The organism is Draconibacterium sediminis (assembly GCF_000949475.1).
Taxonomy (GTDB): domain Bacteria; phylum Bacteroidota; class Bacteroidia; order Bacteroidales; family Prolixibacteraceae; genus Draconibacterium; species Draconibacterium sediminis.
In genome coordinates, this window is record NZ_JRHC01000002.1 from 576,716 (window position 1) to 634,386 (window position 57,671).

The 57,671-nt window shown below is 41.8% G+C and carries 30 protein-coding genes (2 of these 30 running past the window's edge); all 30 read right to left on the bottom strand.

Translation table 11 applies throughout. From position 1 onward, the window contains the following. Window positions 1–270, bottom strand: the beginning of a protein-coding gene (locus tag LH29_RS12285; protein ID WP_052670861.1) for a glycoside hydrolase family 43 protein. 1,341 nt of this gene lie to the left of the window's left edge; 270 of the gene's 1,611 nt are visible here — the first part of the coding sequence; it begins with the start codon at window positions 268–270; the stop codon falls past the left edge of the window. A gap of 27 nt (window positions 271–297) precedes the next feature. Next, complete coding sequence (locus LH29_RS12290) at window positions 298–2,217, bottom strand: T9SS type A sorting domain-containing protein (RefSeq protein ID WP_052670863.1); 1,920 nt, start codon at window positions 2,215–2,217, stop codon at window positions 298–300. A 219-nt stretch (window positions 2,218–2,436) separates the two neighbouring features. Next, window positions 2,437–3,792, bottom strand: coding sequence for an alpha-L-fucosidase (locus tag LH29_RS12295; RefSeq protein WP_052670864.1), 1,356 nt, complete (start codon window positions 3,790–3,792; stop codon window positions 2,437–2,439). A 31-nt stretch (window positions 3,793–3,823) separates the two neighbouring features. After that, entirely contained in the window at window positions 3,824–4,996 is a 1,173-nt protein-coding gene (locus LH29_RS12300; RefSeq protein WP_198152436.1) for a sialate O-acetylesterase, read from the bottom strand. 93 nt (window positions 4,997–5,089) lie between these two features. Then, window positions 5,090–7,036, bottom strand: coding sequence for a sialate O-acetylesterase (locus LH29_RS12305; RefSeq protein WP_045030106.1), 1,947 nt, complete (start codon window positions 7,034–7,036; stop codon window positions 5,090–5,092). A gap of 12 nt (window positions 7,037–7,048) precedes the next feature. Next, window positions 7,049–8,950, bottom strand: a complete 1,902-nt coding sequence (locus tag LH29_RS12310; RefSeq protein ID WP_198152437.1) for a glycoside hydrolase family 97 protein — start codon at window positions 8,948–8,950, stop codon at window positions 7,049–7,051. 256 nt (window positions 8,951–9,206) lie between these two features. Next, window positions 9,207–10,694 carry a cellulase family glycosylhydrolase gene (locus LH29_RS12315; RefSeq protein ID WP_082063666.1) on the bottom strand — a complete coding sequence of 496 codons (1,488 nt, stop codon included), beginning with the start codon at window positions 10,692–10,694 and terminating at the stop codon, window positions 9,207–9,209. 119 nt (window positions 10,695–10,813) lie between these two features. Beyond that, window positions 10,814–12,373, bottom strand: a complete 1,560-nt coding sequence (locus tag LH29_RS12320; RefSeq protein WP_045030110.1) for a glycan-binding surface protein — start codon at window positions 12,371–12,373, stop codon at window positions 10,814–10,816. 23 nt (window positions 12,374–12,396) lie between these two features. After that, window positions 12,397–13,992, bottom strand: coding sequence for a RagB/SusD family nutrient uptake outer membrane protein (locus tag LH29_RS12325; protein WP_045030112.1), 1,596 nt, complete (start codon window positions 13,990–13,992; stop codon window positions 12,397–12,399). 12 nt (window positions 13,993–14,004) lie between these two features. Further along, complete coding sequence (locus LH29_RS12330) at window positions 14,005–17,205, bottom strand: SusC/RagA family TonB-linked outer membrane protein (protein WP_045030114.1); 3,201 nt, start codon at window positions 17,203–17,205, stop codon at window positions 14,005–14,007. Window positions 17,206–17,733: 528 nt separating this feature from the next. Beyond that, complete coding sequence (locus LH29_RS12335) at window positions 17,734–18,558, bottom strand: hypothetical protein (RefSeq protein WP_157493679.1); 825 nt, start codon at window positions 18,556–18,558, stop codon at window positions 17,734–17,736. 23 nt (window positions 18,559–18,581) lie between these two features. Further along, on the bottom strand, window positions 18,582–20,225 hold the full coding sequence (locus LH29_RS12340; protein ID WP_045030293.1) for a RagB/SusD family nutrient uptake outer membrane protein: 1,644 nt from the start codon (window positions 20,223–20,225) through the stop codon (window positions 18,582–18,584). A 21-nt stretch (window positions 20,226–20,246) separates the two neighbouring features. Beyond that, window positions 20,247–23,420 (bottom strand): SusC/RagA family TonB-linked outer membrane protein, encoded by a 3,174-nt coding sequence (locus LH29_RS12345; protein WP_045030118.1) that lies wholly within the window; start codon window positions 23,418–23,420, stop codon window positions 20,247–20,249. Between the two features lie 118 nt (window positions 23,421–23,538). Beyond that, window positions 23,539–27,552, bottom strand: a complete 4,014-nt coding sequence (locus LH29_RS12350) for a hybrid sensor histidine kinase/response regulator transcription factor (RefSeq protein WP_045030120.1) — start codon at window positions 27,550–27,552, stop codon at window positions 23,539–23,541. A gap of 270 nt (window positions 27,553–27,822) precedes the next feature. After that, entirely contained in the window at window positions 27,823–29,388 is a 1,566-nt protein-coding gene (locus LH29_RS12355) for a sulfatase family protein (RefSeq protein WP_045030295.1), read from the bottom strand. 124 nt (window positions 29,389–29,512) lie between these two features. Continuing rightward, on the bottom strand, window positions 29,513–31,153 hold the full coding sequence (locus LH29_RS12360; protein ID WP_157493680.1) for a hypothetical protein: 1,641 nt from the start codon (window positions 31,151–31,153) through the stop codon (window positions 29,513–29,515). Window positions 31,154–31,229: 76 nt separating this feature from the next. Continuing rightward, entirely contained in the window at window positions 31,230–32,870 is a 1,641-nt protein-coding gene (locus LH29_RS12365; RefSeq protein ID WP_045030123.1) for a right-handed parallel beta-helix repeat-containing protein, read from the bottom strand. A 3-nt stretch (window positions 32,871–32,873) separates the two neighbouring features. Then, complete coding sequence (locus LH29_RS25025) at window positions 32,874–33,008, bottom strand: hypothetical protein (RefSeq protein ID WP_262485561.1); 135 nt, start codon at window positions 33,006–33,008, stop codon at window positions 32,874–32,876. After that, entirely contained in the window at window positions 33,009–36,149 is a 3,141-nt protein-coding gene (locus LH29_RS12370) for a glycoside hydrolase family 2 TIM barrel-domain containing protein (RefSeq protein WP_045030126.1), read from the bottom strand. 24 nt (window positions 36,150–36,173) lie between these two features. Then, the gene (locus LH29_RS12375) at window positions 36,174–37,664 is read right to left on the bottom strand and encodes a sulfatase family protein (protein WP_082063678.1); all 1,491 of its coding nucleotides are present in this window, start codon (window positions 37,662–37,664) and stop codon (window positions 36,174–36,176) included. Window positions 37,665–37,796: 132 nt separating this feature from the next. Next, the gene (locus LH29_RS12380) at window positions 37,797–39,206 is read right to left on the bottom strand and encodes a sulfatase-like hydrolase/transferase (RefSeq protein ID WP_045030130.1); all 1,410 of its coding nucleotides are present in this window, start codon (window positions 39,204–39,206) and stop codon (window positions 37,797–37,799) included. Between the two features lie 103 nt (window positions 39,207–39,309). Further along, window positions 39,310–41,016 carry a RagB/SusD family nutrient uptake outer membrane protein gene (locus tag LH29_RS12385; RefSeq protein WP_045030132.1) on the bottom strand — a complete coding sequence of 569 codons (1,707 nt, stop codon included), beginning with the start codon at window positions 41,014–41,016 and terminating at the stop codon, window positions 39,310–39,312. Window positions 41,017–41,035: 19 nt separating this feature from the next. Then, window positions 41,036–44,254 carry a SusC/RagA family TonB-linked outer membrane protein gene (locus tag LH29_RS12390; RefSeq protein ID WP_045030133.1) on the bottom strand — a complete coding sequence of 1,073 codons (3,219 nt, stop codon included), beginning with the start codon at window positions 44,252–44,254 and terminating at the stop codon, window positions 41,036–41,038. 385 nt (window positions 44,255–44,639) lie between these two features. Continuing rightward, complete coding sequence (locus LH29_RS12395; protein WP_045030134.1) at window positions 44,640–48,737, bottom strand: hybrid sensor histidine kinase/response regulator transcription factor; 4,098 nt, start codon at window positions 48,735–48,737, stop codon at window positions 44,640–44,642. Window positions 48,738–48,860: 123 nt separating this feature from the next. Continuing rightward, complete coding sequence (locus LH29_RS12400; RefSeq protein ID WP_045030135.1) at window positions 48,861–50,246, bottom strand: sulfatase-like hydrolase/transferase; 1,386 nt, start codon at window positions 50,244–50,246, stop codon at window positions 48,861–48,863. 401 nt (window positions 50,247–50,647) lie between these two features. Then, window positions 50,648–53,125: an alkaline phosphatase D family protein gene (locus LH29_RS12405; RefSeq protein WP_052670868.1), complete on the bottom strand. Its 2,478-nt coding sequence runs from the start codon at window positions 53,123–53,125 to the stop codon at window positions 50,648–50,650. An 8-nt stretch (window positions 53,126–53,133) separates the two neighbouring features. Then, window positions 53,134–54,579, bottom strand: coding sequence for a sulfatase family protein (locus LH29_RS12410; RefSeq protein ID WP_045030136.1), 1,446 nt, complete (start codon window positions 54,577–54,579; stop codon window positions 53,134–53,136). A 184-nt stretch (window positions 54,580–54,763) separates the two neighbouring features. After that, complete coding sequence (locus tag LH29_RS12415) at window positions 54,764–55,777, bottom strand: family 43 glycosylhydrolase (protein WP_045030138.1); 1,014 nt, start codon at window positions 55,775–55,777, stop codon at window positions 54,764–54,766. 169 nt (window positions 55,778–55,946) lie between these two features. Beyond that, a complete protein-coding gene (locus tag LH29_RS12420; RefSeq protein ID WP_157493681.1) occupies window positions 55,947–56,837 on the bottom strand; it encodes a glycoside hydrolase family 16 protein in 891 nt (296 codons plus the stop codon). 173 nt (window positions 56,838–57,010) lie between these two features. Beyond that, window positions 57,011–57,671: the 3' portion of a sulfatase-like hydrolase/transferase gene (locus LH29_RS12425; RefSeq protein WP_045030140.1), read on the bottom strand. It continues 767 nt past the right edge of the window; only the last 661 of its 1,428 coding nucleotides appear in the window; its start codon lies beyond the right edge, outside the window — the gene reads right to left on this strand; its stop codon occupies window positions 57,011–57,013.

The following is a 57,671-nucleotide window of genomic DNA, read 5'->3' on the forward strand; positions in this document are numbered from 1 at the left end:
ACCGGCTCCTTCCATCGGGCAATTGCCTGGTCTGTCTAAGGCATATCCAATCATTTTCCAGTGAACCAGATCTTTGCTGTGATAAACCGGCAGGCCGGGATAAAATTCAAAAGTGGAAGTTACCAGGTAAAAATCATTACCTACACGGCAAATACTTGGATCGGGATTCATACCTGTAATTACAGGATTTTTATAGGTTTTTTGGCCGATAACGTTCCCTGCACATGTAGCGAGAAAGAACCCAAATAATAATAGTTGTTTTATTTTCATAATTATTTTATACTTATTGATTATAGTTTATTTACTAAGAATCATTTTTCGTGTTGTCGCACTGTTTCCGATCTTCAGTTGATAGAAGTACAGCCCGGCGGGCAATAGACTTCCGTCAAAATCAACCTGATGTGTTCCGGAAGGCAATTCCTTGCTTATTAGAGTTGATATTTTCTTTCCTGAATAATCAAAAACATCCAACACTACCAACGCATTTAATGAAGTTCGGAATTGTATGGTTGTAATATCGGTGAATGGATTGGGAAAATTCGTCAGATCCGATCCGTTTTTCAGCTCACTTGCAACCGATGTTGGGTATAGCAGATTGTCACCTGCTTCAATCATAATAAACTGAACCGAGCGCGCGGGAACCTCTAGTTTTATAGAACTCCCTATTGAAAAAGCGTTTGCAGGAATAGTCTCAAGTGTCTCACGAGGTCCCCATTGTGTCCCCGTTGTTCGCTCATCATTGACGGTTACATACATCGAAAAATCGCCATTATCAGTACCTCCGGTTAAAGAGTAATTATAATACTGATCTCCGACACCAATCTTCAGTGGATCTATTTTTACAACTTGTGCAGTTTTCCCTTTATTTACAAGTACAATCCCGGTTTCGCCAGAAGCAAATTTAGAGGCATAGGCCAAAATTGTGGTGTTATCTGATGTGGCATTAATTACATGATCGCCGGTAAATTTTTGGGTATAATACGCATAATAGAAATCAGGCCGTGGCTGCCACCTTAAACTTACATCATCGCCCTGATAAAACATACCATCTTCGCCTGAGGCGAGTAGCCACCTGGCACCCAACCCAAAATTATTCTTAATCAATTCATTATAGAGAATGGTAGCCTGCATTCCATTGATATAGGAATGCCCCATCGTAGGATTGGCGCTATTACTGTTTATATTATATTCGGTTATTGCCACTGGTTTTTGGAACGCGTTATTATTCATAATGTCTTGCTGAATAAAGTCGATGTTTTTCCGGGGTTCTGTTGATGCAGCCATCAATAAATTATCCGCATTTGCATCACTTCCAAAATAGTTATGCATTACATAGAAATCTGCGCCATCGCCAATTTCGCTAAACACTCCTTCATTCCATGTCCCATCCACCGAATTCCAGCTCGTTGTACCATCAAAATGCAAAACCTGTGCACCAATATATATTGTTGCGCCCACCTCGGCCGCTGCGGCTCTCATCGAATCGGCAAAAACCCTGAAATGCCGGCCATAAAGCTGGCCGGAAATAATTTCAGGCTGCCCGTCTTTATTGGTATTTGTATCAATTTTCCACCCGGCTTCCCACGGCCCGGCATTTTCGTTTCCAATTTCCCAGAATTTCGTGCGGCCGTTATCATAGCGCACCCATTGGGCAGCCAAATGGGCAGCCTGCGCTACCGGATTATCGCTCAACCCGTAACGGGCATAACCATAGTTGATAGTAATGAGCCCCTGCGAGCCGGTTTGCTCACGTAATTTATAATAGTTCCCGGTTGTGGTGGGCCAGTCATTTTTTCCTGAAATGGCATAAAACTTTACTCTTTCTCCCGATGAATCATAGGCAGAATCCGGGATATCGGAAGGAGCACCATCCCAGAAAAAGATATTAGACCAACTTCCTCCCGGAAAACGTATTAAAGAAGGATTCAACAGCTGGGTATTTTCCACAAACGTGGGATTATCGGTGTTATTTCCCATCCAAACAGCTATGGCATTTCCAAAAACATAGTTGGAAATTTTGCCCAGTGTATCGGCTGATAAAGTAACTGTAACAGTTGGCGAATTTACCGTTTTGCTTGCCGCTACCGAGCCTGGGATTGTAGCGTTTTTAGGCGTAAAGTCTTCTAAAAAACAATTCGTTTCCTGTGCCAAAAGCGATGTTGTACAAAAGATCACAGAACACAATGATGCTATAATTTTAAGTTTAGCGTTTTTCATGTTTTTATATTTTAAGCAGCAAGACCGACTTCAGAAGTCAGAAGACAGAAGTGATTTAATGATTCTTCCGAATACTGACGTAATGCCGGGATTCTTATTCACTTATCGATTTAGTACTTTAAATTTTCATTCTTCTTGTTCTGAATGTACAGGTTAGTCTGTAAATTAATTCCAGACGGCATGCAGCCAACACAACAATAGAACCAGCTTCTATTATCTCTAAAAGACAGTAGCTTCCGGCAATCCTGCTACCTCCAAAACTACAACCGAATCGTTGTCGTTCGGGGTATTGGCAGGTAACGAAATCCTTATACTCCCATTTTCAAAGGAAGAATCAAGCGCCTTTCCGGGCTCATTCATCAGGTAAATTTTTGTTATGGAGTTTTTGATTGCCGGTATCGAAAGCATTCCTTCCTGAGGCCATGAAAAAACATGGACAAATAATTTGCCTTCTTTTTTAGTATAAAAACCCCACTCGGGTTCAGCCGCAAACGGGCTGCGTGTTGTACCATAAATACTTTCTCCGTAGGTATCCATCCATTCTCCGATTGCCTTTAAGGTATCGGCCGTTTGTTCCGGTACTGTCCCGTCGCCCTTCGGGCCAATGTTTAGCAAGTAATTTCCATCCCGGGAAACCACTTTCACCAATTCTCTAACCAGGTATTTGGTCGATTTATAGTCATTATCGTTTTTATTGTAGCCCCAGGTTCGGTTCATCGTTTGGCAAGTCTCCCACTGGCGGCTCCGCGGTACATCAGGTACTTCCTGTTCGGGGCATTCGTAATCCCCCAGACCAAAACTGCGGCAAACACGTTCGTTAACTACCAGATTAGAATCAAGGCCGGTTAAGTAATTATATAAGTCTATTCCGTCGGCTTTTGTCCACCATTTTTCAGGGCTTGGTTCTCCGGCATTGTAGGTCCAGTCGCCATCAAACCAAAGAGAAGCGGGATGATAACGATCAATCAACTCCCTGAGCTGCGCTTTCATATCGCGAATGTAGGCTGTTCGTTCCGAATCCGATTTCATGGTTGAAAAAGTAGAGCCATTCACGTGGTTAATCTCCTGCGAAGAATGACCCCAGTCAAGAATTGAATAATAGAGACAAAATTTAATCCCGTTGTCATCACAGGCTCTTTTCAGTTCCATTAGCACATCCCGTTCTCCGAATGATGTAAAACGTGGCAGGCTATACATCTTATCTCCTGTAACATCTTTAAAACTTTTCACTTTGGTATCCCACATACTAAATCCTTCATGATGTTTGGCCGTGATAACAAGGTACTTCATACCGGCAGCTTTTGCCAGTTGAACAATTTCGCGGGCATCGAACTCCGACGGGTTAAAATGAGGCGAGACTTGCTGCTGATAATCGGTTTTTTCCCAGTTTTCGATACTGAATGCCCATTCGCCATGCGCCAAATACGAATAACTACCAAAGTGGATAAACATACCAAAACGGTCGTTGTACCACCATTTTAACTTCTCAGGAATTTGATACTGGGCATTTGCCCTAAACAACGGATTTAAAAGCAACACCATTATCCACAACAACAAAACAGAATTTCTTTTCATAACTTCTAATTAAAACTTCAACCTCTTTTTGTTATTCATTTACATCAACTCCCAATATTGAAAGCATCTCTATACCGTATCGTTTACCTAATTCCCGGTATCCTTCTGAATCAAAATGTGCAGCATCCTGCCCGGTACAACCATCGGAAGAAATTACATGTGCGGTTGGAATTATATCAGGCAGAGTACCTATTATCGGATTCATTGATGAGCAGCAATTTCCCTCACCAGAGAATAATTCACCTGCTAAAAGAGGAACCGAACCGGCATCTAAGTCAAGATCAGTTAACATGTCGGTATAAATTTTCTTTACATAAGTCGGCCACTGTTCCTGTCCGGTATTTGTTTCTCCCTGGTGCAAAAGAATACCTTTAACAACACCATCCTTTTGCGCCAGCTTTGCCTGGTTGATTAAATATTGATAGGGATTTCCATCATAGCCAATTACCTGAGAAGTAAACCAGTCGTCTGTAGATGTAGAATCGTAATCCATGTACAAATCCTTGTCAAACAGCCTGATGTCGCATCCGGCAACAGAAACATTGATAATCCCCACAGTAATGCTGTCGGGCAAATTGGCAACCAATGTTCGTCCGAAATAATCGGCAGGCGAAAGGCCCGAGCCACATTGACAAGTAGGCGGCACAGCAGTGTACCATGTTGCTTTTTCCCTGTTCAGATTGTCGCAATCCAATGCCTGAAACAACTTGAAACGGCTGTCAACGGTCAAATCCTGGCTTTCAATTGCTGCGGCACCATGCATATTCGATTGTCCGAAACAAAGGAAAATGTAAAAATTGTGATCCTGCGCAACGGGCTCAATCGGGGAATCCTGCGAATCCTGCGAAACCGTAATCCGTCTGTCCTGCCCATTTTGCGAGGAAACTTTCAATACGCCGGAACGTGTTGAACCGGTATGATTAAGGTCGGCTGTCAACTGAATTTCAGTACTGCCGCTACCACCACTTGTTTTATTTAACTCCAACCAGGAAAAAGCAGAATTGGCAATACTCCATTGGTCGTTGCCGGTTACTGTTATATTCGAAGCTCCCCCCTCAGCCGGTAACGAAACCGATGTTGTGGAAACATCCAGGATAGGTTTGATATCCTCATCATTTCCACATGATGAAAGAATGGTGCACCCCAAAAGCAGTGCTAACATTAGTTTTCCATACAATTTGTGGCGAATCCTGTTATTTTTCATTTCAATATAAATTTCAATTTGTTCATTTTAACACAAACCCTAATCGTTTAAATAGCAGATTTATGCGATAACTTATCTTATTGGTCACCAATTCTATTTTTGGGTTATTCCTTTCCAATCGTCGGTTCTGAAAGGCACAGCCGGCAATCCCTCTGAATTCACCAGGTTGCATTCTGGATTATCGGCCCAGGCATAGCGCACCGCAACCGGTTCGGCAACCTCATCGGAATACACAACGATGTCATTTCCATCAATCTCTGCTTTTGCCCAATAGAACTTCCGGTCGTTGCCGGCAATTGCAAAGCCTGTTACTTTGTTTCCATCTTTTGTTAAGAGGGCTGAACCACCATTGTTAAAATGGATACGTATACGGCCTTCTTCTTTTTGAAAATCATGAAACATGGGTCCGGATGCTACACAATCTTGTTTATACACCATTTTATTGGCAATTAGTGCCAGCCTCCGACCTACTTCCTGTTTGTTTCCAGGGTGAATATTATTGTCTTCACCAAGATCGATAGCACAAGCCATTCCGGTATTGGGTTGCGTTAGTGTCAGTGTTTGTGCTTCTCTCAGTTCGGCCCATTCACTTTCTGAAGGCAGCGTTTTTCGTTCCATGTAATTAGCCAGTTGAACAAATAAAAACGGGAGATTTCCCTGCTGCCAACGCTGCCTCCAGTCTTTAATTAACATGGGAAATAATTCGCGATAATTGTAGGCTCCCGCTGCATTCGATTCGCCCTGGTACCAGATGTAACCTTTTATGCCATATGGAATTAGCGGATTTATCATGGAATTAAAAAGCACAGTAGGATAATACTGGTAGTTGAGTATTTTCGGGAAAGAAGGTTCAAGGTCTTTCTTGTATAACCAGTTCCCGGCTAAAGAAATGCTGGAATTCCCATCAGTAATATAAAGCTCATCAGCCGGTGGGTTTAAACCACCACCGCCCCAAAGCATGGCAACTCGCACTGCAATTGTATTTTCTTCAGTTTGTTGCACCCAACCGGCCGGAATCGTATAAGAATGAGTAGAATCGGAATACCAAACGTTTTTGCAAATCTCCTTACCGTTAAAATAAAACGAATAGTTCATTTCCGGATGACCAAGGCTAACTGTCAGATCTTTTCCTGCAAAGGATTCAGGCAACGATATTCTTTTCCGCAGCCAAACCATGCCCTCATAACTGCCAATCCCGAAATCTTTCAGCACATTGGGCATTTCAATTTCTGCCCAGTCGGCATCATCATAATCTGTAGCAGTAAAAATCTTGTCGGCATTATTTTGCGGGTTATATACAATATCCCAAATACGCACCCAACTCAGACTGTCGGCAACAAGGTCTTCGCGATCTAAAGTAAGGGTATCCGTTGCCAGTGTATTTTCCCGGGTAATGGGCGATGTTAGCAGCATCTCCCTACTGGTCCAGGCTTCAATCGGTGTGCCGCCCCAGGTACTTTGAATAATTCCTACCGGAACGTTTTGATCCTGATGAATTTTGCGGGCAAAAAAGTAAGCAACTGCCGAAAACTCCTTTACACTGGAAGAATCGCAGACTTCCCACTTGCCGGATGCAATATCTGGCTGAAGCTTTATTTCTTTACTGTGATCGACAACAAAAAAACGTACCTGCGGAAAATTGGCGTTGGCAATTTCCTTGCCTGCATCTTTGGCCTGCTGTACCTGCCATTCCATATTCGATTGCCCGGATGCCAACCAAACATCGCCAATAAGTATTTCATCCAATACTATCGCCTCGTTTGGTTTGTCTTTTTCATAAATTTTAAGCGTATATGGGCCGCCGGCTTTGAACTTCGGAAAATGAAGCATCCATTTCCCGTCGTTATCTGCTTTTGTTGTCGCTTTGGCATTTCCGAGTTCTGCAATTATCAGTGCTCCCGGAGTTGATTTTCCCCACAATGGAATTTTAATATCTCTCTGTAGTACCATGCCGTCGCCAAATACTTTTGGCAAGGATATTTGCGCAGAAACCGCCGCAACAAATAAACAAAACAGAATACTTAAAACAATTTTTCTCATGGATGTAATCTGTTACAATTTTTCAAATCGTGCCGCCCAGCCGCCACCGGGTGCCAGATTTATTTCAATTTCATCGATGTTAGAAACCATTTTAATCTCACGTTTGTAGTCGGTGGCATCGCGGTCAGCATTCACCCCATCGCTAAATATTACGGCATTGTATTTTCCTTCAGGTAAAAACGACAGATCAATAGTCAGCGACCGGCTGTCCCAATTGGTCATTGCACCAACATACCAGTCATCACCTTTACGGCGGGCAATAGCGATGCATTCAGATACTTTCGCATCACATACAACGGTTTGATCGAATACAGTTGGTGTTTTGGCAATAAACCTTGCACACTCCGACTCTTTTCGGTAGGCTGTCGGATTATCGGCCATCATTTGTAATGGTGCTTCAAACACCACGTACATAGCCAGTTGATGAACGCGGGTTCCCTGGCTCATCGGCATTGAATTGGAAGGGTAAAAATTGGCCTTTGTCACATTACGCATGGCACCAGGGGTATAATCCATCGGGCCGGTCATCATTCGCATAAACGGAAGAGTCACATCATAAGGCGGAACATTGTCGGTTGTCCATTTTACGTTTTCCATGCCTTTAACACCCTCAAAATTCAGCACGTTTGGCCATGTACGGTGTATGCCTGAAGGTTTCATGCCGTGATAATCGAGGATCATTTTATAGCCGGCGGCCATTTCGGCCAACTCGTAGCAAGAGTGCATTGCCGGTTGATCGTCGCGGTCAAAAAAATCAAGCTTAAATCCTCTAACACCCATTTCCGAATATTTGGCAAACGCCTGTTCTTTCACCTCATTAAATTCATGCCAGGCAGCCCAAAGGATGATATCCACATGCTTGTTTTTGGCATAGTCCAGAATTTCCTTCAGATCGATCTTATCCGATGTGGTCATCACATCGTGTCCATTGTACCAGCCTTCGTCAAGCACCACATATTCCACACCGTATTCCGAAGCGAAGTCGATGTAATATTTGTAGGTCGGGGTATTTATCCCTGCCCGAAAATCGACATGTGAAATGTTCCAGTCGTTCCACCAGTCCCATGCTACTTTGCCCGGTTTAATCCACGAGACATCGGCAATGCGGGATGGCGCTGCCAGCCGCTGCACCATATCATTGTCGGCCAATTCTTTGTCGTTATTGCTAAGGAAAACGATCCTCCATGGAAACTGGCGGGGAGCAGTTGTTTTAGCAATAAAATCCGCTCTTTGATCGACCATAAAATTAAGGTTGTTAAAACCACCTACGCGTTCCTTTAAGGGATATTTTGGGAAAATACCATGAACGCCAAATTTTACAGGGTCATTTATTTTGTAATACATCCCGGGATAATCTTCCAGGTCAGTTTCCATAAGCATGGCTTTTTTCTGGTTCCCCAAATCGACCAAAAGAGGCAGAATCGCCAACGAATCTGCCCTAAACTGAGACAAAGAAATAGGATCGTACATCGCTTCGAATGCCGATTCAAATGGGTCTCCTTCCCTCAAATCGCGCACATATGGTACCCAGGCTTTATGATCTGTTTTAAAGTTAAAATTGGCTTCTTCCTTAGTAATTACAATGCCTCCTTCTTTTGAAGAAAAGAAGCGATAGGCCACACCATCGTTGTAAGCCCTGAAAATGATGCCAAAGTCGCCTTTACAGGTTATTGTGAGCTGATTATAATTATCCGAGACCATTTCTTTACGGTAGTTGATGGCTTTAAATTCGGTGTTCATAGAACTTCGGTTGGCTGATTTTACCTTTACATTTCGGCCCAAAACCGTACCGTCTGACAATTGAAGCGAGATCGGTGACGGTGCCAATACAGTATCGCCGGCATTTATCAATGCCCAGGATAACCCGGCACCAGCCTGTATACTCAAAACAACCTGTTTATCAGGCGATTCCATTTGATAGATTTTCGGCTTGGTTGTAGCGTTGCAATTGAAAATAGAAAAAATTGCAAGCAAAAAAAAGGCAATGGAATAGGTTGTTGTTCTCATTATATATTCATGTTATTTCATTTCAAAAAGCGCAATTTATTTGAATCTTATGCTTTGAAATTGAAGACTTAAATTCATCGGTTTAGGGCTTCATATTGAAGATTGTACTACTTCAACTCTTTTTCAATATTATATTAATGTAAGGACTATATTAATTTGATTTTTATTGGTTTGCTCCAGCCATGATAGCATCAAGCGTCCGCTGGTCTTTTACGGTATAATCTGATCGATCAATTAAACCACCTGTGTCCCACCAGAACGGAATCAGACCATTTTCCAGTGCTTTTCCTGTTACATAAGTAATCCAGTGATCAACTGAATTGTTGTGCTTCTCCAGTTCTTTGGGAACATTATCGCTATTCCCCCTCCGGTAAGTGCCGTACTCGCCCAGAATTACCGGGATACCCTTATCTACAAACTTGCTTTTTGCCAAACGAAACGACTGATCTACTTCATCCTCTTCTCCGTATGTAGCATTGCGTTCCGGCTCAATATCAGAATGATAATCTTTACCCCAGTAATAAACCATTTTACCCCAACTTACGTCTTCAGTCAATATGCAAAATTGAGAAGGACTGTAAAAATGCACCTCAGCCATTAAACGCCCCTCTATCTCATCCGAAGGCATGTTCATCAGATCATTACTTTTTTCAATATTTGTACCTGGTCCCTGAACGACAAGCACCCTGTAGCTATTTCTTCCACCTGTAGAGCGGACTGCATTAATGAACGTTTGATGATACGTATGAAGAGCCTCCATCTCTTCTACTGTTTTGACAGCCGGTTCGTTGGCACTGGCAAACATCAGATGCTCATCAAAATCGCGCATTGCTGTTGCAATTTGCTCCCAATAAGCTTTTTGTTTGGCACTCACAGAGTCCACTTTTTCCGGTTTACAGTTGTGCTCAAGCCAACCACCATCATAATGGATATTCAGAAGTACGTACATATCGTTATTAACACAATAACCAACCACCTCTTTTACCCGGTTAAGCCATTCCGATTTTATGCGGGCTGTTTTATAATCTTCAATATGGATATTATCTCCAGCCCAAGAGTAATCCTTTCTCCAATCCCAGTCCCAGGCACAAGGGATTCGGATAGCGTTAAATCCTTGTTGTTTTACAGCTTTTACATAGTCCTCGGTGATGGCAGGATTACCCCACGCTGTTACTGCGGGAGCTTCCATGGTGTTGCCGATATTCCACCCCAGTTTAATTTTTGCTGCAAGCTCTGTTGCTGAACTACTCATACCTGTTGCATCGGGAGCCTGGGGCGATGTATTGTAAGAGGGAAATAACCGGCTTACCTGCAAAACTTTAACCCGGCGAGACTGTCCATTTGACGAGTTAATAACCAAGGTAGTTGAACGGGTTGCGCCGGTACTGTTAACCGTTGTTGACAATTCAATGGTACTGCTTCCACTATTCCCTGAAAGTTGACTTACCTGCAACCACGTCACAGAATTGCTTGTACTCCATGAGTCGTTCGCATCTATTATAATTGTTGCCTGCCCGCCTTCTGCTTCAAAATTTACCTCTCCTACAGAAACCGTTAGCACACTGTCCACCGGGTCGGTACCTTCGCAGGATACAAAAAACAGAACTACACTAAGAAAAACTAAAATTTTCTGATTTAATCTAAACATCATTTAACTATAAAAATTATTGAACAATTGAAGAATATAATCTGCCGGGCAGATACCCAACAGACTTACAAAATAAAGTTGTGGACAAACAGGAGTCTTCTGCCTGCCCACAACAAAAAATACTATCGTCGTACCACTCTGAAATTATCAAAAGCTGCTTCAAAATTTTCTGTAGTTGAAGTGCGATAGTTATGGAGATAAACTCTCATGTAAGTCTTTCCTGAGTCTGCATTTAGCAAATCCGATACTTTTGAGATAGAATCTCCTTCGCCGTCATTAAGACGGAACGCGGATAACGGAATACTAATAGTTTGCCACCCGTCAGTAGTAACAGCAACAGACTTAGTTGCGGATACTTTCCACGGTTCGTATCGTGCTATATAATTACTTGCACTTGCTGTTCTAAAACAAAGCGTACCTCCGCTCCATGGTTTCGTAACATTCATTTCAAATTTTAAGGCCCAATTGTCGCCTGAATCATCCAGGTTCTCTGTTGGTACCCATTGACCACCTCCGTCGTTAATAAGAATTTGATTTCCTCCCCAACCATCTAGATAACCATCTTCTCCGGCTTCCAAAGGAGCACTCTTATAAACCAGGTACATAGCACCGTAACCAACGCCATAATCAGAATTATAGGAAGGCCAACCCGAGTTAGGATCTGAGGCATAAATATTCACATCGCCGTTACCCCAGCCCCAACCGAAGTAGTCACCCCACTCCATATTGGCTAAAATGCCTACGCCACCAGAGTTGATGTATGCAATATCATTCACATTAAAGACAGTTGTAAATGAACCCGCCAGTGTTGTAATCTCAACCGGACCGCTTTGCGCCAATGCAGGAGAAACAAAGCTTAGAACAGACTCATCTTCCACTTGATAGTCGGTTATTTCGGTACCAGCAAAAGTAAGACTTTGAATTGCGGTAAAGTTAAACCCAAATAAATGAACCATATCTCCTTCAAAGGGCACCTCTAATGAAATATTTAATATTACCGGAGGACCAACAATTCTGATTGAGAAACTAGTTGCTCCAATGTCGGTGGTATAAGTAATGGTATTTGCCAATAAAGCATTGGAGCCCGATAAATCAGCAGGCACCTGCACAATGGCACTTGTGTCGGTATAAACCACCTTGCTTAAATCGGCAGCAATACCCTGGAACGCAATTTCGGTGGCATCCTTGAGGTTGTATCCAACAATATTGATTTCATCGCCGGGGTACAACACATTAACAACTGTATCATTTGGAGCAGCTTCACCGCTTCTCACGTGAGCAATCAGTGGGTCTCCTATAATGTTGATATTAAATGTAGCCATCCCCCCTTCACTGATTGCAGTTACGATATTAAGTTCATCAGCCGGAACTGATTCAAATGGGATATCAGGCAATTGTACTACAAGGCTTCCATCAGCAAAAAGCGCTGTGTTAATTGTAGCAGGTACAGAGCCAAAATTCACCTGAGTAACAGTGCTCAGGTTTTGTCCCAACAAAACGACCCATTGGCCGGTTTGTATCGTTGTTACAGCCGTATCGTTGGGAGAAGCTTCATAATTTATCACACCAGTAATAACCGGTGGTTCCATTTGTTCCTCCTGGCAAGCCGATCCAAATAAGATCACCACTGCTAAAAATAGTAGCTGCCAGTAATAGATGTAATTATTTTTTCTATTTTTCATTGTTGTTACTTTTTTCTTTTATACTAAAAATAAGGTACGGGGGCGTCTAACAACATTGGGTTAGCCGTTATTTCAGGTGATGGGATTGGGAGCCTGAATGAATTGGCTGTAGCCGGCGTAATAACGCCAAAAGGATTCTCCGGTTCCGCAACTCCGTCGTTATATTTGAAGGTAACACGCTCTCCTTCATTCAGAAGGCTGATCGCTTTCTGGGGGTTGTAGTATGAAAGGCTTACCAAATCACCCCAATATTGGCTTTCGGCAGCCAGCTCAATCCTTCGTTCTTTAAGCAGAATATCGGCATCAATCAAGTTTAACGGCTGAAGCCCCGCCCTTTCACGAACTTTATTAAAGTACATCAGCGCATCAGCATCTCCGGTTGAGCTGTTGTTACCCAGAATTGCTTCGGCGTAAACCAGGTAAACATCAGCAAGCCGCAGCAATGCGTTATGCTCGGCAGAAGAATATAAGGTCATAATTGGGACGTTGTTATCTTTTTTCGTTCCAATGATGTGTTTCTTTAGTCCGTTTTCGCCAGTAAAAGTATATCCGCCGGCGGCCGCGTTTAACTCCGGATAAAAATCGCCCTTAAACATAAAAGTTGCTTTGCGTCGGATTGTATCATCCTCTGAATATTGCAGAAACATATCATAGCTGGGCCTGATTCCAAACCAACCAGCCTGTCCGTCGGCAGAAATTTCAGTACCGCCCGGAGAATAAATTTGTAACATATTCCCGTGAAACCAATCACTGGTGGTGGGATCCCAACGCAAAGCAAACAGCGCTTCATCGTTGTAATTGTTCTTTGTTTTGAATAGATCCGCGTAATTTTCCATCAATTCCAGTCCACTGTTTTTACAAACATTGCCTGCATATACTTTGGCACTATCCAAAAGTGCCTGGTCACGATTTCCGATACTTTGCGGATCTAAACCTGACCATGATAAATAGACTTTAGCCAGCAACCCTTGTGCAGACCAAGAGGTAACTCTTCCGCGCTCCCAGTCTGAATCGACCGCCTCAGGAAGATTCTGCGCGGCAAATGTCAGGTCGTTTACAATAAACTGGTACACATCATTCACCAGGTTACGTGGAACCAAAGGCGAACTAATCAGTTCGGTATTGTCTTCGATGATTGGAACGTCGCCCCATAACAGCCCCAGGTTATAGTAAGCATATGCACGAATAAACCTGGCTTCGGCAAGGGCTGCATTTTTATCGGCTTCGGGAACAGATTCCGGTGTTTTTGCATTTATCGCATTTATGGTTGTATTACAATGAGCAATTACCTTGTACATGCCTCTCCAGTTGGCAATTACAGTTCCGTTAAGGCCTGTAACCGAGAAGGTATTGAGCTGAACAGCATCGTCATTATATCCGAGTACCATGTTTCCACTCATCACATCGCCTATGGTTAGATAACTGGTATAGGTATATTCGGCCCAGGGCGCACCGGCATATAAAGCAGCAGTTGCCAGTTTCAAATCAGATGTAGTTTGATAGAAGTTTTCCGTACTGATCTCTGATATTGGTGGGCGATCGAGAAAGTCCTTACTACAGGAGGCCAATAATCCGGCAAAAAGAAGCACCAGATAAAATATTTTTGATTTCAATTTCATAGCATTCGTTTTTTATTTCGACAAAGTGATGTTTAGACCCAATGTAAACCTCCGGGCCTGAGGATAGTAACCATTATCAATACCTGCATTTATTGGATCCCAAGATCCAACTTCAGGATCCATTCCTGAATATTTTGTGATTGTAAAAGCATTGGTAACGTTTGCATAAACCCGTAAGGCACTGATGTGAGCTCTACTCAGCAGATTCTCAGAGAAAGTATACCCCAATGAAATGGTTTTGCATCGAACGAAAGACCCGTCTTCAATAAATTTGTCAGAAAATCTCAGGTTATCGTTAGTATTGTCATTTCGAACTCCCGGGATATCCGTGTCGGGATTGGTAACAATAACATTATAAGGATCAGTATCTGATCCTTCCGGATCAATCAACTCTAGTTTAGCATAATTGCTCAATGAATTGAAATAGCCAAAACTTGAGCGTGGATTTTCAGCGGTTACACGCAATTCGTTAAATACTTTATTTCCAATACTGGCACTGAGAAATACATTCAAATCAAAATTTCTATAATTAAAGGTGTTGTTTAACCCCATTTGTACTTTCGGAATTGGCGAACCAAGATAGGTTTGGTCTTTTTCATCAATTATTCCGTCGCCATTCAAATCTTTAAATTTGAGATCGCCATACCAAATACTACCGGCAGCATTCGCAAAGGGCAAGATTTCGCCATTTTTAACCGGCCTGGCGTGAGGCTTAATACCATTTTCCTCATCGCCAAAAACATCAATGGCCGATGCAAATACGCCGCCATCAACAACGTATCCGTAAAAATCACCAATTGATCTTCCAACCACCGTCTTACTGTACCGGCCCATGATAGGTGCCCCGTCTGCGTTAAGTTTTAGCACTTTATTGATGTTTCGCGACACCGTCAGGTCTGTCTTCCAGGTAAAGTTTCTTGCCTGTATATTGGTTGAACTGATTCTGAAATCAAATCCTTTGTTTTCCATGGATCCTACGTTTACCCATGGTGCGTCCAATCCCCCTGGATTCCAGCCGATAGCGGTACCCGAGTACATGGGTAGCGATGTTTGCATAGCGAGGCCTTCAGTCTTTTTCAGGTAAAAATCGACTGAAAAATTCAACCGCCAGTTAAAAAATGTCGCGTCGAGACCAATATTGGAACTTTCGGTTTGTTCCCATTCCAAATCAGGGTTTGCAATGTTTTGCGTAAGTTGCGATACGGTGCTTACACCGGTAGGCACAGTGGCCAGCGTTGATGTGTAAACGTAATTACGTCCGGCTTGCCTGTTGGTTAATCCATAACCCAAACGCAGTTTTAATTCGTTAACTTTATTTACACCTTTCAAAAAATTCTCGTTGTTGACTTTCCATGCCAAGGCGCCGGAATATGACAAGATCCAGCGTTTGTCTTCGGCATACATGGAAGCCCCGTCCTCGCGAATGTTCCCGGTAAACAAATATTTATCGTTAATCCCCAAATTTAAACGGCCAAAAAACGATTCCTTGGAACTATGGGCTTTCCCTCCGCCATTTGTTGCCGTTGTAGGATCGCCCCCATTTATTACCTGCACATTGTTGGACGGGTAATTTTTACGTGAAGCCTCCAAAGATTGTGATTTGTCCAGTGACGCCTCGTGACCGGCCATTGCCTTTAAACTGTATTTATCGTCAAACTGGTGGGAGTAAGTAAGGTAATTCTTTAAAGAGGTATAAACGCCTTCGTTAAAATAAGACGCCCCCTCGCTTATTAGTCGCTCCAGATTTCCCATCTTGTAACTTGGGTTAAAAACATCTCTGGTGGCTATGGTAAAATTCCCTGAAGCTTCGTTACGTAACACCAGGTCTTTGGTAAAGGTAATTTCGGCATAAAGGTTACCAAAAACCTGCTTCCGGTTGGCCTCATTTTTATTAATTAACGCAATTGCGTAAGGGTTAACCCGTTGTTGCACCCATCCTACAGTACTGGTAGATCCCCCCCAACTGCCGTCGTTGTTCTGTACCGCAATATCAGGAGTTTGCTCTAAAGCTGCCCTAATAACACTTGAATTTGTGCTGTTGATGTTTTCATCAATATTCACCAGTTGAAGGCTTGTACCTATTTTTAGCCAATTAGTTGTTTTATTGTCAAGGTTTAGACGAAAAGAAAGCCGCTCGAACTTCGACCCCAATGCAATGCCTTCCTCGCTTTGGTATGCTCCCGACAGCAAATACTGGGTGCGTGTATCACCCCCACTAACGGTAAGCGTATGAGTTGAGGTAGGTGCGTTTCGAAAAAGAACCTCCTGCCAATCGGTACCTTCGCCAAGGTATTCGGGATTAGCCAGCTCTGGTCGTTCGTCGAACCCCCAGCCAATACCGGCATTACGCTCGTTTACAAAGGTGGCAAATTCTCTCAGGTTCATTACCGGTAGTTTGTCTGTCAACTGTTGGGTACCGGCAGAAAATTCGTAGGTAATTTTAGGTGGAGCTATCCTGCCCCTTTTGGTTGTAATAATGATTACACCATCGGTTCCTTTTGAACCGTAAATGGCTGTGGCAGACGCATCTTTTAAAACGTCAACCGATTCAATATCTGAAGGATTTATACCGGCGAGCGGATTGGTGCCGCCTCCAACCCCGGCTATTCCCTGTAGTTCTACCCCATCAAGTACATACAAGGGACCAGAACTACTAAAGCCCGTAATACCACGAATTTGTACGGAGACAGCGCCTCCTGGCTGTCCGGATGTTTGCGTAACCATCATTCCCGGGATACGGCCCTGAAGCGATTGTTCTAGCGTTACCGACTGCGACTGGCTGATTTCCTCAGCATTAACCGATGATACCGCTCCGGTAATGTTTTTTCGTTTTTCCCAACCGTAACCAACAGAAACAACTACTTCTTCCAGTCCGATAGACTCTTCTTCCATTGTTACATCTATTTTTCTTCTTCCGGCAACCTCAATTTCGGTCTTTTTCATCCCCACGAAAGAAAAAACAAGGACTCCATCTCCGGGAACATCCTCCAATGAATATTTTCCATCAGCATCCGTGATCGTACCTCGATCTGTACCTTTTACAACAATGCTAACACCAGGCAAAAACTCTCCTTCGTGCTGAGATTTTACCACCCCGGAAATTGCAATGTTTTGTCCGAAGGAAGGAATGCCCCATAGTACCATTAATAAAATGACATAAAGACTCCTAACTGAAGCCCTTTGCCATATTAAAAAACTTCGCGTTTTTTTCATAGAACATAAATTTAGATTATTAAAGTCAGCTTTAATTAGCTCAATATCAGCCGCTAATTTAGACCCAATAGCATCCATAGAGGGGCTACCATGTATTTTATGAGGGATGATAATGTGTTATTTAAAAGTGACCTCTGACCATAGTTTCTAGTAAACGTTTAAGCTCTAACTATTTACTCCTATTCTTTAAACCTGCTAAACGTTTTATGGCTGGCGACCTCTCCTTATCATAAGCAGGATAACAAAACCGGAAGCATGGTAAAAGATAAAAACGGGACGGAGTCAACCGGATTGAAAGTAAAAAGCTAAAGGATCTTTCGACCACTCGTTTCTGATGCTTTGTGATAATCATCGTTACCGGATATTTTTTGTAGTTGTAGGAAGAATTTTAAAATAGTAAAGGCCCTTGATTGTTGGCTTGGCGGGTTTCGAAGTTTCACTTTGTGTTATTGACTTTTCAAAAAAAAAGGGGCAACTTGTTTTAATATAAAAACAGCCGCCCCGTATTCAAATCCCAAGATTTATTAATCAATGTGAATCATAATAGTCTTTTGTAATATAGTTATAGATTAACCAGTTGTTTGGATCTTTTTTTGCAATCAATTGCATGTGATCCGCGTCAAGGCTTTTTATCGTCATTAATGCATTCCAGTTAGCAACCTGGCCTCCTTGTGCTTTATCATGGATAACCTCGGCACCATAAGTGATCAATTCACTGCTTTCCGGGAACAACATAAAAGTACCCGTACCTGATAAATCAGGGAACATTTTATTGTCACAGGTGAAATTCGCATTTCCAATCAAATTAAAGGTCATGGTTCCATAATCGCCGGCGCTAACTCCAGCCCACGGAATATCTGAAAAAGCAGGATCCCATTCCCATCCGGTGCCACCAAAATAAAATGGCCCCGAAAAGTATTTGCTCACAGCGTTGGCATCCAAATCCAGCACCCAGGTTTTCGATTGGTTAATCCCCCCGGTAAGGTATGTCCACATCGGATCGCTTACAAAATCTTCGTCTACGGTTGTTATTGTAAACGTGTATGGATCCGCAGTCACAAGTCCGCCGGGAGTTTCAACGGTATAAGTAATGGTGTAATCACCAGGGAACGGTATGGTTATGGTCTCATCTAATTTAATTGAAGTACCTACGGGTGTTACCCAATATGGCTGAGCCCCCGGAGTTTCACTTTTCAGGTGAAACTTATTTGGATTCTGAGAATCTACCGTCACAGAGAATTTCACTGCGCTTTTGTCCAATGGCTCCTGCAATTCATATTCGTCGGGCATACATGCTGTGAACATGATTGCCACCAATGACAATACCGAAAATATTCTTAATATCTTGTTCATAATAATCGTAATTTAAAGTTCATTTATTCCCATCCTGGATTTTGTGTCAACGTTCTGTTTGAGAGCGTGATCTGCGTATTAGGAATCTGCATAAATCCTTTTGTAGCCTTAAATTTAGCAGCATCATAAGTAACCTGATCTTCAACACCGCCACTCACAACAGTTTGCGATGCCCCGGCAATTACACTCGCCGCATTATCCAACCCGGTACGCAACAAGTCCCAGTAACGAATCCCTTCAAAGGCAAACTCAAATTTGCGTTCGGTCATAATATCGCTGGCAGCAACTGCTGAAACGGCTTCTAAACCTGCACGGGTGTGAACTTGATTAAAGTAATCCAGCGCATTGGATGCCCCAAGTTCTGCAGCCATAAGCAGCACATCGGCATAACGAATAAGAATGTAATCCTGATCCTGCGATATTTGGAAGTCTTTTGAACCACCGGTATCCGATGTTCCGTCAGGCAAAGCGGTAGGCGTATATTTTTTCACAGTATATCCGGTGTATTCGCGCTGGTCCTTAATATCAAAAGAGCCTTCAATACCTTCTCCAACTATGTCGATAACAGAAGCGGCTTTACGTAGATCGCCAGTTGCATAAGTGTCAACAAATCGAGGATTGACCGTACAAGCCCCCCAGCCTTTTCCGTAAGGAGAGAAATTGGTACCACGCATTCCCATCATCACCAACCAGCGATTTCCATCGCTATTACCGTTATAGTCTGATGTACTGTTGAATTTTTGAGCGAACACAACTTCCTTGTTGCCTTTGCCAGCATACGCAGATTTGTCTAATGTATTATCGTCGGCATTTGGAACATAACTAGCAGCTGGCCAGAGGGTTTCAAAATCCTCAACAAGACCAAACTCATTGCTGGAAATAACATCTTCAAGTCCGGCCAGTACTTCCTGTTTGGTTATCCCAAGATCGTCCTTTCCGTAGTAGCCCGTGTAAAACAGATAAACACGTGCCAACAAAGCTTCTGCGGCATACCGTGTAGCACGCCCGTCGTTTGTTGCGGCCTGTGCTTTTGGGTAAGCATCTGCCGGTATATTTTCAATGGCAAACTTAAGATCCTCAACGATCTGCTTATACGTATCTGCAGGATCTGCCTGTGGAACGTAGTCTGTAGTAGGCTCGGTCAACAATGGAACACGTTCGAAAAGGCGAACCAATTCAAAATACTCCAAAGCCCGTATAAAACGTGCTTCACCTTCAATACGGTTCTTTGCAATCGAATCTGTAGCAGCTTCGCCGGAATCCCATTCCACAACATCAGGAAGTTTTTTCAATAAAGTGTTACAACGATAGATACCTGTATAATACAATTTCCATCCATCGTTGAAGATATCAACATCTGCCGGTGACTGGCTCTTGTCAAACCGATCCATCAATTGTAAGCCTCTGCCGTCGTTGGCACCACCACCACCGAGGCATTCGTCAGCTGCAACTTCCGAAGTTAAATAGAACGAAAATGCAGTAACAGTAACTTGATAACCATCATAACACCCCACCAATGCCATCTCGGCATCGGCCTGCGTTTTGTAAAAGTTTGCATCCAGAAGCAGAGTTTTTGGCTCTACGTTCAAAAAACTGTCTGTACATGATGACAAAAGGCCCAGGGTTGCTACCCCGGCTATCATGATATATGATTTTAATCTCTTCATAATAATTTTCATTTAATTGATTTAAAATTTAAGATTAACTCCAACCAGTACCGTTCTCGGACGTGGATAATATCCTAAATCAACACCTGAAACCCAGGATTCCACACCATATCCGATTTCAGGATCCATACCATTGTACTTGGTAAATGTAAAGGCATTCTGTACCGAAGTATATAAACGACATTGACTGATCGCTTTCAAATTAATCAGTTTTGAAAAGTCATAACCAAGGCTAACATTGCTTATTCGTAAATAATCTCCATCGTGCACATACAAATCAGAGAATATCCAGTTCAGATTATTTACCGTTACACGAGGAATACGATTTGATGTACCTTCTCCGGTCCAACGTTGTAATATAGCAGTGGTGTAATTTGATTGCTGCCCAACCTGTCCGTACGATTGAACGATTTTGCTGCCCATCGCAAAACTGGCATCAACGCCAAAATCGAAGTTTTTATATTGGAAGCCAAAGTTAAATCCACCGCTTATTTTTGGAAGACCGTTACCTAAATCGACTTTATCGTTGTTGTCAATTACACCATCCATATTCTGATCAACAAATTTCACATCGCCGGGCGTAGCACCACCAGGCTGCAAAATTCCTTTTCCGGCTGCCATCCATGCATCAATATCTTCCTGATTCTGGAAAAGCCCATTGGTTTCGTATCCCCAGAAATATCCAATGGCATATCCGTTTTCAGTCCGGTAAAATTCTTCTGAGTTGGCATAAAGCATATTTGTCAACCCATGCACAATTCCATCTGCTGTTGGAATTAGCCCTACTGAGTTTTTATTATAAGCGCCATTCACCCCGATGTAATAACTGAAATCATTAATATTGTCGTTCCAGTTGACAGCCAGTTCAACCCCTTTGTTTTTCACACTACCACCATTAATCCACGGTGCTTTTGCACCGGCAGTTGCCGGTACCGGCGCTTGCACCAACCAGTCTTTGGTAGTTTTTACATAGTAGTCTCCGCTTACGGCTAAACGCCCCTTCAAAAAGCGGGAATCAAAACCGATATCAGTTTGTTCCGATGTTTCCCAACGCAGGCTTTCGTTTGACAATTGCCCCTGGTAAGCTCCCGCAGTGTTTACTCCGGCGTTACCAAAGTTGTAAAATGCTGCAGGATTGTTGCCACTAACTGCAGTTGAAGTACTGATTAGTGAGGCGTATTTAAAATCGGGAATACTCTGGTTACCAACCTGTCCCCAGCTTGCGCGAAGTTTCAGTTGTTCGAGCCAGCCTTTTGTTGAACCCATAAAAGACTCTTCGCTGATTGTCCAACCAGCAGAAACCGAAGGGAAATAGCCCCAATGGTTACCTGGAGCAAACTTAGAAGAACCGTCAGCTCTCAACGTTGCGTTTAAAATATATTTTTCCTTGTAGTTGTACCCAATTCTTCCGAAATACGAAAGGCGGCGATAATCAACCGAAGGAGCACCTCCAACAGATTTTGTTTTAATAACCGTTGTTCCGTCATCGTCAAGATGAGCTTCTCCTGTTGTATTATCCAAATAGGCATGTCCAAAATCATCCAATTGCGGTACCAGGTTCCAGTTGCTACCTGACATTCCTATGCCTTGATAACTTATTGATTCCGTTCCGAGCAACACACTGAAAGCATGATCCTCATTAATATCGAAGTTGTACCCTACCGTATTCGTCCAGGTTAGCGTAAATCCGCTGCTCATACCCTGGCTAACAGTTTCATGGTCTTCGTTGTACGAATAAATCGAAAACCGATAATAGGGAGTAAAACCTCGGGAATTGGAAGAATAGTAGTTGAGTCCAAAAACGGTTCTTACCTTCAGGTTTTTAATAGGTTCCAATTCGGCGTAAACGTCGCCTAAAAGTCTTTGGCTTCTGTTTATCCTATGGTTGGTAAGCATGGCACCGTAGGGGTTGCCATCGGCCTTATTCCATTTTGCATCACTGGTATCGTTAAAAGGACTGCCGTAAATATTATTATCGCTATATACAGGCGCTAAAGGAGATGTATTAAAAGCACTACGCAACGTATTATTGTATTGGTTCCCATCGCTGATGCCTTTAGTGTCGATAAAGTTCAGGTTTAGATGTTGCCCCACAACAAGCACATCTTTATACACTTTGTGTTCGGTGTTTAACCTGAATCCATACCGATCGTAGTTCGATACTGCGGAACCGCCAACCACACCTTCCTGCGAAGTATAACTTAGCGACATAGCATAAATTGAAGTTTCAGAACCACCGCTAATATTGAGCGAATAATTTTCGGTTTTCGCATCTTCCTTGAGCATCTGCCCCATCCAGTCGGTATCGGCGAGATAGCCATCCTTTGCATCCCAGTCGAAAGGATTGAGACCAGAGTTAATCTGTTGCTCATCCATAATCATCCGGTATTCCTTTGCATTCAATAACGGAACTTTCCTTTCAACATTCTGAATGCCTCGGTATGCATCGAATGAAACCTGGCCATGTCCTTTCTTACCTTGTTTAGTTGTGATAAGAATTACACCATTAGCTGCCTGCGATCCATAAATCGCGGCCGAAGCAGCATCTTTTAAAACATCAATAGACTCGATATCTGCTGCATTCAGGGTTGTAATATCACCTTCTACTCCATCAACGATATACAGTGGCTGTGAACTACCGATTGTACCTAAACCGCGAATGGTCACTTTCATGCCAGCTCCTGGTTGCCCTGAAGTAGATGAAATGTTCACACCAGGAGTTTTTCCTTGCAAAGCTTGCAATGGGTTAGTGGTATTCATTTTTGCCAATTCCTCACCCTTCACCTGAACGGTAGCACCAGTAACCAATTTTTTCTTTTGAACGCCATAACCAACAGCAACAATTTCTTCCAGTCCGATAGCCTCTTCTTCCATGGTAACATCTATCGTACTTCTTCCTGCTACCCCAATTTCGGTCTTTTTCATCCCCACGAAAGAAAAGACGAGAACTCCATCTCCGGGAACATCTTGCAATGTATATTTTCCATCAACATCAGTAATTGTTCCCCGGCTTGTTCCTTTTACAACAATGCTAACACCCGGCAAAAACTCTCCATCGCGTTGAGATTTTACCTTTCCGGAAATAGCAATGTTTTGTCCGAAGGAAGGAACGCCCCATATTACCATTAACAAAATGACATAAAGACTCCTAATTGTAGCCCCCCGCCATATTAAAAAACTACGCGTATTTTTCATACAACATAAATTTAGATTAGTAAATTAGCTTATAATCAGCTCAATATCAGCGGCAAAATTAGGGATCGACAACACCAGTACAGGGTATGCCATGTATTTAATATAGGACAACGATGTCTTAATTGGGATTATTTAATCTGCGTAGATAGTCGGAAGGAGAAATACCAAATTCATTTTTGAAGTTAACAGAGAATCTTTTAGGGGAGTTGAAGCCGACTGCATAAGCAATTTCGGCTATATGTAACTGACTTTTCTCCAAAAGCTGGCGACCGCGTTTTAAACGAATTGTACGGATAAACTCAGCGGGCCCTTTTCCTGTGATGCTCATTAATTTTTTATACAAGTGGCCCCTGCTAAGGCCAACCAAACTTCCAAGATCTTCAACCGAAAATTCGGGATCATCAATGTGTTCTTCAACTGCCTTAATAGCATCCTCTATCAGTTGTTCATCCAGCGAAGTAATTGTTATCTCGGAGGGAGAAACATCCATTTTCTGGCTAAAGGAAAGATGGCACTTCTCTGTCCATTCAAGAAATTTTCGAATACGTAGTTTTAATAAATTGAAGTTAAAGGGTTTGGTGAGATAATCATCAGCTCCCAGTTTCAGTCCTTCCAACTGATATTCTTCTGCAGTACGTGCGGTCAACAAGATCACAGGAATATGTGACCATTGGATATTGGTTTTTATTTTTTCACAAAGTTCAGTACCGCTCATAACAGGCATCATTACGTCGCTCACCACTATTGATATATCATTCTCCTGTAATTGGTCCAGAGCTTCTTGTCCGTTATAGGCCACTAATACTGTATATTCATCTGAAAGGCTGTCGGCCATAAACTCACAAAAATCTTTGTTATCATCCACAAACAGAAGTACCGGATTGGCAGGAATCCGTTGTTCCACTTCCTGTTCCTGTTCAAACTGCTCTTCATTCCCCGTTGTATCAGCTGAGAGTTCATCCTGAATATCTTCATTCCAAACCGGAAGCCTGACTATAAATCTACTTCCACGAGGTTTGTTATCCTCAACCGTGATACTACCATCGTGCATCCGGACGTATTCATTCACAATATGCAATCCTATTCCACTTCCCGTTTTTTCAGGGTGCCGGGAAGACTGGAAAAACCGGTCAAATACATGAGGCTTGTCAATGTCTAAAATTCCATCTCCCGAGTCCGACACAGACAAATAAATATCATCATCTTCCCGGGAAATACAAACAGTTACAACTCCACCATCAGGCGTAAATTTAAAAGCATTGGAAAGCAAATTCAACATTACCTTCCGTAATTTGTCCGGATCAAATTGTGTTGTCAGCACTTCTGGTTTGCTTTCAAATGAAAACTCAATCTGGCGTTCGGCGGCAGTACCCTGAAATGTGAAACACAACTCCCTGATAAAGCTCACCAAATCTCCTTGTTTAGTCCGTAAAACCTCACCTCCCGCATCCAATTTCCGGAAGTCAAGCAAGGTGTTGATTATGTGCAATAACTGCTCGGCACTTTTGTTTATCATTTCTAGCTTTTTACGCAAGCCAGCATCCATTGATCCATTTAATATTGTTTGTAAGGGTGTGAGTATTAGTGTAAGCGGTGTACGAAGATCATGACTTATATTTGTAAAGAACCGAAGTTTCATTTCATAAAGGTTTGTTTCCTGCTCTCGCACTAATTGCATTCTTTGCGCTTCGAGCCTCATTTTTTGCCTTCTTCGGCTTCGGTATATAATATACACAACAAGAGTAATTACCGACAAGATGTACAGCGCCCATGCCCACCGCGACAAATAAAATGGCGGAGTTACATAAATGTTTAAATAAGAAACCTGATCGCTCCAATCTCCATCACTATTGCATGCTTTTATTTCAAGTTCATAATCGCCGGGCGCCAAAGAAGAAAACACAACCCGGTTTTCCGAAGTGTTTTGCCATTGTTCCTGTAGTCCTTTCATTCGGTAGGCATATCTCACCTTATTGGGGTATAACAAATCGCCTGTTGTATATTTTATCTGAATTAGCTTATCGGTGTACCGAAATGTTAACGAACGGGTTAGTTCCATCGGACGTTCCAGCAATTTACGTCCTTTATAGAGTGAATCGACCATGATCTGATCAATTCCAACACTCAACCCAGTAAAAGTAACTTTAGCGGGAGGTTGGTTCTTCTCCAGCATTTTATTTGGATTGACAATTGAATAACCCTCAGTGCCGCCAACAAGAATATCGCCACTACGTACCTTACATATTGCGCGGTTATTAAAATAATTATCGATAAGGCCGTCTTCATCTGTGAAGTTTTTACAGGTAACCATCAGGTTACCTTGCTTGTCCTGTTCCGCTGTAATTACAGAAAGTCCATTACTCGTAGTTACCCAAAGGTTTTGATGATCATCTTCAACAATACCGCGAATGATGTTGTCTCGCAAGCCATTTGTTTTATCGATATAATAGATGGTATCTTTCTTTAGATCCCATAGGCTCAATCCTTCGGCGTGCCCCAGCCAAATGTTGTCCTTGGTGTCTTTGTATACACAACTTATCAGACCTTGTTTGAAATTCTGTGTGCCCGAATTATTTCCCAGATAGCTGCTGCAATCGTTTGTTTTTATGTCGACAACATAAAGGCCGTAAACAGTTGCAACATACAATTTATCGCCTCCATCATAAAACATATCCAATGGATGCTGCATGCCTTCACACTCGATCTCCATTGAATTCAAACTCTCTTCTCCATTCCTCAAAAGTTGTATGGCCCCACCCAGAGTACCTATCCATAAATTGCCGTACCGGTCTTCTTTCAAACTCCAGATATTATTGCCTGCCAGGTCGCTGTTTTCAGTTGAAAACCGGTCAACCTTTCCGTTATCATAGCGATAAAGACCATCTAAATACGTTCCGATCCATATACGTCCTTTCCTGTCTTCCAGAAGCGATACTATAGGACTTTTCGGGAGAGAAAGCTGCCTGATACCAAATTCTTTGTCTTTCAAAAATAAGCCATTTCCATCAGTGCCCAGCCAAATCCTGCCGTCCCGGTCCTCAAGAATTACGCTTACATCCTCACAATCTGCCTGCTCAACATTTATAATACTCTGTAAACTATTATGATAGTAGGAAATGCCGTTTTTATTGTGTCCTATCCAGATAATCCCGTTATCATCATGGTACAAGTATTCAATATGATTGGAGGCAATGGATGAACTTGTTTTTTGATCTTCCTTCAAGTTTGTTACCTCCCCACTGGCGATATTATAAATGAGTAGCCCGTTATGATCGGTGCCAATCCAGATATGCCCGTTTCTGTCATCCATAAAAATTAACATCCGTTTGGATTGACTTCCTGAGTTTAGCTGCAATTTGGCCCAGGTAGCCTTTGGGGTTTTCTTGTAAAAGACCACGTCTGTACTACCCGACCAAAGCCATAAGCCACCCTTGTAATCTGCATATAATTTATTGTATAATAACGGATTGATATTTTTAGGCAGTTCAAGCACTTGCTGCCTGCCGGTTTGTTTGTTTATTTGCCACAAAAGGCCTGGCCTTAAAAAACCATATAAGTTCTTTCCGTCATCACTAAATTCCACAGATACCTCCTCATTGAGGCTTAGCTTTAAGCTAAATGTTTTTAATGCATTTTTTTGTGTATCATAACTATATAGTTGCTGCCTACTCAAAACCCATAAATCTTTCTCTTTATCGATGTATATCTTGTAATTACCACCAACTACAATTCCAATTTTTTGCAAAAACCCGGGGACATCGTTTATGAAATTATCTTTGTCGCGGTTATATACCGTATAGGTGCTACTATTAATCCAAATGTTACCCAATCCATCTTCCTGCAAACCAAGAATATTGTTTGATGCTATCGAATTCGATACGTTGGTTTCTGTAGTATATGTTTTAAATTCGTAACCATCATAACGATTCAGACCGTATTCGGTGCCAATCCACAAAAAACCATAACTGTCTTTTAAAACCGAAGTGACATTTCCGTTTGAAAGCCCATCCTTTGTTGTAAGGTGCAGAAAAACATAAGACGGTTGTGCTGTTGACTGAACCACAACCGAAATAAGTAAAATAAGCAAGCCCAATATGCCTCCTAAAAATTTAGTATGTTTTCCACTCTTCACAGTAACTTATTTAACACTCTAAGATATGGAAAATGACGAGTAAAACGGCCGGACAACTATGGATTATGGGGCTGTATTGTTTCAAATATAGTATCACTATGTTTCATACTGCTTAATTATTCAATTCGAAAAGATCACAAAGCAGTTTTGGAAGAATTCAACACATCCCACAGAGGTATTGTTTTTTCAATATCTTAATCTAAAAAAAAACAGAATTCCTTAATCATCCATCACTACTTTTCTATTGATTTCTGAATCCAGCCAATTCTTCTATTTCAATTCCAACGCTTCAATCTGTTTATCCTGGTCTCCCACAACTTCTCTATATTCTTCAACCATTTTATTAAGTTTTTCAGGATTGCTATTAGCCAGATTCTTCTGTTGACAGATATCATCCTTCAAATTGTATAGCTGATACTCGGGTGAATTTCCGATTTCGATATTTACCGCGGAGATAACAGCCGGACCTTTATATGGAGGAATCATCAACCATTGGCCCTTACGATAAGCTGTCCGCGAAGTGGCTTCCAAAACGAGATCTTCTCTCCCCTTTTCTGATTTTCCAAGAAGAACATCCAGTAATTCCTGGCTGTCGGTAGTGCTTTCTTCTGTTCCTGCCAGTTTTGCCAACGAAGCCAGTAGATCGATCTGACTGATCAAAGCATCCGATTTTACAGGCGTAATTTTTCCTTTCCAGTAAGCAATAAAAGGAACGCGTGTGCCGGCTTCAAACAAACTGTATTTTCCGCCTCTTAATCCTCCTTTGGGATCGTGATCGCCCAGCCTTTCCACGGCATCGTCGTAATAGCCATCGTTCAATACAGGTCCGTTGTCGCTTGAGAAAATAATCAGTGTATTTTCCAGAATTCCTTCTTTTTCCAGGGTTTTCAGAAATTCACCAATACACCAGTCGGCTTCAACAATCACATCGCCACGCGGCCCCAGATCGGTACTTCCAACAAACCGTGGATTTGGTGTACGCGGAACGTGAGGTTGCTGCAAGGCATAGTATAAAAAGAACGGTTCGTCCTTATGTTCCTTCACATAATCCTGAGCTTTTGCCAAAAAATGATCGGCCATATCCACGTCGCTCCATTTTGCTTTTTCGCCACCTTTCATAAAACCGATGCGTGGAATGCCGTTAACGATTGAATTGTTATGCCCGTGGTGCCATTTCATGGTTAGCAACTCAGCATTGTCTTTTCCGGTAGGTTCTCCTTCAAAATTTTTCTCGTAATCCACCTCAATCGGATCGTTCGGATCCAGTCCTTCTACCAGTCCGTTTTCAAGATAAACCGTCGGAACCCTGTCCTGTGTAGCCGCCATAATGTATGCGTAATCGAAACCAACTTCATTCGGACCAGGAGAAACATGTTTATTCCAATCAACATGCCCGGTTCCCAAACCGAGGTGCCATTTGCCTACAACGCCGGTGTAATAACCCTGTCCTTTCAGCATTTTTGGAATGGTAACCTGTGCCGTATCAATAATCAGCGGTGCCGTTCCCGGCAAGATTTTAGCGTCCTTATTTCGCCACGGATACATGCCGGTCAACAACGCATAACGACTTGGGGTACAGGTTGACGACGAAGCATGTCCGTCGGTAAACATAACACCATCGTTTGCCAAGCGATCCATGTTTGGTGTTTTAATTTCAGTTGCTCCGTAGGCCCCCATATCGCCATACCCCAAATCATCGAGGTAAATAATTACAATATTGGGTTTTGTTTCCGGTGCTGCCGTTTCTTGCTTCGATTGTGTAGAAGATGTGCAAGCCACAAACGACACCGAGATCAGAAGTATTACGGAATAAAATGCAGATCTGAGTTTATTCATTTTAATAGAATTTTCAGTATTAATATTTTTAAAAACGAAATTCAACATATGCCCATCATTATATAATTTGATCTTTTGACAACCAACATCGCCTATCATTGCCCAGGTAAATCTTAGAAACTGGCTAAATGACTTTATCAGAAATAAATTTAATAACCATTCCCGGAACCGAAATATCACCATTGTCTCCGGCCATAGTACCTATTTCATCAATCAAATTACCTTGAATTATAAAGCTATTCTTATTTCTCTTTACTTTTTTTGTGATATCGATTGCTTTTTTTGACAACAGATCTTGTCCATAAATCTTAATTTCATCAGGTAAGGTTTCTGAAAATTCGAATGTTAAAGATTCATAGTAACCAAATATACCGATGGGCTTATTAAGCTCCACTTCTTTTAATGTAATATCAGCCTTTGGATGTTGCCAGCTTTTATCGGGTGTAACCCGCCCTTCAGTAGCAATTGCTATAGCACCATTTGGAAATTTTGAAGCCAGTACATATGGTGGTATTCCTTCACATTTAACTTCCGGAAGAGCTATATTTCGAGTCATTATTGCAGGAGCACTTTGCCGTACCATCTTTCTATGTGTCGACTTTAGCCAAGTGTCATTTTTTTGGAAAACAATACTGTCGACAAGGCTTTGGGTCGAAAAATGATAGGTTCCATAACCGGCAACCATTGGAGGTGCAATACGTTGCCATAATGCAAGTCTATCCATTTCATTTAGTCGTTTGTCGACATGTCGATCTCCGGAAATCTGTAAATGAAAATCTTTTCCATCGTACATTCGCGGGGTATTCATCGGGTGACGTTTAGCTGCAACAAGTAACCCCAAAGCTGCAGCAATGTTACAATCATCCTGAATATTAAGAAAGGCTTTATAGTCATTGTTACCTGCAGTTTGCACTAATATATCATGTACTCTTTGCATGGTAGTTGTACTCACCAGCAAAGGTGCTGCATCATACGTTCTGAATACATCTGTATTTTTGATAACATCCAATGATTTTTCTGCTTTTTCTGTAGTCGAATTTAATGAAGCATTCAATTCCTGAGAAACAGCTTTTTGTCCATTATAAACTGAAAGATATGAAGTTAACCCGGGGGTATTCCATCTTGGATTTACAGGTCCTGTACCCGTAATATGCTCCAAAGTCAGTTCAGGATATATCTCTGCTTTAATGTTGGAGGCATAATAATGGGCGATATCCCCTCCATCTATCTTCCAATATTCAACTCCTGCATATTTGCTCCACTCCACAAATTTTCTCATTTCATCCTCCGACGGATTTCCCCGAACCCACAATCCAAGTCCTTTCCAACCCAGTTCTTTGATATCAAGGTTCATTTGTTTTATTCGTTCCTTTGGATCGAACTTTGCGTATCTGGGAAAATCAAGCGTGTCCATTATTAAGGTGAAAAATGTATTATCCTTGATTCGTTTATCTTGCCAGCCGTGGTCAATCACAAAATAATAGTCGCTTCTTGTTTTCGGCAACATTACCACAGCCATGCCTTGCTCACCAAAGATATTCTCTTCGTTCATTTCTTCTCTCGCAGCTTCATTTGTATAAACAGTTGCAGCATCAGGATTTGTTACTTCCTGCCCTTTTAGGATGAGGTAGTTTTGCCAGTACCAGGTGCACCAATAATTTGGAGCTGTCCCAACCTCATTCGGGACTAAGCTTTGAATTTTCCGGTTTGTTTCGCATCCAAACAAGATTGCTACTAAAAAAGAAATTAGAATCGCTTTGTACATGGTAATATTTTGTTTTTAATCTGCTTGTGCCACACCTTATGGAAACAAAAATTAGTTCATAAAGCTGTAGCTTATACTATTTGCATTGAATAGCTCCCAAGTCGGGTAAACCTTCTATTTTGTTGCCAAAATAATCATATTCTACATCTAATCCGATTGACAAGCCGAGCGGATCTCCCGGAATTGGTTCAATTTTGATCCCCTTATCTTTTATAAGGTCAATATTACCGGAAATGTAATCCTCTTTACTCAGTCCTCCCGGATTTTCAAATTGCGGGTCGCCAACAATTTGGTCCTCATCCTGAATTAAAACATCAACCGGCCAATTTTCTTTTTTCAGGTATAAGTTGTTTTTAAAAACGATATTCTCCACCTGCGATTGCCCCTCTGTTTCCGGCTTATACTGGTCGCCCTTAACTGCCCGGCTTTCGCCTTCGATGTAAAAAATATTATTGGCAATAAGCACTCCGGATGACGCCCGGTCAACTGCAATTTTGGCTACAATATCCTTATTAACGTAAATGGTATTGTTATAAAAATAACTATTAAAAGGCCCCTTTCGCGGTTTGTCGCCATTGTATCCGCTTAACCAAAATATTTTCCCTTCCTGAAATGCGCCATTCTCACCTTTAACACGATGGCCATCGTTAATGCTGATATTGTATCGATATGCACAATTATAATTATTGCCTAAAATCTCACAAAATCCACCAGCGTTGTTTTCACTAAAACAATATTGAACAACAACATTTTTGCAATTAAAATCGATATGACACCCGGCTGAATCTCCTGGACCTTTAGCATTTCTGAACGAATTGTGTTCGATTAAAACATCAGAGCAGCCCCAGGTCCACAGGCCACTACCACGCCCCCATTTTCGTGAATCGTTGTTGCTTCCCGAATGGTCGATATAATTTTTCTGAATGTGTGCATTTTTAACTCCGCTCATCTGCATTCCGGGGCCACCGGAAAATAAAACCCGGTTGCCGTAAAGTTTAACCTCACTGATATTTTGGTTTCGTCCGGTTAATTTAATGCCTGTGTGAGCAACATTGCTTACCTCACAATTTTCAATTACGATACTTTTTATTTCCGCCTTCTCCAGCTGATTAATAACACGAATGCCCCATCCATAGCTTTGAGTCCCGTTTGCAGTGCGTACTTCATCCTTCCCTCTTTTATAACCGGCATCTTCAAAAAAAACATCGCGTATCTTTAGGTTTTTCAACTGAATATTTTCATAAACCCCTTCGGTTGTAGTTGTTACCAACACTCCGCAATGCATATTTTGTCCTGAGTTCCCGGCTTGCACAACACCTCCCCCATTTCCGGTAATTTCAAGATCAGACACAACAACGTTACTACAGTTTAGCAGTGTTATTCCATTGGCAAATCCTTTCGCATCAATAACAGGCAGAATCGTATTTTCAGAATATTTGTACATGCTAATTTCAACCGGCGAATCAGAAGTTCCCGAAACATCCTCCAAAACCAATCCTCCCTGAAATACAGAACCTGATGCCAACAGAATTTGAGCACCGGGCTTTAGTTCAATTTTATTTATTCGATCAAAACTTTTCCAGGCAGTTTCCGGTGTCATTCCGTTGTTAGTATCGCTCCCTGTTTCGCTATTTACATAGTAAATTTGTTTCGACTGTTCCTCTTTTGAACAGGAAGCAAAAAGCAAGACAATAATTATTAGAAGAAGTTTATTCATGGTTTAGTGTTTAAAATATTCTGAATCCATACATTCACTATTTACAACTGTTTGAATCCGGACAAGCACTTCGGGATGCTTTGAGGCTACATTATGCTGTTCGCCGCGGTCTTTCGAAAGATCATACCGTTTTCTCATTTAATTTGAAATTGGCGTAAAGAACAAGCTAAAGTGCACAGCTTCAGGTTTTAGCAAATATTTTTCAAGAGGCAACGGACCACAACTATTGCCACCAAGGCCTCCCTGACGGTAGTCAATGTTCCAGTAGGTCTTGTTTTCTTTTTGCAATTCGTAAGTATGAACAGCCTCGGACAAAGCCTTTGCACTGTAATGATGAACTGAGGTCTCCAATGGAACATCGCCGGCAACCTGTAATCCAATTCCCTTCGAATCGGTAAGCCTGGCCCAGCGAACATCCGTTTTATTGCCGTTCTCCTGCGGAACCACATAATACGTAAACTGATCATCCACCGTACCCGAATAGTCCCCGATTAAAGCACCAACTTTTCGGTCGTTATAATTTTCGTGAGGTCCACGACCGTACCATTGGAACTGATTAAAAGCATCATTAAAAACCAGCAAATATCCCAACCGCGGAAGGTTGGGAAGTTCACCAAACGGCTCCACTTTTGTGTTCATACTGAAAGTACCGTCGGCATAAACCGTATATTCCACATCGTAATTAAACCCCGCTGTATTCTCTGAATTCGAAAGAATATTGCTGGTTACAAAAGCCAATTTCCCGGCGTCCGATTCTTTGATTTGAAAGCTTTTTACGGCATTTTGCATTTCATTCAATCCGGCGTCGAGCCAAAGTTTGCAGGTTCGTCTGTTTGTGCCATCGGGCCAGTACGAGCCGTCGTTGTCGGTGGGTGCCCGCCAAACCTGAAGTGTTGGCCCCTGCTGAAGAATTGGCTCTCCGTGAATTTTATAATCTGTGATAATGCCGTTTTTCTTGTCGAAGGTAAAAACGAAATCATCTCCCGAAACGGTCACATAATCGCCTGTTTCTTCAACACGCAACTTATTGCTCCCTGAAAGTGCAAATTCGTTTTTGAAATTCCATTCCTGAAGTATAAACTGGTCGTAAGCTATTACGAAATTTGCCGGCGACCACAAGGTTTCGCCATCCTGTTTTGCGGAAATTTTGAGCAGGTATTCTTTGCCTTTTTGAAACTGCGAATAGTTGATCGGAATCGAAACATTTTCTGTTAATCCGGGCCCCACATCGTCTTTGAAATTTCCCGAATCAACCGTTTTTCCTTTCTCTAAAATACTCCAGTAAAACGTGATTCCATCCAGCGATAAATGCCGGTTTTTGTTTACTATTTCCAGGATATTCCCATCAACAAGCCTGAAGCCAATGTTTTGGTAAACTCTTTTTACTTCAATGGTTTTTGGTGTTATGCTCAGATTGGGCAAGACAATTCCATTCAGACAGAAATTTTTATCATTCGGGTGATCACCAAAGTCACCTCCATAAGCAAAATATTCTTCTCCCGACTGTGTTTTTTGTTCAATGCCCTGGTCAAGCCAGTCCCAGATATGACCTCCGATCAGACCGTCAACTTCATCAAAAGCATCAACATATTCTTTGAGATTTCCCATGGCATTCCCCATGGCATGAGCGTATTCATTTAAAATAAATGGTCGTGGATCGTCGGAAAACTGGTACTTGTACAAATCGGCAACTTCAAGGTAACGCCCTTGCCAGATTGGCCCGTTTCCCCGTTTCCAACCTCCAATCACATCCGATGAAACCGGATCTTCGGCAAAATGATAATGAGTTGGTCGCGTAGGATCTAGCCGGTGTGCTTCTTCGTTCATGGCCACAAAATTAACCCCGTTGCCTGCTTCATTTCCGTGCGACCAAAGGATAACGCTTGGGTGGTTCTTATCGCGCTGAATCATGGAGCGCAAACGCTGAACATGCGCCTTTTCCCATGCCGGATCTTTAGCCAGTGATTCTGCTTCGTAACGCATGCCATGTGATTCCACATTCGCTTCATCAATCAGCAAAATACCGTATCGGTCGCACAAATCGAGTAAATACGGATGTGGCGGATAATGGGCTGTTCGAATGGAGTTGATATTGTGCTGTTTCATTAGCACCACCTCGTTTTCAAGCCATTCGCGTGTTACAGTTTTCCCATAAACAGGATGATGCTCCACCTTATTTACACCCTTGAAAAGAACCGGTTTTCCGTTCAGTAACAATTGGCGGTCTTTGATCTCGATTTCGCGAAATCCGGTATTACAAGCCACTACTTCACTCAGCTCTTCATCTTCCTTTAAAAGCACACAAACTTTGTACAGGTTGGGTGTTTCGTGCGTCCATTTTAGTGGATTTTCAACCTTTGCCTGCAATTTAAACTCACTTGTTCCGCCCGGCTTAATACCGGTTAGTTGTTGAGCTGTTTCACCTGCAAGCTCAATTTCGTTTCCACTAACATCCAGCAGCTTAAACTCAACAGCACCATTTTTAAAAGAACGGTTATCGTAATTTTTTAATTTGATGTTTACTTCAATAACTGCGTCCAGGTAATGTTCATCCAGGTCGGTTGTCACGAAGAAATCCTGAATCTGCATTTTGGGTGTAGCATACAAATACACATCCCTGAAAATTCCACTCATTCGCCAGCCATCCTGGTCTTCGAGGTAACTGCCATCGCACCACCGAAATACCTGCACGGCAATTTTGTTGTCGCCCTTTTGCAAATAATTGGTAAGGTTGAATTCTGCCGGAGTTCGGCTTCCCTGACTGTAACCCACTTTTTCGCCATTCACCCAAATGTAAAAAGCTGAAGAAACTCCATCGAAATGGATAAAAACTTCCCTTCCATCCCAATTTTCGGGAATAGTAAACGTACGCAGGTACGAACCAACCGGATTGCCATTTTCTCCCGAAATTTTGGGAGGATTCTTGTCAAACGGATAGGTAATATTTGTATAGATGGGTGTGCCAAATCCTTGCATTTGCCAGCAGGAAGGAACCGGAATTTCAGCCCAATCAGATGCATCGAAATTCGTTTGAAAAAAATCCATTGGCCGGTTATCCACATTGGCTACCCAATTGAATTTCCAGGTCCCATTCAGCAGTTGAACCCATTGTGATTTCATTCCATCCTCAAAAGCATCTCCCACTGAATTTAAGGGAAAAAAGGTGGCGTGAACAGGTTCTTTGTTGATACCGATTACCTGTTCGTTTTCCCAATCGGGTTGAGCGAGAACGATCGAATTCAACAATAATAGGGCAAATACAGCTGTAATTTTATCCATTTTTTATTTCAATTATGACAGTGGTTAATACTTCCTGCTATTTTCTTTCAACCAATCGTTATAAGCGTTTTCAAGCTCTTTTACTTTTTCGGGCATAGTAAGCGCAAGATTATCACGCTCACCCGGATCATCAGAAAGATTAAAAAGTTTAAGGCTCAGATCATCAGATATCGGTTTAATATAAAAATCCGACGGACGGCCCTTTCCCCACTGTTCGTTGGTATTGGTAAGTTTCCAGTTGCCTTTACGCACCGCCCAGGTATTTCCCCAACGCCAAACCAGCACACGATCCTGGTTTGGGTGTAAAAGGTCAATTCCATCTATAGTCTCGTCGGCAAGCTCAATTCCGGCGGCATTGCTTATGGTTGGTAAAATATCGGTAGCCGAAACATAATTGGTTTCAACTTTCCCGGCTTTCACTTTTCCCGGCCAGCTTATTGCCATCGGCACCCGAATTCCTCCTTCCCAAAGCGAATATTTGCCGGCAGAAAGCGGAGCATTTTTAGCGCCGGTTAACGGAGAGCCACCATTATCGGAAACAAAAATTATCATTGTTTCCTGATCGAGTCCCTGTTCTTTCAGCGCATCCAAAACACGACCGATGTTATCGTCGAGACAATCCAGGTTGGCCAGATAGAACTTTCGCATGTCCTCATCCTGAATGGCACCAAGTCGCGTATATTTTTCGTAATAAGCTGAATAAGATCCCGGTTTTTGATTATTAAATGTTTCCATCGAATCGGGTTCATAATTATGGATTGGCTCCACCTGGTATTTGTCCAGGTATTTTTGCGGAACTTCGTGAATTATATGGTGTACCGAGTTGTACGCCAGCGTTAAAAAGAAGGGAGCATCTTTTTCCGATTTCAGGTATTTGATGGCTTCGTTGGTAAAAATTTCGGTCAGGTATTCGTCATCAGGATAACTTTTGTAGCCCTGGTTTTCCATTAATGGCCCAAGGTGTGCGCTGGTTCCATTCGGATCGGGTGTACGGTCAGCGATCTCTTCCGAAGTTAACCAATAGTCGTGAGCATGTGCGCTAAATCCTAGAAAGTAATCATAACCGTGATTTAAAGGATATTCACGCACATCGAATTTATGGTAATTTGTTCCAAAATCAGCTTTCCCAATTCGGGCAGTTGTGTAACCTGCTTCTTTCAAATATTCGGCAATGGTTTTCACATTGTCGGGTAAGCCAGGTCCCCAACTTGCTTTCTCATCCCAACGGAATTGGTTCTTCCCGGTCATTAACCCTGCTCTGGAAGGGCTGCACACCGGTGCCGTTGTATATGCCTCAGTAAATACCGTACCCGCTTCGGCAAGCCGGTTCATATTTGGGGTTGAAATTTCAGGCGAATGATTTTCAAACGGTTCAAAATCGGCATAGCCCTGATCATCAACAATGATGAGCAGAACGTTTGGCTTTTCGTTTTGATTGGATGTTTTCTGAGAACACCCCAACAAAATTACCGAGAAAATAATAATGAGAAAAAATCCATTAAATTGGTTCATCATGTTTAGTTCTGTGTGTTTATAATTTCAAGTATTTATTGCAACCAATTGTACGTTTAAAATAACGCTACCGAAAACAACAAATACACCAGCTAATACAATAAGTTTATTAAGGTTCATTTGGTTTAGGTTTTCTTATTCTGTAAGCTTTTCAAATCTTTCAGGATGAAGCTCATTATATTTCTTATCCTGACTCAATCCCATAAAAATCGGATCTTTCATATTTCTGTTCCAGTTCTGAAATTCTTTGGTTAGCTGTAAAATTCTATCTGGCTTCTGTTCCTCAAGGTTATTTTCTTCCGAAATATCATTAGTGAGGTTAAAAAGCATGTTTTTACTATCAGCTTTTATCAGCAGTTTATCATCTCCCTGACGAACGGCGTAATCCTGTGCATCAAATTTTCGCCAAAATAATTGATCGTGTGGTTGCGAATTATTCTCCCCCTTCAGGTACGGAATCAAATCGATACCATCAATTTCGTTTTTCAGCGGTATTTCCTTACCGCTCTGAGCGATAATCGTTGCAAAAATATCGAGTGAGATTATGGGATTTTCATATACTTCACCTGCCGGAATCGTTCCCGACCATTTCATGGCAAAAGGTACTCGTATTCCCCCTTCAAATAAATCGCCTTTTTGTCCGCGCAAAATTCCGTTATCCGAAGCGTTGTGATTTTCAGGTCCGCCATTGTCGGATAAAAATACCACGAGTGTATTTTCTTCCAAATTCAGTTCTTCCAGTTTATTTAGTATGAGTCCAACTCCATCGTCAACCGCGCTTACCATGGCTGCGTAGGTTTTTCTTTTTTTATTATCAATGTTTTCAAACCTGCTCAGGTATTTTTCGGTAGCCTGCAAGGGTGCATGTGGTGCATTATAGGCGAGATAAATAAAAAACGGATTGTCTTTGTTTATTTCGATGTAGGAAACCGCTTCACGCGATAAAGCATCAGTCAAATACTCGGTTTCATCTACTCTTTCGTAATTTCGTAGCAGGCGTGTTTTGTATCCGTCGTATTGTGAGGTTGCCTCAAACGGATCATTCAGGGTCAGTTCTTCCGGAAAATATCGGTGACCACCACTTAAAAATCCGTAAAAATCATCAAATCCTCTTTTTAAAGGGTGTAACGATTCATGTGCTCCCATGTGCCATTTCCCAATTGCCAGCGATTTGTAACCCGCCTTCTTTAAGGCATCGGCAAGGGTTTCTTCAGTTAACGGCAAACCCATCCCGGGATCGTTTGGTGCAAACAGAGGATTTCTGCTAAAACCAAATCGGTCCTGATATCGGCCGGTAAGAAGACCTGCCCTACTTGGGCCACAAACGCAGTAACTAACGTATCCGTTGGTAAAACGCACACCGCCTTCCGCCAATTTATCAATATTGGGAGTTGGAATATCGGTGCAACCATTAAATCCAACATCGGCATACCCCATGTCATCCACCAAAATCAACACCAGATTTGGAGAGCTGTTTTTCTCATCGCGGGTGCACGATGCGAAGATTACAGCAATAAATAAAAAGCAAAGAAATCCTGTTTTCATATCAATTCATTTATAAAGATATAAGTGCTTTAGGCGCTGTTCAAGTTTGGAAACCCAGGGACCAAAATATGGCCCCCGGGTAACCTCCCCAAACTAAACTATTCTAGTATCCCGGATTTTCAACCAGGTTCGGATTATCTGCTATGCGATCCAGTCCAATTGGCAAATAATAATTTCTTTCGGCAAAAACTCTCGTTCGTCCAAAATCCGCATCTTTAATCTTAAGTGTGTACATATCTTCATCGATGTAATAATCCCAGGTTACTCCTTTAAATCCTTTGTTGTTTAATACGTCAACGGCTATTCTCCACCGACGTAAATCCCAGTAGCGGTGCTCTTCGATATAAAGTTCCACAAAACGTTCGTTACGTATTTCTTCCAAAGTCAATGTCTCTTTATCAGGCATTCCTGCTCTGTTTCGTATTACATTAATCAAGTTCCTGGCATCTTCCTCTTCGCCCATTTCAAACCTGGCTTCTGCTGCATTTAAGTACATTTCTCCCGTGCGGAAAACAATCCAATCAGAATCGTCCTCGTTGTTGTTAAGGCCAATAAGCGACTCATTAACACGCTTTTTTATCAACATACCGGCTTTAATCCGGTTCCTTCGGGGTGCAACACTGGGCCAATCGGAACCAGAAGGAATAGTCCCTTTTGTTGTATTGTGTACATAAACTTTACCGTCTCCCCATGGTGTTTCAGGATAAAATGCCGAGGCCAGGAAGCGCGGGTCTTTGTTCAGAATAATTTCATCGAGAGAGAATTTATTTTTTCCATCCAGTAAATTTCTGTCCCAAACGGCAGAAGAACCGTCCTTGTACTCATATTTTTCCCATGCTTCCAGGTACATCCAGTTATTGGATCCCCAACCGGTTTGAAATCCGTCGGGCATACAATAGAAAGTCCAACCATGCGCTTTTAACAGCCCATAATCATACACTTCGGCAAAAATAACTTCCGAATTTCCATCGGTTAACATCAATTCGGTGTAGTTTTTTACCGGATCTGCATTCTCCTTATACAAAGGATGCATTCCTCCGTTAATTATTGCCATTGACGCATCGTATGCTTTTTGGTAATAGGCATTTGCCTCTCCTGAAGGTATGCCCAACAGACCATCTAATTGCACCGAACCATATTTTGCAATACTACCGGCATATAACATAGCACGGCTTTTTAATGCATAAGCTGCCCATTTTGTAGGCCGGCCAAAATTACCTGAGTCGTAACTATCGGGTAAAAGATTAACCAAAGCATCCATTTCCGATGCAATAAAATCATAAATCTCCTTTTCCGAATTGCGCTCAACGTATAACTCCTCAATGGGTTGATCAATACTTTGAGCTTCAGTAAGTAATGGAACACCGCCGTAACGTTTTACCAGCTCGAAATACATAAATGCACGCAACCATCTTGCCTCTGCCGTTTTTTGAGCTACTAAATCAGCATCAAAAGTGGCTTCTTCCAGTATTTCCATAATTTCGTTACACGAACGAATATTTCCGTATGGCCAGTATTCCAATGCTGAGTGTGCACCATTTTCATCAATAATTTTCATGGCTGCATTATATGGTGTTTGCCAACCGGCAAATACATTCGATTCATCCGACATCACATTTAACAGGGCATTTCCTTCACCCCCCGACTGAAACCTGGTGCCGTTATAGATTTTATTCAAGAATGCGTCAACAAGGACAGGATCGTTTTTCACAGCATCTTCTGATATAATATTGGTAGGAGCAATGTCTAATAAGTCGCTACAACCAAACAGAAGAACAAATAATGGTAGTATAAATATTATCTTTTTCATCGTTCTAATCATTTAGAGTTTATAAAGTTAACCTAAGTCCAAATGTCATCGTTTTTACCGGTGGATAATCCCTGTTATTGGCTCCGATAATTTCCGGATCAAATGACTTTTTCCAGATATCCAAATTACTAATTGTGAATAAATTAGTTCCACTGAAATAAACAACACATTTGCTAAAACCAACTTTTTCAAGTAATGATTTTGGTATGGTATAAGAGATGTTGATGTTTTTCAACCTCAAATAAGATGCATCATAAGTCCAGAAATCTGATGTTTTGCCATTATTTGCAGTCCTGCCGTTTTGGGTTACAGGAGGAAGCTTAAAATCATCTGGATTCGTGATGTAGTCCTGTCCATTTCCGTCCTGACCAATGATTGCGCGATAATCATAATGCTGTGAAAGTGGTATTGATTCGTTGCTAAATGGAGCCGAAGCAGATCCTCCAACCACTACCACGTAATCGGCAGCTCCCTGCCACAACATTCTCACACCAAGACCTTTCCACTGCGCTCCCATATCCAGACCAAACATGGTATTGGGCAACGATGCTGAATTATTTGTATTGGTACTTCCCTGAGCAATAACCTTTTGATCTCTCCAATCAATCATATTATCACCATTCAGGTCTTTATAAATAATATCGCCCACTTTAATCGTTTGATTTTCTGCCTGATCCTGATCGATCGCATGGTTATCAATCTGTTCCTGATTCATAAAAAATCCATCGGAAACATACCCCCAGTAACGATTGTCCCACTGGCCTTCGTTAACATATCTTTCATTCCATAGTTTATTAAACTCAAGCGTTTCGGCATCCAAATCACCGGTTGTAGGCAAAACATCTTCATCCAGTTCAACATATTTACCTCTTGTCCATGCATACATCGGTGAGATGTCATAGGAGAAATCGCCAATTTTATTGCTATGGGTTAATGTTATCTCAAATCCACGGTTATCTCTTTTATTTAAGTTGGTTCTGGGCAAATTTGCACCAAAGGTACTTGGTACCTGCTCGGTTGGTTGCGCCAGAATATCTTCTCTTAGGCGGTAAAAGCCGTCAACTTCGAATCCGAATAAACCATCCCAGAAAGTTCCATCGATACCGATGTTACTCATCTTCATGGTTTCCCAGGTAATGTTTGGGTTTGCTAAACCTGCCGATGCAATTACAGGGGCAGGCGACGCACCAAATACGTAGTAATCGGTTGAAATAGTATATCCGGAGAGGTAATCGAACGACGACACTGCATCGTTACCCAGAATACCGTAAGAACCTCTGATTTTTAAATTATTCAGATTGCTGAAATTATCTTTCATAAAAGCTTCCTCAGAAATTCTCCATCCTGCACTTACACTTGGGAAATAACCCCAGCGTCCTTTAGGAGGATATTCACCGGAAGCATCGGCACGCATTGAAAATTCGACCATATACTTACCCTTGTAATCGTAATTAATACGACCGATTACTGAAGCACGGGCGCGTTCAGTTACACCAACATTACCGTTAGTTTGAAGATTCTCGGCATTATCTTTTCCTTCTTCGGAGGCATATATCAGGTAAGGTGCCTCAAATGATAATATATCTTTTCGTGATCCCTGCAAACTGGTCCATTTGTAACTCCAGGTCTCGCCAACCACCATCGCTTTAAGAGTATGGTCGCCTATAATTTTATCGTACTGTAAACTTACTTGCGGTAACAATTCAGTTGAGCGGTTAGAATATACTTTCATGCTATTGGCATTCTGAGTTCCCCATTTCACCCATGGATCGCTTCCTTCTGATGCCGCAGTTGGATCATATTCCCAAACATCGTAAGGTTGTGAAACAGTTTTATTCCACTTTAGTGCCTCTTCATAATTCAATCGGGCTTTTGCTACTAATCCTGTAACAAAGGGAACGTTGTATTTCAGTTCCAGTGCACCTTGTAATACTTTATCTCTGTTATCCTGAAATCCGGAAAACTCCTTAAACGTTTGATGATAAGGCGATCTTTGCAAAAATCCGGAACTGGCAGCACGTGTAGGATCTTCCTCATGATAATAAGGATAAACAGGTTTAGCAGTTTGAAGTGAGTTGTACATATCGTCCACCCCAAAATTCGCCTTATCGATTCTTGAACTTCGATAAGCAAAATCAACAGAAACGCTCAGGTTTTCTTTCACTTGCGCATCAATGTTCGAACGAATGTTATATCGGTTAAAATTGTAATCACCTGAGGTGAAAACACTGGACTGATCGACATAACCTGCAGAAACAAAATATTTGATTTTATTGGTTCCGCCTGTTGCACTAAGGTTATGTTGCTGCTGGGGTGTCCAGTCGCGATACAAAGCCTCGTCCCAATCGTAACCATAGTAATCATTGTCGTCCATGGTATTGATCAGTCTTTTGGTATCAGAATCATAATGAACATGGGCAGGACTGTAATCATCAGGATTTAAACCTGATTCATTCAACAACTCGGCCCACTTACGAGCTTCAACAAGATCGGGAAGAAATGTAGGAGCTGTAAAGGAAACGTTACCGTGATAGGTTATTTGCGAGGGTTTATCAGTTCCCCGTTTTGTTGTTACCAGGATAACTCCGTTTCCTGCCCGTGCGCCATACACTGCAGCCGAAGCATCTTTTAATACGCTTATTGATTCGATATCGTTTGGATCAACCTGTCCGAGGCTGCCTTCAATACCATCAATTAAAACCAGTGGATTATTTCCATATCCCCTGATGTTTAATTTTGTTCCATCGGCTCCGGGCAGACCCGTAGTTTGCAAAGTATACAAACCTGCAACCTGACCTTGCAACAGTTCTGTTGAGTTGGCTGCCGGCCGTTGTAACATCTCCTCGGCTTTAACATTACCAACAGAACCGGTTAAGGTTGCTTTTTTCTGAACACCATAACCTACTGCTACTACTTCCTCCAAACCTATGGCATCTACTTTCATCGTAACATCGATTGTTGTACGGCCATTGATCGTTTCATTTACGCTTTGCATGCCAACAAATGAGAACAGCAACGTTCCGCCATCGGGGACCTGAAGTGAGTAAATTCCGTCGATGTCGGTTACGGTACCAGTTGTTGTACCTTGTAGAATAACTGCAACACCGGGAAGCGATTCCCCGGTATCATCGGTTACTTTTCCGGTAATAGTTTGTTGTGCCCATGCAGATGAGGCCAGCAAAATGACCACAAATACCAAACACAACTTTCTGATTAGAATCTGATTAGCTTGTTTCATAAGAATTTAATTAGTTATTATTAGAGAAACATAAATAGTAAAATCACGATTGCGATAAGTAGGAGGTAAAGGATGACATTAATAGCGCGAAAGGCGAACAGTCCTTTTGGAATGTTTTTTTTCTTGTCCATAAGTTTCGGTTTAGTTTTACAAAAAACTACACTTCAAAACTCGAGAATTTGACGCTTTTAAAAGGACATACCTTGGGAAATGATGGGTGAAATTCCGTTCAATCCTAACTTATTTTACTTTTCACAAGAAGGGGAATATTCGGTCAACAAAAATCGCAATAGCCTGATATTATGAATATTAAAACAACCAGACAATCATTTTGGCTCATACCATTATGCCATACATTTTTACTGACCCTTTTAATAATTTGCGGTTATAACTTTTGACGATACTCAGTAGGAGTACATTTAAATTGCTTTTGAAAGACGGTTCGAAAATGTTTTACGTCGTTAAATCCAACATCGAATGCAATTTCGGTAATGGTCTTTTCTTTGTCGGCCATAAGCTGAGCGGCACGTTTTATTCTAAGTGATCGAATAAACTCAGCGGTTGAATATCCTGTTAAACTCTTCAGTCGGCGATAAAGCGATGAAGTGCTCATATTCATTCCTGAAGCGAGGGTATCGGAAGTAAAATTTGAATTCTGCAAATTGGCTTCAACGATAGAAATAGCCTTTTCAATCATTAGTTCTTCCGAAGCAGTTATCTCAACATCAGAAGGTTCCAGCCGAACAGATTTACTGTATTGTTGTTGTAATTTTTTCTGCCGCGAAAGAATATTCTTAACTTTTTCGATCAGTAAAATCGGATCGAAAGGTTTCGTAATAAAATCATCAGCTCCAAGCTGTGTTCCCAACAATCGAAACTGCTCATCTCCTTTTGCGGTTAGAAAGATAAGCGGGATAGTCGCCATATTCACATCTTCACGCAATTTCTTGCAAAATTCGAAGCCATCCATCTCCGGCATCATTACGTCCGTAATTATCAGGTCGGGTTTCAAACGCTGTGCTTTTTCGTAACCTGCCTGCCCGTTTTCTGCCGATTCAAGGCAATATATAGGTGACAATATATTAACGAGGTAATCGCGCATCTCCGGATTATCTTCAACTACAAGTATACATTCACCCGATGCAACTGATTCTCCTGGTTTGTTTGGAAAGATATTTTTAAGCAGTGCATCGTTTAAACCTGGGCGCTTTTTATCGGTTTTAGGCTCAACAATTTCTTCCGGTTTTAAATGCCCCGTTCCTTTAGGAAGCGTAACAGTAAACTGCGTTAGTTTGAAAGATTCGCTAACCACCGATATATTCCCCTTATGTAATTCGGTAAAACGTTTTGCCAGCGCCAGACCAATCCCTGAACTACCATCCATTTTGCTGTCGGCTCCCCGGTAAAAGCGGTCAAAAATAAATTCAAGCTCGCTTTTGGGTATCCCGCGCCCATTATCAGATATTGTCAGCAACACCTCTTCCTCTTCTTCGTACAGGGCAACTTCAACTTTGCCATTTTCCTGTACGTGCTTAAAAGCGTTGGATAATAAATTATTGACAATGATCTCAATTTTGTCCTTATCAACCCAAACATGTTTAGTTTTTATATCGAGCTTGGTTTTAAATATGATGTTATTTATCGCTGCCAGTTCCTGAAAAGGATGACATAATTCGGCAACTAATTCTACCACATTCGTTTCTGATGTGTAAAGTTTGGCATTACCCGTTTCCAGTTTTCTGAAATCGAGCAGCTGATTGATCAACTTCATCAGGCGAACCGAATTATTATTGATGATCTTTATCTTATGCTCTGTTTCTTCTGTAAGTTGATACTCTTCTTTTTTACGCAACAATTCTTTTAATGGAGCAAGAATCAAGGTTAGAGGTGTGCGAAATTCGTGAGAAAGATTGGTAAAAAACCGCAGGCGCATTTCATTGATCTTTTGATCCTGCCGGTGCTTCAACTTCTCCATTTCCAGGCTATTGGCCAAACGCACCTGTTTTACTGCATTCCACCTGATTACTGTAACAATACCAACCACAAGCATGATATAAAATAAAAGTGCATACCACGTTTGCCAGATCGGAGGAAGAATTTCGATCGTCAAACTTGTTGGTTCTTCATTCCAAACATTGTGACTATTGGCACTCATTACAAGTAACTTGTATTCTCCGGGCCTTAAACTGTTAAAATTCACAAACCTCCTTGTACCGATATATTGCCAGTCGTTGTCGTATTTTTCAAGTTTATACTTGTAAAGATTTCCGCCCTGAGAACGGTAATCAAGTGCTGAAAACTGTATTTCAAAATTATTGAACCGATACGGAATTGCAATTTTATCTTCGTGAATGATGGACTGATCCATAATCACTTTTGATCCAAACTCCTGATTAATGGAAACAGGTTCATTCAGAATTTTGAGTTCGGTAAATACAGGTTTGTGTGCAGATGGAAGCGCCTCAATTTTACCGGGATTAAAGTAAGTGAGACCATTGGAACCGCCAAAAAATATTTCGCCTTCGCCATTTCGAAAAACAGATGCTTCAGTAAAATTCTTGCCGCCCACTCCATCACTTTCATTGTAATTTCGAATGGTAGTACCATCTCCCTGACCATCAATCCTTGAGATTCCCAAACTAGTACTAATCCAGATATTTCCTTCTGAATCTCCCGATATTCCCTTGATAAAATTACTGGCAAGGCCATCTTTTTCGGTGTATAATTTTAACGAGAAACGCGAATTATCAAGTTCTGACAACTTATTGAGGCCGTTAGGCGTACCTATCCACAAATTCCCGTTTATATCCTGATCGATGCAGGTGATGATGTTACCGGTAAGTTCACCGTCGATATTAAAATAGTCATCTGCCAAAACAACTGTTGTATCCGAAGGATTATAAATATGTAACCCATTATAAGTTCCCACCCAGATCCTTCCGCGGTTATCTTCAAACAAATAACTTATTCTGTCACTGTTCAAATCACCCGATTCCTTATCGTTTATATCTAAATATTTAACCAACTTATAATTGTTCGTCTTATCCAGAATATACAAGCCATTCATTAAACTACCTAACCACAATTTATCCTGCGCATCGATAATTGAAACGATCTGACGCCATCTGTTTGGATAATTCGGATCAAGGTTTGGATTGATCATCTGTGGCACGTTATCCCTGAATTCAATAATGTAGGTTCCAATATTTGTCCCCACCCAAATTATACCGTCTTTATCTTCGTTTAAATATTTTATAATCAGGAATCTCGACTTATCAATTCCCTCAGGATAGGCTACGGGATAAAAGTTTTCCCGATCGGGCGACCATACCAAACCACTTCCGATTGTTCCCAGCCAAAGGTTTTTATTTTTATCATCAAGCACCGTCATTATGCGTGTATTCCGAAGCCCTTTAAATCGTCGAGGATTAAATCCAACAGTTTTAAAGTCTAATTTAGGCGTAAGCACACATATACCACCACCGTTTGTTCCCAGCCAAAGGTTATCATCTTTATCCTGGAAAATATTCAAAACAGCATCATAATCCTTGTTCAATGTTGCCCTGTTTTCAGGATAAATCTGGTAGCGTTGAAAGATCTCGCTTGCAGGATCGAAATAATAAAATCCGGTTCCCCAGGTTCCCAGCCACACCATTCCACTATTATCTAAAGATATCGATTCATAAGCATGAATGGTTTGACCTTTAAATGCATTCCCAATTTCATAGTGGGTTTGTTGGTAGGTATGCAAATCGAACCTGGTTAAGCCTGATTCTGCGATCCACAACACATTTCTTTTTTGGTCATATTCAACTTCATGGCACACCAACTGAATTCTCGGTTGTTCAGCCTGTATAACACTATCTTTTGTACTGATAAACCTGAAAAGGCCATTATTGCAACCTACCCAAATATCACCGTTCTGGGTTTCTACAATGGAATTTACTGCACCACGTAAGAATTGGACTGATGTTTTTTTATGCTCATCATAAACAATCAAACCGTGGTTCCACGTTCCCATCCAGATACGACCGTTCTTATCTTCGTAAAACGATAAAACCCGGCTATCGGGTAAAACCTCACTTTTATTCCTGTAATTTGATACGATATTCGAGAATTCTTCTTTATCCGGATCGTATTTACTTACACCGCCAGACTTGGTTCCAATCCAAATATTTCCTTTTCTATCGACGAACAACGATTCGATGGATGGGTTAACCAAACTGTTGGAATCGCCCGGAACCTGGTTAAAAATCTTAAAATCATAGCCGTCGTATCGGTTTAATCCACCACGTGTTCCAATCCAGATGAATCCGTCGTTATCCTGAACTATCGAAGTTACTTCGTTATGTGACAGACCATTGTCTACGGTGAAGAAATTTTTGAGTAATTGTTCGGGCTGAGCGTTAACAACAACTGACCAATAAATCAGCAAGAGGGTAAGCTGATATTTGATCAACTTTGTCATTTCAGTTAATCTCATTCTTTTGTTCTATCCGTTTTAGTGCAAGAAATTTATCGTCCACCTGCAGGACTTAAAATTCAGGCCATGACAAGATAATAATTCTATTGAATATGCCTGCTTCCAACAATGGTGTATATGTTCCTATTCAGGCTGAAGCAACTGATATTGATTGTCATAAAGTTCTAACTGACGCTTTTTCCAAACCGCTCCTTCCAAAAATACAGGGTGCGGGAGCGACACATCCCAATCGCCAAGTTGCTTTAACAATGAAGTGGTTACATCGAGATGATCGAGTGCAACATTATTTTGTTCGGATATATCTTTCGACAGATCAAAAAGCAGGGGCAGACGGTCGGGTAAACGCACCAGCTTCCAGTTTCCCTGCCTGATGGCTGCACTTATTGTAAACCGCCAGTTGAATGATTCGTGAGGCTCACCACTTGCTTTATCCTTTAAATACGGAACCAGATTCACGCCGTCGAATTTTACCTCAGCGGTTTTAACACCTCCCGCCATTTCGAAAAAGGTAGCCGCCAGGTCCAGGGAAATAACCGGATTTTCATAGGTCTCTCCCGCCGGCAGATTACCGGGCCAGCTCATTATAAAAGGAACATGTATTCCGCCTTCAAGCAAAATGCCTTTTTGCCCGTTAAAAGGTGCATTTATCGATCCGTTCGAATCACACGGACCACCGTTATCGCTTAGAAAAACGACCAGGGTATTTTCAGCGACTCCATTTTCTTCGAGTGCCTGCATTATCCTGCCAACATTAACATCGAGCCGGTGAACCATGGCGCAATAGCTGCGTCGTTTTTCATCCTTAATGTGTTGGAATAACTTAAGATCTTCGGCTGTTGCCTGCATGGGAGCATGTGGTGCGTTAAATGAGGCAAACAGGAAAAATGGCTCATTTTTGTGGCGCGCAATAAAATCAACGCACTCATCGCCCTTATCATCGGTAATATACGTAAGTTCCTGAGGTGTTTTATAGTTACACTCAATGGGTGCCTGATAACCTTTTCCGTCGGCTTTTGCTGTAAAATAGTCGTGGCCGCCACCGGTGTATCCCCAAAATTCGTCGAATCCGCGTTGTAGCGGGTGAAATTTTGGAAGCATCCCAAGGTGCCATTTGCCAACCAGCCCGGTAGTGTAACCAAGATCGTGCAAACGTTGGGAAATAAGCGTTTCGGTTAAAGGCAAACCGTTGTACTCTTCGTCGAAACCCGGCTGCACGCCCGACAAGTTATTATCGTGGCCAAATGTCACCTGGTTTCTACCGGTGAGTAATCCCGCCCGCGACGGGCTGCAAACCGGCCCCGAAACATATCCATTGGTAAAATTGATTCCATTTTCAGCCAACTTGTCAATATGAGGAGTCGCAATCTGTTTACTTCCGTTTAAACTCAAATCGGCATATCCCAGGTCATCTGCCAGTATAATAATAAAATTGGGTTGTTTCTGCTGTGCAAAGCTTGTAAAGGCTCCCAGCAAAAGGGTAATTACAAGTAGTATTTGAATAAGTTTCATTTTTAAGTTCTTAGTTTTTAGCTTTATTAATACATCTCTTATCGGTCAATTTTTTCCATACTCCACCTGTCCAACCAATTTTAAATAGGTGATCTCTTGTCATCGAACAGAAGGAGCAACCAAATTCTCCCTTAACATCTTCCGGGATAAAGATAGACGTAATACATCTTCTCATGTATGTTATTTTATTCAAATAAGGGGGGTGTATTAACTTTTATACACCTATAATTTTTAAGCTGTCAACAGTAACTCTCTCATTTTAAACAGAGAATTTTATTCTTTCGCTTCAGAATAAAATTTAGTTTAGAAAATTGTGCTGAATTTATGCGTCAAAACCTACCAATACAACAAACCAACTATTTAAAGATAGCGTTCAGCTAAGGCTTTCAAATGCTAAACATTTAAAATTTAATTTCAATGTTCGATTCAGCATCATCTCCTGAAATCCCCTTTACCTCTTTTATCGTGTTTTTCTCCGGATAGGAAACTTTTATGGTGTACTTCCCTTTTTGATAAGCGACGGGGTGAAACTCATTTCCTTTAATCCGCACGATACTTTCCGTTTCCCCGGTTTGTTCATTAATCACTTCAACCACAGGTTCGGCATCACCCAACACCTTTATGGATGGAAGCTTTATCTGGTTTACTTTTCCAAAATTATCAAACTGTGATATGGTTAATGGCCATCCTGAAAAGTGATCTTCATTTTTTGGATTTTCGGCATCGGCCAGGAAACGTATCGCATCCAGGGTTATATTTCGGGTTTCAGTATCCAACTCAATTAAACCATAACCCGATGATTTTAGGTTAGCCATAACATACCTGTTCTCATCCGCCTTTTTTCTGCCCGGATTACCTACAGTATAAACATAGGTTTTATTACCAAAAGCATCACTATAATTACCCGTATTGGGCAGATTATGCGAAGGGCGGTTTTGCACCGGAATTCCTAAATCGTCGGGTCTGAACCATCGCTGATAGCCTACAGCAATTGCAGGCGTACAGAAACACCAACCGGCATCCTGGAAATCATCTATACCGTATTGTATGACACTGGGCAAGTGCTGGTCGCCTGCAACCTGAAAAGCGGCCGCTTTACGGATAATTTTTAGCGCTTTGTCCCTGCCCGATTTTGGCCAACCTCCGGAATCCATATCACCGTAAAGATATCCATCGTAAGAACCGTGATGAGTGGCAGTATTGGCAAAAATGGTTTGGGTTAGCAAGACTTTCATTTTTGCATGTTTCCAGTCTTTGATCCAGGAGTTGAGAAAATCCAGCTGCCGATCGCCAAGCATTTTTAACTCCGGTTTTTCAACCTGCGAAAAGCTTTTTAATGGTTCGCTGATATGATCTTTTCTGCCAGTCCAGGTTGACACCAAATCAGGGCCCGATTTAAAAATTCGGTCGCTGATTATAGCAAAACTTACACCGCCATAAACCAGATCGGTATACCACACCGACATGCCATTGCCAATTGTTGTTGGATCGTAAGGATCGGGAAGATGCGCACATTGAGTCCTGTTCACTGCATTCACCATTTTTACTGATTGAGCAAATCCCTGCCGGTCATCTGTATTATAGTTTTCGGGAGATTTCTGCTCTCCCGAGGCCCCCCACAAATTTCCTTGATACACATCATGATCATCGGGAGTGACAATGGTTGGCCGGTCGCGCATCAAATCACGAAATGCCCAACCAAACATATAGTACTTGCCAAGGTAGTTCAGGATGGACAAATCTTCCGGATACCTGATTATGCCGTACCCCCCATTTGATTCATAAATCTGGTCGCCCGAGAAATAAAGCATATCCGGATTTTGTTTATTTAAGTTTTTTACCAGCGGAGAATAAGGGAAACCGTAATGAAACTGACATGTGAGTCCGACCAGCTTCAATGGTTGGCCTGTTGGTTCTTTTCGGATAATGCCTTCGTAAAAATGTTCTTTTTCCCCTTCCCGGTAAACAAGCCGATAGGGTACCTCCTTATCGAATTGCCAATCTTCAACTTTAAAAGTAGCCGTTCTGGAATCAGGATCAATCGTTTCGCTGGAATACGCAAGCCAATCAGTATCTTCTTTTAACTGCATCTCAACCTCACGGCTGTCTTTTTCGCCAAGCGGAGGAAGTTGGGCTGTTAGCTTAACCACGCCCCTGCTCAATGTGTACATGCTGAAAAGAATCGGGCCAAAACTGTTCCCGGGATGATGAATGACCTTATTTCCTTCTACCTCCAAATCGTCAAACCAAAAGGAAGGTCCGTTTGCTTTCGCATCTGCAGTTTGAAAGTTGTTCACGAGCTGAATCAATCCAGAAATTTCACCTTCAAAAGATTCCTCAATACGAACACTTTCAGTCCCGTCAGCGCTTTGAACCGTCATCTTCAGCTGCGTAAGATTATTACTTTGCTTTCCGGTTAATGAGATTGTACTGCTTTTCCAATCAAAATCGTCGGGTAATTCGATTTGATTCTGACCGAGAAAAGCAAAACCACCGGTATGTATACCTGCGTTTAAACCTTTCCCAAAGTAGCAGGCAGCGCGCACATCATCTTCCTCTATTGCTTTTACACCCACCGAAAGGCCAACAGATCCGGGATTAACCCCATTCGCTGCAAGGCCGGTTTTAATACGAATCGAAAAAGTCCCATTGGCGGCACTCAAGGGGTGAGTTAACAGGTTAACCCGGGAGTTCAGCACTTTCCCGTCGCATATTATATGTCCACTTTTTACCTGCCAGTTTTCCATCGGAACAGACCAAAAATCCTCACCAATCCATACACGATCATTTAAATGATCAAATTGAAAAGTTGTCTTTTCGTCTTTTGTGCAGGCCCAAAAAACAATAAAAAACAGTATTGCAAAATGTAGTTTTTTCATAAGTAAATTTAGTTTTCGGTTCCGGGCATTGTACCTCTTATTTGTTCTGTTTCTAATCGTTCACCTGTTTCACGGTCGAACCAGTCGGGGGTTAAATCTTCAGGAGTTGTATCGCCGGTTTCGTTTTGCCAGTTTTTTAACAAGGTTCTCATTTCAACCAGCTTTTCGCGATAACGACTTAGGGAAGCCACGTTTAGCAATTGTTCCTTTTCCTGGTTAAGGTCAAAGAGTTCCTCAGCAGGCCGGGGCGTGACAAAAATATCGGCTTGAGCCGGTGTTAAGCTGCCAAGGTCGCGCAGTTCGTTAAGCGCCGCTTGTGTTGGTGAGTTTTTCGAGTCGGCCGGACCACAGTTACTGAGATTTGGCCGTGCGTTAAAAAGGTAAAGAAAATCTTTTGTCCGCACCATTCGTTCATGCGCTTCATAATCATGCCAGTTGTGTTCTGAAAAAACCATCTGCCTGACTTCTGCTTCCGGGTTTTTCAGAATTTGCAGAAAACTTACTCCCTGGTAGTTTTCGGGAACCGCAACATCGGCAATTTCCAGAATAGTAGGTGCGATGTCGACGGCGCTAATCAGGCTTTCGGTGTGACCTGCATTTTTATCAATTTGTGCGGGCCAGTGCACTACAAAAGGTGTTTTCATTCCACTGTCGTAAACCCGGGTTTTACACCTCGGGAAAGGCCGGCCATTGTCAGCCATAACAATAATAACGGTATTTTCCAGCACTCCCTGTTTTTGTAATTCCTGCTTCACCAGCCCGATATGGTAATCAAAACGGGCAATTTCGTTATAATACGATGCGATATCCTGCCGCGTTTCCGGGGTATCATTGAAATATACCGGCACTTCAATATTTGCGGGTTCATGCGTTATTTTAAAAGTATCGGCTCCCCACGCACGATGAGCATCGTACGACGCCAACCAAAAAAAGAAGGGTTTATCCTTGGGGCGTTCTTTTATAAATCGCACCCAGTTCGCTTCACCGCCATCGCCGTTTTTATATCCGTTTCCATCGGTATAGCGATCAAAAGCCCGGTGTGTTGCTTCTCCCATGTGCCATTTGCCGGCATGAGCTGTGTAATACCCGTTCTCCTTCAACAATAAAGGAAAAGGGATTTCGGACTCGGGTAATGCAGTGTGCAATTCTGCAGCACCATTCGAATGCGGGTATTTACCCGAAATAATGCTGCAACGGCTGGGACTGCAGGAACTGGCGGTAAGAAAAGCATTGTTGAAAAGTAATCCTTCGCTGGCAAGTTTATCGATATTGGGTGTTTTAACAACTTTATTTCCGTAACACCCGAAATCATTCCAGCTAATATCATCGGCGATAATAAAAACGATATTAGGTTTTTGAGAACTGGAGCCTTGTGTTTGGTACACTCCTGAGCAAAAAGCAACTGTGAACAAGACAAGTACCAGCAGTTTAGGTTTTAGTCGTTTTAGGTTCATTTATATTAGTTTAGATAGTATTCAAGATCACGTTTAATTATTCCCTACACAATTAAGCACCAAAATAATTATTGATTGAATAAAACCCCACCACGTATCGTTCTCTCAGATCATTTCATTTTACTCAAACTTAATTCTAAAAATAATAATTTTCACTGCCTTTTGATTTCTTCTTCCCTCTTGCTTAATTTTTTTTCCTCTCAGGGGTAAACAGGTTTAAATCCCATTCAGCATACCAATGAATTTCCATTTCTCCTCCGGCAGTAATGGTGATGGGTAAAAATACATATTGCGATTCGGGCCGACCACCACCATTCCATCTGTCGCCCATGTATAAGTAGGCATCTTTATATCCGGGAATTTTAAATATGAAACAAGGTTGTGAGTTGAAAGAATTATTTCCAGCATCGCCAATAAACGGACTTCCCTGGCTGGTGTATGGCCCCATAACCGAGGGTGCCGTATAATAGGTTCCGGGATTAGGAGTCCATCCTGAACACTGGCTGGTTAAAAGATAGAAGGTTCCGTCTTTTTTCAAAATCCCCGGGCCTTCACAATGGGCTTCGATGTCCACATCGTTGGTTGTTGTGCTCAAATAATCATCGGATAATTCAACCATCCTGATTGTACGGTTTACATGGTCGGCAGCATACCCAATGTATGCCTTTTTTGTATCAGGCTCAAAGTACATTCCAATATCACGCGACTCATGACCATTTGGGCGATAATGATCCTGCACAACAAATGGACCTGTCGGGCTATCGCTAATGGCAATGCCCAATTCTGCAATACCATAACCACGACCGTTCAGATCTCCATCGTAATGAAACCACATCACATATCTTTTGTTGGTCTCATCGTAAATAACCTTTGGCCGCTCAAACACCTTGATATCACCTTTTTCAATTACAACTCCCTCCTTTGTCCAGTTGTACAAATCGGTTGAAGAATAACATGAAGCCCCCCTCGGTTGGCCCCGATGCTCGCCGTACCAAAAAAAAGTTTTCAGATGTTCTACATAAACAATGTTCCCTCCATGACAATCGATGTGCACTCCATCCGTATCCAACCATTCACCGCCGGGTTTAAAAGAGGTATATTCCTGCAGTTCCTGCGCTATAACAGGAATTGCTGATGTGCTTACAATTAAAACGAATACGAACAATTTTAAACGAATATGTAAATTATTTTTCTTCATTTTATTATGATTTTTGATTTGTTATTTCCTCTATTTTTTCGGCGACTATTTTAAGTTTATTTGCTCTGATTATTACTACCATTCAACTGCTTTACGATTTTTTTTAGCGGGTAGTGAACTACTAACACCCACCATCATATTTTCTAACTACTCCAGACTATTCTGCTAACTATTTCCTTATGTATATTCTCGCGTAATCAATTTCATACTTCCTTGGGAATTGCGTCTTTTCCAGCTTTTCACTATCAGGATGGGGATTTCCTCCTACTGCCAGATTCAGCCAAAAATTACATAGGTTATCTTTAAACGGGTACTCTCTTTCCGAGGTATCAATATTTTTTGTATCAAGTGCAATCCGGGCCATATAAATGTCGTCCAGATAGATTGTTAACCACTCACCGTCTCCAACGAGTTTCCAAACATGGTATTTTTTTAACCAGTCGGGGTCTGCGTTAAATCCTTCTGCGGTACCATCAATAATATTTTTGATGTATAAGGTACTTGGATTTTGGTCTTTATTGGAAGTCCATTTTGCACCGTTTTTTCCTTTGGTTGCAAAATTGGCCATCATTTGCCCGGTATAGTACTCCATTATGTCAATTTCGCCACCACATGGCCAGCCGCCATGCCCGGTGGTCCAAAATGCCGGCCAAATCCCATAATCTTCATCTCCACCACTTACTAACGGAAGTTTTGCCCGGGCAATCATCATTATATTATCGTATTTCTGATGGAATTCTTCTTTAGTGATAAAACTGGATGAAGTATAAGAGGCGTATTCCCGATTCTTTCGCCAGTCATTACTTCCTTCAACATATCCGGGATTTTTATACTTCTCCCTATTAGCGGTAATTATCAAACGTCCTCCGGTACAAACTGAATTGTCTGCTTTATACCACTGAGCCTCATTATTTCTTCTGAATCCGGTTTCGGCGATCCAGTATTCTTCTTTCATTGGTCCTTCGTGATTAAACTCATCAGCGAATACCAATTCATAAGCTCCAATTTTTTGTGGAGCAGTGTTGGCATCAGGCAAGTAGGGATCAACCTTGAATGACATAGCGCTTTTTTGTCCTTCATTCCCTGTTTTACCGATGGCATTTTTTGATGTTCCTGTTTCACAAGAAAAATTTAGTATCCCGATGATTGGCACAAGGAGCAAAAGTTTAGCTGAAAACTGGTTTAACATGTTTTTTATTTGTTAGTGTATTATCCGACTTTTAATATCGACAGCTATTGATGCCTGTCTTTCGCTTTGTAATCCTGAACCACTCCGCCATAGGGAAAGCCCTGAGTTTCGGCGCGCTTATCTTCAAATATGTCATTCATCTGCTTAACAATTTCGGGGTGGTCGCCGGCCACGTTATTTGTCTCCGAAATATCGTCATTAAGATTGTACAGGAGTGTTTCGTTCATAATTCCGTAGCGAACACCTTTCCATTCCCCAATCCTTGCCGATTGTCGAAATCCTCCATCGGGCATTGTTCTACTCCATCCATCGAGTTGAAATTCCCAGTTCATGCTTTCGTGGCTTGCTTGTTCTTCTCCAAAAAGAACCGGCAACAATGATATTCCGTTTGTTTGGGCCGGTATTTCAACACCAGCCACTTCAGCCAGTGTTGGAAGAATATCCTGAAATCCGCTGAGATGATTTGTATTTATACCTGCTGTTACTTTTCCTTTCCACCAGACAATCATTGGCACACGAATACCACCTTCGAATAAATCCCTTTTAATGCCACGTAATTCACCATTACTGTTAAAAAATTCGGGATTGTGCCCCCTTCCTTCTCTGTGCGGGCCATTGTCGCTGGTGAAAATTACGAGGGTATTCTCAAGCTCTCCCATTTCATCCAGTTTATTTAATAGCCTTCCTACCTGCTTATCCAACAAA

What these genes read in the sequence shown, in the direction of transcription:
- LH29_RS12290 (WP_052670863.1), bottom strand. Translation starts at nt 2,217, where the DNA reads ATGAAAAACGCTAAACTTAAAATTATAGCATCATTGTGTTCTGTGATC.
- LH29_RS12295 (WP_052670864.1), bottom strand. Translation starts at nt 3,792, where the DNA reads ATGAAAAGAAATTCTGTTTTGTTGTTGTGGATAATGGTGTTGCTTTTA.
- LH29_RS12300 (WP_198152436.1), bottom strand. Translation starts at nt 4,996, where the DNA reads ATGAAAAATAACAGGATTCGCCACAAATTGTATGGAAAACTAATGTTA.
- LH29_RS12305 (WP_045030106.1), bottom strand. Translation starts at nt 7,036, where the DNA reads ATGAGAAAAATTGTTTTAAGTATTCTGTTTTGTTTATTTGTTGCGGCG.
- LH29_RS12310 (WP_198152437.1), bottom strand. Translation starts at nt 8,950, where the DNA reads ATGGAATCGCCTGATAAACAGGTTGTTTTGAGTATACAGGCTGGTGCC.
- LH29_RS12315 (WP_082063666.1), bottom strand. Translation starts at nt 10,694, where the DNA reads ATGATGTTTAGATTAAATCAGAAAATTTTAGTTTTTCTTAGTGTAGTT.
- LH29_RS12320 (WP_045030110.1), bottom strand. Translation starts at nt 12,373, where the DNA reads ATGAAAAATAGAAAAAATAATTACATCTATTACTGGCAGCTACTATTT.
- LH29_RS12325 (WP_045030112.1), bottom strand. Translation starts at nt 13,992, where the DNA reads ATGAAATTGAAATCAAAAATATTTTATCTGGTGCTTCTTTTTGCCGGA.
- LH29_RS12330 (WP_045030114.1), bottom strand. Translation starts at nt 17,205, where the DNA reads ATGAAAAAAACGCGAAGTTTTTTAATATGGCAAAGGGCTTCAGTTAGG.
- LH29_RS12335 (WP_157493679.1), bottom strand. Translation starts at nt 18,558, where the DNA reads ATGAACAAGATATTAAGAATATTTTCGGTATTGTCATTGGTGGCAATC.
- LH29_RS12340 (WP_045030293.1), bottom strand. Translation starts at nt 20,225, where the DNA reads ATGAAGAGATTAAAATCATATATCATGATAGCCGGGGTAGCAACCCTG.
- LH29_RS12345 (WP_045030118.1), bottom strand. Translation starts at nt 23,420, where the DNA reads ATGAAAAATACGCGTAGTTTTTTAATATGGCGGGGGGCTACAATTAGG.
- LH29_RS12355 (WP_045030295.1), bottom strand. Translation starts at nt 29,388, where the DNA reads ATGAATAAACTCAGATCTGCATTTTATTCCGTAATACTTCTGATCTCG.
- LH29_RS12360 (WP_157493680.1), bottom strand. Translation starts at nt 31,153, where the DNA reads ATGTACAAAGCGATTCTAATTTCTTTTTTAGTAGCAATCTTGTTTGGA.
- LH29_RS12365 (WP_045030123.1), bottom strand. Translation starts at nt 32,870, where the DNA reads ATGAATAAACTTCTTCTAATAATTATTGTCTTGCTTTTTGCTTCCTGT.
- LH29_RS25025 (WP_262485561.1), bottom strand. Translation starts at nt 33,008, where the DNA reads ATGAGAAAACGGTATGATCTTTCGAAAGACCGCGGCGAACAGCATAAT.
- LH29_RS12370 (WP_045030126.1), bottom strand. Translation starts at nt 36,149, where the DNA reads ATGGATAAAATTACAGCTGTATTTGCCCTATTATTGTTGAATTCGATC.
- LH29_RS12375 (WP_082063678.1), bottom strand. Translation starts at nt 37,664, where the DNA reads ATGATGAACCAATTTAATGGATTTTTTCTCATTATTATTTTCTCGGTA.
- LH29_RS12380 (WP_045030130.1), bottom strand. Translation starts at nt 39,206, where the DNA reads ATGAAAACAGGATTTCTTTGCTTTTTATTTATTGCTGTAATCTTCGCA.
- LH29_RS12385 (WP_045030132.1), bottom strand. Translation starts at nt 41,016, where the DNA reads ATGAAAAAGATAATATTTATACTACCATTATTTGTTCTTCTGTTTGGT.
- LH29_RS12390 (WP_045030133.1), bottom strand. Translation starts at nt 44,254, where the DNA reads ATGAAACAAGCTAATCAGATTCTAATCAGAAAGTTGTGTTTGGTATTT.
- LH29_RS12395 (WP_045030134.1), bottom strand. Translation starts at nt 48,737, where the DNA reads ATGAGATTAACTGAAATGACAAAGTTGATCAAATATCAGCTTACCCTC.
- LH29_RS12400 (WP_045030135.1), bottom strand. Translation starts at nt 50,246, where the DNA reads ATGAAACTTATTCAAATACTACTTGTAATTACCCTTTTGCTGGGAGCC.
- LH29_RS12405 (WP_052670868.1), bottom strand. Translation starts at nt 53,125, where the DNA reads ATGAAAAAACTACATTTTGCAATACTGTTTTTTATTGTTTTTTGGGCC.
- LH29_RS12410 (WP_045030136.1), bottom strand. Translation starts at nt 54,579, where the DNA reads ATGAACCTAAAACGACTAAAACCTAAACTGCTGGTACTTGTCTTGTTC.
- LH29_RS12415 (WP_045030138.1), bottom strand. Translation starts at nt 55,777, where the DNA reads ATGAAGAAAAATAATTTACATATTCGTTTAAAATTGTTCGTATTCGTT.
- LH29_RS12420 (WP_157493681.1), bottom strand. Translation starts at nt 56,837, where the DNA reads ATGTCATTCAAGGTTGATCCCTACTTGCCTGATGCCAACACTGCTCCA.